Annotated in this window: 55 protein-coding genes, 1 tRNA gene and 1 pseudogene (2 of these 57 only partly in view); 16 read left to right on the top strand and 41 right to left on the bottom strand. The window is 67.4% G+C overall.

Annotated features, from left to right (window positions below):
• Nucleotides 1–132, top strand: partial view of a cob(I)yrinic acid a,c-diamide adenosyltransferase gene (locus tag AB0J78_RS27935; protein ID WP_363794067.1) — the final stretch only. It extends 441 nt beyond the left edge of the window; the window shows 132 of its 573 coding nt (coding positions 442–573); its start codon lies off the left edge, out of view; the stop codon is at nt 130–132.
• On the opposite strand, the gene AB0J78_RS27930 is transcribed toward AB0J78_RS27935, so the two are convergent.
• The 14 genes from AB0J78_RS27930 to AB0J78_RS27865 all read right to left on the bottom strand — a co-directional run bounded on the left by AB0J78_RS27930 (nt 129) and on the right by AB0J78_RS27865 (nt 11714).
• Complete coding sequence (locus AB0J78_RS27930) at nt 129–599, bottom strand: GNAT family N-acetyltransferase (RefSeq protein WP_363794065.1); 471 nt, start codon at nt 597–599, stop codon at nt 129–131. The genes AB0J78_RS27935 and AB0J78_RS27930 overlap by 4 nt on opposite strands.
• Before the next feature lie 29 nt (nt 600–628).
• On the bottom strand, nt 629–1099 hold the full coding sequence (locus AB0J78_RS27925; RefSeq protein ID WP_363794063.1) for a GNAT family N-acetyltransferase: 471 nt from the start codon (nt 1097–1099) through the stop codon (nt 629–631).
• A gap of 171 nt (nt 1100–1270) precedes the next feature.
• Nucleotides 1271–1705, bottom strand: a complete 435-nt coding sequence (locus AB0J78_RS27920; RefSeq protein ID WP_132672355.1) for a DUF2550 domain-containing protein — start codon at nt 1703–1705, stop codon at nt 1271–1273.
• A 10-nt stretch (nt 1706–1715) separates the two neighbouring features.
• A complete protein-coding gene (locus tag AB0J78_RS27915) occupies nt 1716–2081 on the bottom strand; it encodes a F0F1 ATP synthase subunit epsilon (RefSeq protein ID WP_363794061.1) in 366 nt (121 codons plus the stop codon).
• Nucleotides 2082–2252: 171 nt separating this feature from the next.
• The gene (gene atpD, locus AB0J78_RS27910; RefSeq protein ID WP_132618887.1) at nt 2253–3683 is read right to left on the bottom strand and encodes a F0F1 ATP synthase subunit beta; all 1431 of its coding nucleotides are present in this window, start codon (nt 3681–3683) and stop codon (nt 2253–2255) included.
• A gap of 1 nt (nt 3684) precedes the next feature.
• A complete protein-coding gene (locus AB0J78_RS27905; protein WP_363794059.1) occupies nt 3685–4605 on the bottom strand; it encodes a F0F1 ATP synthase subunit gamma in 921 nt (306 codons plus the stop codon).
• Between the two features lie 11 nt (nt 4606–4616).
• Nucleotides 4617–6260 (bottom strand): F0F1 ATP synthase subunit alpha, encoded by a 1644-nt coding sequence (gene atpA, locus AB0J78_RS27900; RefSeq protein ID WP_132680260.1) that lies wholly within the window; start codon nt 6258–6260, stop codon nt 4617–4619.
• A gap of 93 nt (nt 6261–6353) precedes the next feature.
• Nucleotides 6354–7184, bottom strand: coding sequence for a F0F1 ATP synthase subunit delta (locus tag AB0J78_RS27895; protein ID WP_363794057.1), 831 nt, complete (start codon nt 7182–7184; stop codon nt 6354–6356).
• Nucleotides 7185–7206: 22 nt separating this feature from the next.
• Nucleotides 7207–7764: a F0F1 ATP synthase subunit B gene (locus AB0J78_RS27890; protein WP_132672502.1), complete on the bottom strand. Its 558-nt coding sequence runs from the start codon at nt 7762–7764 to the stop codon at nt 7207–7209.
• 35 nt (nt 7765–7799) lie between these two features.
• A complete protein-coding gene (locus tag AB0J78_RS27885; protein ID WP_029534827.1) occupies nt 7800–8057 on the bottom strand; it encodes an ATP F0F1 synthase subunit C in 258 nt (85 codons plus the stop codon).
• A 105-nt stretch (nt 8058–8162) separates the two neighbouring features.
• Nucleotides 8163–8942: a F0F1 ATP synthase subunit A gene (gene atpB, locus AB0J78_RS27880; protein ID WP_132672362.1), complete on the bottom strand. Its 780-nt coding sequence runs from the start codon at nt 8940–8942 to the stop codon at nt 8163–8165.
• Nucleotides 8943–9216: 274 nt separating this feature from the next.
• Complete coding sequence (locus tag AB0J78_RS27875; protein ID WP_363794055.1) at nt 9217–9681, bottom strand: hypothetical protein; 465 nt, start codon at nt 9679–9681, stop codon at nt 9217–9219.
• Nucleotides 9681–10847, bottom strand: coding sequence for an MraY family glycosyltransferase (locus AB0J78_RS27870; protein WP_363794053.1), 1167 nt, complete (start codon nt 10845–10847; stop codon nt 9681–9683). Before AB0J78_RS27870 ends, AB0J78_RS27875 begins: the two co-directional genes overlap by 1 nt.
• Before the next feature lie 216 nt (nt 10848–11063).
• The gene (locus AB0J78_RS27865; protein WP_363794051.1) at nt 11064–11714 is read right to left on the bottom strand and encodes an L-threonylcarbamoyladenylate synthase; all 651 of its coding nucleotides are present in this window, start codon (nt 11712–11714) and stop codon (nt 11064–11066) included.
• 198 nt (nt 11715–11912) lie between these two features.
• Between AB0J78_RS27865 and AB0J78_RS27860 the strand changes: the two genes are divergently transcribed.
• Nucleotides 11913–13448, top strand: coding sequence for an alpha/beta fold hydrolase (locus tag AB0J78_RS27860; protein ID WP_363794049.1), 1536 nt, complete (start codon nt 11913–11915; stop codon nt 13446–13448).
• Between the two features lie 100 nt (nt 13449–13548).
• On the opposite strand, the gene prmC is transcribed toward AB0J78_RS27860, so the two are convergent.
• The 3 genes from prmC to rpmE all read right to left on the bottom strand — a co-directional run bounded on the left by prmC (nt 13549) and on the right by rpmE (nt 15833).
• Entirely contained in the window at nt 13549–14421 is an 873-nt protein-coding gene (prmC, locus tag AB0J78_RS27855) for a peptide chain release factor N(5)-glutamine methyltransferase (RefSeq protein ID WP_363794047.1), read from the bottom strand.
• Between the two features lie 10 nt (nt 14422–14431).
• Nucleotides 14432–15499 (bottom strand): peptide chain release factor 1, encoded by a 1068-nt coding sequence (prfA, locus tag AB0J78_RS27850; protein ID WP_363794045.1) that lies wholly within the window; start codon nt 15497–15499, stop codon nt 14432–14434.
• Between the two features lie 121 nt (nt 15500–15620).
• Nucleotides 15621–15833, bottom strand: coding sequence for a 50S ribosomal protein L31 (gene rpmE / locus AB0J78_RS27845; protein ID WP_093413636.1), 213 nt, complete (start codon nt 15831–15833; stop codon nt 15621–15623).
• A 220-nt stretch (nt 15834–16053) separates the two neighbouring features.
• Between rpmE and AB0J78_RS27840 the strand changes: the two genes are divergently transcribed.
• Nucleotides 16054–16488, top strand: a complete 435-nt coding sequence (locus AB0J78_RS27840; protein WP_363794043.1) for a hypothetical protein — start codon at nt 16054–16056, stop codon at nt 16486–16488.
• Between the two features lie 186 nt (nt 16489–16674).
• Here the strand turns inward: AB0J78_RS27840 and rho are convergent, their stop codons facing one another.
• The 6 genes from rho to argS all read right to left on the bottom strand — a co-directional run bounded on the left by rho (nt 16675) and on the right by argS (nt 25905).
• Nucleotides 16675–18552: a transcription termination factor Rho gene (gene rho, locus AB0J78_RS27835; RefSeq protein ID WP_363794041.1), complete on the bottom strand. Its 1878-nt coding sequence runs from the start codon at nt 18550–18552 to the stop codon at nt 16675–16677.
• Nucleotides 18553–19424: 872 nt separating this feature from the next.
• Nucleotides 19425–20342: a homoserine kinase gene (gene thrB / locus AB0J78_RS27830; RefSeq protein WP_363794039.1), complete on the bottom strand. Its 918-nt coding sequence runs from the start codon at nt 20340–20342 to the stop codon at nt 19425–19427.
• Complete coding sequence (thrC, locus tag AB0J78_RS27825) at nt 20339–21427, bottom strand: threonine synthase (protein WP_363794038.1); 1089 nt, start codon at nt 21425–21427, stop codon at nt 20339–20341. Before thrC ends, thrB begins: the two co-directional genes overlap by 4 nt.
• Nucleotides 21424–22728 (bottom strand): homoserine dehydrogenase, encoded by a 1305-nt coding sequence (locus AB0J78_RS27820; protein WP_363794036.1) that lies wholly within the window; start codon nt 22726–22728, stop codon nt 21424–21426. Before AB0J78_RS27820 ends, thrC begins: the two co-directional genes overlap by 4 nt.
• Nucleotides 22729–24147, bottom strand: a complete 1419-nt coding sequence (gene lysA / locus AB0J78_RS27815; RefSeq protein WP_363794034.1) for a diaminopimelate decarboxylase — start codon at nt 24145–24147, stop codon at nt 22729–22731.
• A 96-nt stretch (nt 24148–24243) separates the two neighbouring features.
• The gene (gene argS, locus AB0J78_RS27810) at nt 24244–25905 is read right to left on the bottom strand and encodes an arginine--tRNA ligase (protein ID WP_363794032.1); all 1662 of its coding nucleotides are present in this window, start codon (nt 25903–25905) and stop codon (nt 24244–24246) included.
• A gap of 255 nt (nt 25906–26160) precedes the next feature.
• Between argS and AB0J78_RS27805 the strand changes: the two genes are divergently transcribed.
• A complete protein-coding gene (locus AB0J78_RS27805) occupies nt 26161–26943 on the top strand; it encodes a DUF3105 domain-containing protein (RefSeq protein ID WP_363794030.1) in 783 nt (260 codons plus the stop codon).
• A gap of 47 nt (nt 26944–26990) precedes the next feature.
• Complete coding sequence (locus tag AB0J78_RS27800; protein ID WP_363794028.1) at nt 26991–27614, top strand: DUF305 domain-containing protein; 624 nt, start codon at nt 26991–26993, stop codon at nt 27612–27614.
• A gap of 33 nt (nt 27615–27647) precedes the next feature.
• Here the strand turns inward: AB0J78_RS27800 and AB0J78_RS27795 are convergent, their stop codons facing one another.
• Entirely contained in the window at nt 27648–28565 is a 918-nt protein-coding gene (locus AB0J78_RS27795; RefSeq protein WP_363794026.1) for a cation diffusion facilitator family transporter, read from the bottom strand.
• A gap of 238 nt (nt 28566–28803) precedes the next feature.
• On the opposite strand from AB0J78_RS27795, the gene AB0J78_RS27790 reads away from it, so the two are divergent.
• Nucleotides 28804–28876: transfer RNA gene (locus tag AB0J78_RS27790), tRNA-Arg, on the top strand.
• Between the two features lie 387 nt (nt 28877–29263).
• Here the strand turns inward: AB0J78_RS27790 and AB0J78_RS27785 are convergent.
• A pseudogene (locus tag AB0J78_RS27785) lies at nt 29264–29395 on the bottom strand (tyrosine-type recombinase/integrase); the annotation flags it as partial.
• 126 nt (nt 29396–29521) lie between these two features.
• Between AB0J78_RS27785 and AB0J78_RS27780 the strand changes: the two are divergent.
• Nucleotides 29522–30205 carry a hypothetical protein gene (locus AB0J78_RS27780; RefSeq protein WP_363794024.1) on the top strand — a complete coding sequence of 228 codons (684 nt, stop codon included), beginning with the start codon at nt 29522–29524 and terminating at the stop codon, nt 30203–30205.
• 758 nt (nt 30206–30963) lie between these two features.
• Here AB0J78_RS27780 and paaE read toward each other — a convergent pair.
• From paaE to paaZ, 6 genes are read right to left on the bottom strand one after another with little or no spacing between them, the layout of a single operon-like run.
• On the bottom strand, nt 30964–32043 hold the full coding sequence (gene paaE / locus AB0J78_RS27775; RefSeq protein WP_363794022.1) for a 1,2-phenylacetyl-CoA epoxidase subunit PaaE: 1080 nt from the start codon (nt 32041–32043) through the stop codon (nt 30964–30966).
• Between the two features lies 1 nt (nt 32044).
• A complete protein-coding gene (paaD, locus tag AB0J78_RS27770) occupies nt 32045–32536 on the bottom strand; it encodes a 1,2-phenylacetyl-CoA epoxidase subunit PaaD (RefSeq protein WP_363794020.1) in 492 nt (163 codons plus the stop codon).
• Nucleotides 32530–33414 carry a 1,2-phenylacetyl-CoA epoxidase subunit PaaC gene (paaC, locus tag AB0J78_RS27765; protein ID WP_363794018.1) on the bottom strand — a complete coding sequence of 295 codons (885 nt, stop codon included), beginning with the start codon at nt 33412–33414 and terminating at the stop codon, nt 32530–32532. The genes paaD and paaC overlap by 7 nt, the downstream gene beginning before the upstream one ends.
• A gap of 7 nt (nt 33415–33421) precedes the next feature.
• Nucleotides 33422–33709, bottom strand: coding sequence for a 1,2-phenylacetyl-CoA epoxidase subunit PaaB (gene paaB, locus AB0J78_RS27760; protein ID WP_132618937.1), 288 nt, complete (start codon nt 33707–33709; stop codon nt 33422–33424).
• The gene (gene paaA, locus AB0J78_RS27755) at nt 33706–34653 is read right to left on the bottom strand and encodes a 1,2-phenylacetyl-CoA epoxidase subunit PaaA (protein WP_363794016.1); all 948 of its coding nucleotides are present in this window, start codon (nt 34651–34653) and stop codon (nt 33706–33708) included. Before paaA ends, paaB begins: the two co-directional genes overlap by 4 nt.
• The gene (paaZ, locus tag AB0J78_RS27750) at nt 34650–36695 is read right to left on the bottom strand and encodes a phenylacetic acid degradation bifunctional protein PaaZ (protein WP_363794014.1); all 2046 of its coding nucleotides are present in this window, start codon (nt 36693–36695) and stop codon (nt 34650–34652) included. The genes paaA and paaZ overlap by 4 nt, the downstream gene beginning before the upstream one ends.
• Nucleotides 36696–37129: 434 nt before the next feature.
• On the opposite strand from paaZ, the gene paaI reads away from it, so the two are divergent.
• The 3 genes from paaI to AB0J78_RS27735 are packed head-to-tail and all read left to right on the top strand — an operon-like array spanning nt 37130 to nt 39519.
• Nucleotides 37130–37519, top strand: a complete 390-nt coding sequence (gene paaI / locus AB0J78_RS27745; RefSeq protein ID WP_363794012.1) for a hydroxyphenylacetyl-CoA thioesterase PaaI — start codon at nt 37130–37132, stop codon at nt 37517–37519.
• A gap of 13 nt (nt 37520–37532) precedes the next feature.
• The gene (gene paaK, locus AB0J78_RS27740) at nt 37533–38879 is read left to right on the top strand and encodes a phenylacetate--CoA ligase PaaK (RefSeq protein WP_363794010.1); all 1347 of its coding nucleotides are present in this window, start codon (nt 37533–37535) and stop codon (nt 38877–38879) included.
• 22 nt (nt 38880–38901) lie between these two features.
• A complete protein-coding gene (locus AB0J78_RS27735; RefSeq protein WP_363794008.1) occupies nt 38902–39519 on the top strand; it encodes a TetR/AcrR family transcriptional regulator in 618 nt (205 codons plus the stop codon).
• A 21-nt stretch (nt 39520–39540) separates the two neighbouring features.
• On the opposite strand, the gene AB0J78_RS27730 is transcribed toward AB0J78_RS27735, so the two are convergent.
• The 3 genes from AB0J78_RS27730 to AB0J78_RS27720 all read right to left on the bottom strand — a co-directional run bounded on the left by AB0J78_RS27730 (nt 39541) and on the right by AB0J78_RS27720 (nt 42444).
• Nucleotides 39541–40275 carry a FadR/GntR family transcriptional regulator gene (locus AB0J78_RS27730; protein WP_363794006.1) on the bottom strand — a complete coding sequence of 245 codons (735 nt, stop codon included), beginning with the start codon at nt 40273–40275 and terminating at the stop codon, nt 39541–39543.
• A gap of 187 nt (nt 40276–40462) precedes the next feature.
• Nucleotides 40463–42025 carry a cation acetate symporter gene (locus AB0J78_RS27725; RefSeq protein WP_363794004.1) on the bottom strand — a complete coding sequence of 521 codons (1563 nt, stop codon included), beginning with the start codon at nt 42023–42025 and terminating at the stop codon, nt 40463–40465.
• Entirely contained in the window at nt 42025–42444 is a 420-nt protein-coding gene (locus tag AB0J78_RS27720) for a DUF485 domain-containing protein (RefSeq protein ID WP_363794002.1), read from the bottom strand. Before AB0J78_RS27720 ends, AB0J78_RS27725 begins: the two co-directional genes overlap by 1 nt.
• A gap of 834 nt (nt 42445–43278) precedes the next feature.
• Between AB0J78_RS27720 and AB0J78_RS27715 the strand changes: the two genes are divergently transcribed.
• The 5 genes from AB0J78_RS27715 (at nt 43279) to AB0J78_RS27695 (ending at nt 48980) form a co-directional block, all read left to right on the top strand.
• Entirely contained in the window at nt 43279–46221 is a 2943-nt protein-coding gene (locus AB0J78_RS27715) for a nitrate- and nitrite sensing domain-containing protein (protein WP_363794000.1), read from the top strand.
• Nucleotides 46222–46253: 32 nt separating this feature from the next.
• Nucleotides 46254–46694 carry a roadblock/LC7 domain-containing protein gene (locus AB0J78_RS27710; RefSeq protein ID WP_132618957.1) on the top strand — a complete coding sequence of 147 codons (441 nt, stop codon included), beginning with the start codon at nt 46254–46256 and terminating at the stop codon, nt 46692–46694.
• Nucleotides 46695–47019: 325 nt separating this feature from the next.
• A complete protein-coding gene (locus AB0J78_RS27705; RefSeq protein ID WP_363793998.1) occupies nt 47020–47355 on the top strand; it encodes a DUF742 domain-containing protein in 336 nt (111 codons plus the stop codon).
• 81 nt (nt 47356–47436) lie between these two features.
• Nucleotides 47437–48069 (top strand): ATP/GTP-binding protein, encoded by a 633-nt coding sequence (locus AB0J78_RS27700; RefSeq protein WP_363793996.1) that lies wholly within the window; start codon nt 47437–47439, stop codon nt 48067–48069.
• Between the two features lie 167 nt (nt 48070–48236).
• Nucleotides 48237–48980, top strand: a complete 744-nt coding sequence (locus AB0J78_RS27695; RefSeq protein ID WP_363793994.1) for a hypothetical protein — start codon at nt 48237–48239, stop codon at nt 48978–48980.
• Here the strand turns inward: AB0J78_RS27695 and AB0J78_RS27690 are convergent.
• From AB0J78_RS27690 to AB0J78_RS27670, 5 genes are all read right to left on the bottom strand, one after another.
• Entirely contained in the window at nt 48955–49902 is a 948-nt protein-coding gene (locus AB0J78_RS27690; protein WP_363793992.1) for a patatin-like phospholipase family protein, read from the bottom strand. The genes AB0J78_RS27695 and AB0J78_RS27690 overlap by 26 nt on opposite strands.
• 62 nt (nt 49903–49964) lie before the next feature.
• Nucleotides 49965–50399 carry an alternative ribosome rescue aminoacyl-tRNA hydrolase ArfB gene (gene arfB, locus AB0J78_RS27685; protein ID WP_363793990.1) on the bottom strand — a complete coding sequence of 145 codons (435 nt, stop codon included), beginning with the start codon at nt 50397–50399 and terminating at the stop codon, nt 49965–49967.
• 107 nt (nt 50400–50506) lie between these two features.
• The gene (locus tag AB0J78_RS27680; RefSeq protein ID WP_363793988.1) at nt 50507–51874 is read right to left on the bottom strand and encodes a serine hydrolase domain-containing protein; all 1368 of its coding nucleotides are present in this window, start codon (nt 51872–51874) and stop codon (nt 50507–50509) included.
• An 87-nt stretch (nt 51875–51961) separates the two neighbouring features.
• Nucleotides 51962–52921 (bottom strand): CPBP family intramembrane glutamic endopeptidase, encoded by a 960-nt coding sequence (locus AB0J78_RS27675; protein WP_363793986.1) that lies wholly within the window; start codon nt 52919–52921, stop codon nt 51962–51964.
• 113 nt (nt 52922–53034) lie between these two features.
• Complete coding sequence (locus tag AB0J78_RS27670) at nt 53035–55134, bottom strand: transglycosylase domain-containing protein (protein WP_363794169.1); 2100 nt, start codon at nt 55132–55134, stop codon at nt 53035–53037.
• A 314-nt stretch (nt 55135–55448) separates the two neighbouring features.
• On the opposite strand from AB0J78_RS27670, the gene AB0J78_RS27665 reads away from it, so the two are divergent.
• Nucleotides 55449–55826, top strand: a complete 378-nt coding sequence (locus tag AB0J78_RS27665) for a hypothetical protein (RefSeq protein WP_363793984.1) — start codon at nt 55449–55451, stop codon at nt 55824–55826.
• Here the strand turns inward: AB0J78_RS27665 and AB0J78_RS27660 are convergent.
• Both AB0J78_RS27660 and AB0J78_RS27655 read right to left on the bottom strand, forming a co-directional pair.
• Complete coding sequence (locus tag AB0J78_RS27660; protein WP_363793982.1) at nt 55819–56244, bottom strand: hypothetical protein; 426 nt, start codon at nt 56242–56244, stop codon at nt 55819–55821. The two genes, AB0J78_RS27665 and AB0J78_RS27660, sit on opposite strands and share 8 nt — an antisense overlap.
• Before the next feature lie 184 nt (nt 56245–56428).
• Nucleotides 56429–57313: the 3' portion of an MFS transporter gene (locus AB0J78_RS27655; protein ID WP_363793980.1), read on the bottom strand. 249 nt of this gene lie beyond the right edge of the window; the window shows 885 of its 1134 coding nt (coding positions 250–1134); its start codon lies beyond the right edge, outside the window; its stop codon occupies nt 56429–56431.

The following is a 57313-nucleotide window of genomic DNA, read 5'->3' as shown; positions in this document are numbered from 1 at the left end:
GACGCCGACTCCGAGCGCACGTCGCCGTTGCCCGCGAAGTACCTCAACCGGCTCTCCGACCTGCTGTTCATCATGTCCAGGGTCGCCAACCCTGACGGAGACGTGCTGTGGAAGCCGGGCGGCAACGCCTAGAGCTCCTTGCCGTAGCAGCGGCTGTGCGGGTCGCACCGGTAGACACCGAAGTTCTCGATCGGCTCGTACCCGCATGAGAGGTAGAGCCCGATGGCTTCGGGCTGCTTGGTGCCGGTCTCCAGCACCAACCGCTTGCAGCCGGCCAGCGCGGCAGTGGACTCCAGCTCGGCGAGCATCCGCCGGGACCGTCCATTGCCGCGCTGAGCGGGCACGACGTACATGCGCTTGAGTTCCGCGTCGCCGTCCCGAAACCCCACCTCAGCGGTGTCGTGCACCCGCCAACCACCGGACGCCACCGCTTCCTCGCCCAGGTAACCCAGCAGGAACAGGCCGCAGGGCTGGGAGAACTCCGCCGGGTCGACCGGCGTGATGTCCTGCTCCCCGTAGCGCTCGACGTACTCCTGCTGCAGAGCCTCGATCAGCCGCTGGGAATCGGGGTGGTCGTAGCCGACGGTCTCGATGCGCACGCTCGCAGCGTAATCGGCTGCGCCCCTGGTCATCGAAGGGTTTTCTCGAACCAGTGCGCGGCGTAGGGGTTGTCGTTGTAGGCCGGGATCGAGACGTAGCCGGCCTTGGCGTACATGGCCTGGGCCTCGCCCAGCTCGGCCGCGGTGTCCAGCCGCACCCGCGTGCACCCCATGCGGCGCGCATGATCTTCCAGGCTGGTCAGCAGTGCGCGACCGGCTCCCTTGCCCCGCAAGGCCGGCGAGATCCACATCCGCTTGATCTCACCGGTGCCGTCGGGCTCCGTCCGCAGCCCACCGCATCCCATGACCTCGCCGGCGAACCGCACCAGCAGGAACACGCCCTTCGGCGGCGCGAAATCGTCCTCAGCAGGCGGTACGCCCGTACCCGGATCGAATCCCTCCGGAAAGCGCTCCGCCAGCTCAGCGACGTACTGAGCGAGCGCACGCTGGGCATCAGAGCTCTCGAAGGGTTCCGGCCTGATCGTGAGGTTCTCGGTCACGAGAACCAGTCTCGGCAACCCGAACCGTCCAACGCCACCCGCGCCGTCGCGAGCATGGGAACCTTCCTGCCACCACGTGCGGCAGAAGTGGCAGGAAGGTTCCCATGCTCCGCCCCGAGGGCACGAAAAAGCGGGGCCCGTGGTCGGACCCCGCTGTTGATCGTCGGGCGTTCAGGACGCCCACGGCACCGAATGTCCCGGTGGTGCCGATTCGAGCCAGGACAGGAAGCCGGTCAGCGCGTCGCTGTTCATCGCCAGCTCCAGGTCCGGTCCGGTGAGGTCCAGGACCGTGGAGCCGCTCGGCATCGCGTACGCCTCCGCGACCGAGGGTTCACGTCGCTGGGCGATGTCCACGGTTCGCCGGTTGATCACCCAGTTCGGGCCGGAGCGAAGGCTCAGGATGCGGTACCAGGCGAATTCCTCGCCCCGGTAGTGCGCCACACCCAGCTGCCAGCCGCGTCCTTTGCCATCGGTGGCGCGCAGCGCCACGTCGATGCCTCCGACCCGCAGTTCGCGCACTCGTCGCCAGGCCAGCAGCCCCACCGCGAGAGCGGCGAGCAGCAGCAGCGCGAACGCTACGACGAGCAACACGACCGGCGAACCCATGCTGGCCCGATCAGTCCGTGTGGCCCGCTGCTCGCAATCGGGCTGTCGCCTGCGTTCTGGCCAGCTCGTCGTCGCTCTTGACGTCCTGGCGAGCCTGCGCCACGTCGATCTCCTGCGCCAGCTCCGCGGACTCCGCGAGCACGCTCACGCCGGCACCGGTCACCGAGAGGAAGCCACCGTGGACCGCAGCGGTCACGGTCTCCTTGTCGGTGGTGGTGATGCGCACGACGCCACCCTCGACCAGCTGACCGAGCAGCGGTTCGTGGCCCGGCAGGATGCCGATCTCTCCCTCGGTGGTCTGCGCGACGACCGCGGTCGCCTCCCCGGACCACAGCAGGCGCTCGACGGCGACCAGTTGGACGGACATGTTGGCCACGCGCGTCTCCTTTGTCGGGTGTGTGCCCGCAGTCTAGCCAACGCCACCAGGGCGATCTTGACTGGCCGGGCTGAAAATGCCTAGTGGCAAAGGGGGTCGGGACCCGTCGGGCCCCGACCCCGCTCGCCGGTTTTCACCACACCCCGCCAGGCTTGCAAGCGGGGTGGCAGATCACTGCTCGGTGAGCTTCTTGTACGCCTGCTCGAGGTCGTCGAGACCACCGATGGACAGGAACGCCTGCTCCGGGTAGTGGTCGAAGTCGCCCTTGCACAGCTTGTCGAAGGCCTCGATGGTCTCCTTCACCGAAACGAAGGAGCCCTCCTGGCCGGTGAACTGCTTCGCGACGAAGAAGTTCTGCGACAGGTAGCGCTGGATGCGACGCGCCCGCTGCACCGTCACCTTGTCCTCTTCGGACAGCTCGTCCATACCGAGGATGGCGATGATGTCCTGCAGCTCCTTGTACTTCTGCAGGATCCGCTTGACCTCCTGGGCCACGCGGTAGTGCTCATCACCCACGACCGACGGGTCGAGGATGGTGGAGCTGGAGGTCAGCGGGTCGACCGCCGGGTAGATGCCCATCTGGGAGATCGGACGGGAGAGCTCCGTCGTCGCGTCCAGGTGGGCGAAGGTCGTCGCCGGGGCCGGGTCGGTGTAGTCGTCCGCCGGCACGTAGATCGCCTGCATCGAGGTGATCGAACGACCACGCGTGGAGGTGATGCGCTCCTGCAGCTCACCCATCTCGTCGGCCAGCGTCGGCTGGTAACCCACGGCCGAAGGCATGCGGCCCAGCAGGGTCGAGACCTCCTGGCCGGCCTGGGTGAACCGGAAGATGTTGTCGATGAACAGCAGCACGTCCTGGTTCTGGACGTCGCGGAAGTATTCCGCCATCGTCAGAGCGGACAGCGCCACGCGCATACGGGTGCCCGGCGGCTCGTCCATCTGACCGAACACCAGCGCGGTGTCGGCCAGAACGCCCGACTCGTCCATCTCCACCCAGAGGTCGTTGCCCTCACGGGTGCGCTCGCCGACACCGGCGAACACGGAGGTACCACCGAAGTTCTTGGCGACTCGGCGGATCATCTCCTGGATCAGAACGGTCTTGCCGACACCGGCACCACCGAACAGACCGATCTTGCCACCCTGCACGTACGGGGTGAGCAGGTCGATCACCTTGATGCCGGTCTCCAGCACCTCGGTCTTGCCCTCGAGCTGGTCGAAGGCCGGGGCCTTGCGGTGGATCTCCCAGCGCTCGGCGTCCGAGCCGTAGCCCGGCTCGTCCAGGCAGTGGCCCAGCGCGTTCCACACGTGGCCCTTGACCTTGTCGCCGACCGGGACGGAGATCGCCGAGCCGCTGTCCACGACGTTCACGCCGCGGACGAGGCCCTGGGTGGGCTGCATGGAGACGGTGCGCACGACGCTGTCACCCAGGTGCTGGGCGACCTCGAGCGTCAGCGTCTTGGCCATGCTCTCGGCCGTGATCTCGGCGGTCAGAGCGTTGTTCAGGTCCGGCACCTGGTCACGCGGGAACTCGACGTCCACGACCGGGCCGAGCACCCGGACGACGCGGCCCGTGCCAGTGCTGGTGGCAGTAGCAGCAGTCATGTCACTCACTTCCTGCGGACGAGAGCGCCTCGACACCGCCGACGATCTCGCTGATTTCCTGGGTGATCTGGGCCTGGCGGGCCTGGTTGGCCTCGCGGCTTAGGTTGCGGATCAACTCGTCCGCATTGTCCGTCGCCGACTTCATCGCCGTCCGGCGAGCCGCGTGCTCCGACGCCGCCGCGTCCAGCAGACCCGCGAACAGCCGGGTCTTGATGTACTTCGGCAGCAGGGCGGAGAACAGCGTCTCGGCGTCCGGCTCGAACTCGTAGACGGGCTTGAGCTTGCGCTCGTCGGTGTACTCGACCTCCAGCGGAGCGATCCGCCTGACCGTCGGTTTCTGGGTCAGCATCGACACGAAGTCGGTGCTCACCAGGTGGAGCTCGTCCACACCCAGCTTACCGTCCGGACCACCGTCGTCGAGGTAGTCGTCAGCACCCGCCAGGAACGCCTTGACCAGGGTCTCGCCGACCTCGGAGGCGTCGGCGTAGTCGGGCCGGTCGCTGAAACCGGACCAGCTCGCCTCGATCTCGCGCTGCCGGAACCGGTAGTACGACTCGCCCTTGCGGCCGACGACGTAGAGCACCGGCTGCTTGCCCTGCTCGCGGAGCAGCGACTGCAGCTCCTCGGCCGCCTTGATGACGTTGGCGTTGTAGCCGCCGCAGAAACCCCGGTCACTGGTCACGACCAGCACACCAGCCCGCTTGGGGTTGGTGCGCTCGGTCAGCAGCGGGTGGTCCAACGTGCTCACGTCAGCCAGCGCGGACAGGACGTTGGTGATCTCGTCGGCGTACGGCCGCGAGGCCGCGACCCTGGCCTGCGCCTTGGTGATGCGCGAGGTAGCGATCAGCTCCTGCGCCTTGGTGATCTTCCGGGTCGATTTCACCGACCGGATGCGATCCCGGAGTTCCCGAAGGTTGGCCATGGCTTAACTGGTCACTCCTTCGGGGCGGGCTTGGCGACCTTCACGGTCTCCTGCCCGACCTCGTCGGCGGCCAGAGCCTCGGCGTCCGGGCCGCTCGGCGCGGCGGAACCGGCCGAACCGGTGAAGCTCTTCTTGAACTCCTCGATCGCGTCCACGATGACCTTCTCGCCGTCGGCCGACAGCTTGCCGGTCTCGACGATGTCCTTGAGCGTGGTCTCGTGCGAGCGACGCATGTGAGCGAGGAACTCGCTCTCGAAGCGGCGCACGTCGGCGATCGCCACCGAGTCGAGGTGACCCTTGGTGGAGATGTAGAGCGACACGACCTCTTCCTCGACCGGAAGCGGCTCGCCCTGACCCTGCTTGAGGATCTCCATCAGGCGGGCACCGCGGTCCAGCTGAGCCTTGGAAGCGGCGTCCAGGTCGGAGGCGAAGGCCGAGAAGGCCTCCAGCTCGCGGTACTGGGCCAGGTCCAGACGCAGCGAACCGGTGACGCTCTTCATCGCCTTGATCTGCGCGGAACCACCGACACGGGACACCGAGATGCCGACGTCGATGGCCGGGCGCTGACCGGCGTTGAACATGTCCGACTGCAGGAAGCACTGACCGTCGGTGATCGAGATGACGTTGGTCGGGATGTAGGCCGACACGTCGTTGGCCTTGGTCTCGATGATCGGCAGACCCGTCATCGAACCGGCGCCCAGCTCGTCCGACAGCTTCGCGCAGCGCTCCAGCAGACGCGAGTGCAGGTAGAAGACGTCACCCGGGTAGGCCTCGCGGCCCGGCGGACGACGCAGCAGCAGCGAGAGCGCGCGGTAGGCCTCGGCCTGCTTGGTGAGGTCGTCGAAGATGATCAGGACGTGCTTGCCCTGGTACATCCAGTGCTGACCGATGGCCGAACCGGTGTAGGGGGCCAGCCACTTCAGACCCGGGGAGTCCGAGGCCGGGGCCGCGACGATGGTCGTGTAGTCCATCGCGCCGGCGTCCTCGAGGGACCGCTTCACACCGGCGATCGTGGAGCCCTTCTGGCCGATCGCGACGTAGATGCAGCGGACCTGCTTGGTCGGGTCGCCCGACTCCCAGTTCTGCTTCTGGTTGATGATCGTGTCGACCGCGACCGTGGTCTTGCCGGTCTTGCGGTCGCCGATGATCAGCTGACGCTGACCGCGGCCGACCGGGGTCATCGAGTCGATGGCCTTGATGCCGGTCTGCATCGGCTCGCCGACGCCCTGGCGCTGCACGACCGTGGCGGCCTGCAGTTCCAGCGGGCGCTGCTCCTCGGCGACGATCTCGCCGAGGCCGTCGATGGGCTCACCCAGCGGGTTCACCACGCGACCGAGGAAGTTGTCGCCAACGGGGGTCGACAGGACCTTGCCGGTCCGCTTGACCTCCTGGCCTTCCTCGATCTTCTCGGACTCACCCAGGATGACCGCGCCGATCTCCTGAGCCTCAAGGTTCATCGCGACACCGTAGATGCCGCCGGGGAACTCCAGCAGTTCCTCGGTCATCACCGAAGGCAGGCCCTCGACATGGGCGATGCCGTCACCGGTATCGGTGACGACCCCGACCTCCTCGCGGCTGACCTCCGGGGAGTAGCTGGAGACGTAATTCTCGATCGCACTGCGGATCTCGTCCGACGAGATCGTCAGCTCCGCCATGTCTCGTTCCTGCCCTCGGTTAGTTCTTGGAAGGGAGTTGGTGTTGCGCACCGCGCGCCCGGCTCGGTTTCAAGCCGGGGCGCGGTGTCGGCATCAGTCGGCCAGGTCGCGCCGCAGCGTCTGCAGGCGTCCCGTCACGCTGCCGTCGATGACCTCGTCACCGACCTTGATCAGCAGCCCGCCCTCGACACCGGGATCGATCTCCAGGTGCAGAGCGATGGGACGGGCGTAGATCCGCTGCAGGGTGCGCGACAACCGGTCCTGCTGTTCCGCACTGAGCGGGAACGCGGAACGGATGTGCGCCACCGAGCGTTCCCGGCGCTTCGCCGACAGCTCGGCCAGCTCTTCCAGCCCCTCGCTGACCCGCCGGCCACGCGGCCGGGCCACGAGCTGCCGGACCAGTTCGAGGGTCACCGGTTCGACCTTGCCCTCGATGAGCCGGTCCAGCACGGCGGTCTTGCTGGCCGGGTCCCCGGAGGGATCGGACAGCAAGCGCTCCAGGTCCACTTCGGAGCCGATGATGCGGCCCAGCCGGAACAGCTCGTCCTCGACCGCGTCGAGGCGACCTGCCCGCTCGGCCTGCACCAGCAGCGCGGTGCGGGCGAGCTGTTCGAGCCCGCCGACCAGGTCGCTCGGGCTGGACCAGCGTGCGCGGACGGCTTCGACGATCACCGGCAGCGCCCGGGCGCCGACCTTGGGCTCCAACAACCCGCGGGCCAGGTTCTCCCTGGACTGCGCGTCGGTGGAGGCGTCGGCGAGCGCCCGACGGAGCGTGGACTCGCGGCCCAGCAGAGCGGCCACGCCGAACAGCTCGTCGGCGAGCCCGGTGATCTCCGCAGCCTGAGCCCCGTCAGTGGCCTGCAGCAACTGCAGCTGACTCGCTGCCATTGCCTCACGGCTCGCGGCGTTCACGAGGGTGCTCAACTCTCAGCGCCTTTCACTAGGTTCAGGGCTTGGCCGACTCGGCCGGGGCCGAGGTCGCGTCCAGCTCGTCGAGGAACCGGTCAACGGTGCCGCGACGACGCGCCTCGTCCTCCAGGGACTCGCCGACCACCCGGCTGGCCAGGTCGACCGCCTGACGTCCCAGGTCGGAACGCAGTTCGGCGACGATCTGAGCCCGCTGGTGCGCCAGCTGGGACTGGCCCTGGCTGACGATGCGGTCCGACTCGGTCTGAGCCTGGGTCCGCATCTCCTCCAGGATCTGCTGTCCCTCGGCACGGGCGTCGTCGCGAATGCGTGCGGCCTCAGCGCGAGCTTCGGCCAGCTGCGACTTGTACTGCTCCAGGGTCCGCTGTGCCTCGGCCTGCGCGGCCTCGGCCTTCGCGATCCCGCCCTCGATCCGCTCGCTGCGCTCCGCGTAGATCTTCTCGAAGCGCGGGACCGCGAACTTCCAGAGCACGAACAGCAGCAGCCCGAACGCGACGAGACCGACCACGATCTCCGCGGGCTCCGGGACGATCGGGTTGTGCTCGCCTTCAGCGGCGAGCAGCATCTGGGTCTTCACCACAACGTCTCCCAACGCGTTGAGCTGTCAGATGATCAGGCAGCCGACGCGATGAAGTAGACGACCAGACCGATCAGCGCCAGCACCTCGACCAGAACGAAGGAGATCCAGGCGATGCCCTGCAGCTGGCCCTGGGCCTCCGGCTGGCGGGCGGTGCCGTTGATGACGGCGGCCCAGATCAGACCAACGCCGATGCCCGGGCCGACGGCGCCGAGGCCGTAGCCGATCGCGGCGAGACCGGGGTTGATGCTGCCCGCAGCCTCAGCGGCCTGCGCGAGAACGATGTTGCTCACTTTCACTACCTTTCACTCGGTCCGCTTTATCTGGGCGGATCGACAGGTCCTTTTTTCGGATCGGAAAGTCTTTGTCGTCGCCCGGTTTTTATTTTGTGTCAGGCCTCAGTGGCCTTCGGCCAGCGCTGCGCCGATGAAGTTGGCGGTCAGCAGGGCGAAGATGTAGGCCTGAAGCACCTGAATCAGGGCTTCGACAAAGGTCAGGGCGATAGCGAAGGCGAATGCCACCACGGAGATGGGCTTGAACGCCACGCTCGCCTCGAGGAGCAGGTACTCACCGCCGAGCGTGAACACCAGCAGGATGAGGTGTCCGGCGAACATCGCGGCGAACACTCGGACCGCGAGAGCGGCCGGCTGCGCGACGAACTTCTGCAGGAACTCGATCGGTGCCAGCAGGAGGTAGATCGGCTTCGGAACCCCGGGCGGGAACATGATGTGCTTGAAGTAACCCAGGAAGCCGTGCCGGGCGAAGCCCACCCCGTGGAACACCACGTAGACCACGGCGGCCAGCGCGATCGGGAAACCGATCTTGGACATCGTGGGGAACTGGATGATCGGGATGATCCCGAAGAGGTTGTTCACCAGTACGAACGTGAACAGCGCGAAGATCAGCGGCACGAAGGGACGGAAGTCCTTGGCACCGATCTGCTCCCGGGCAATCTTGTTCCGGCTGAACTCGTAGGCGAACTCGGCCACGAACTGACCCTTGCCCGGAACCAGCTTCAGGTTTCGGGTGGCGATCAGGAAGTAGGCGCCCACGATGATCGCCGAAGCCACGACGAGAACCATCGGCTTGGTGACTCCGCCGGCGATCGGCGGGAGGAAAAAGCTATCGGCGCCCGGCGGCTGGAATGTTCCGCCTTCGGCCAGCATCAGCGCGCCCAACTGGGCTCCTTCCGGTTCTCCCGGCCGAACTTCACTCTTCCGGGGGAATCGTCACGTTTTGCACTTAACGTACCTGATACGCGATCCGGCACGCGGAGGGGCCCTCCCCACCCAGTGGTGTCTGAAGGCCTACCTTCTGGTGCCCTTCAACCCGCTGTGCAGGGAAGGCTTTCGGCCGAGACCTTACCAGCGGGTAAGTAGCCTACCGACATGCTGGTCGACTACACCTGCGGTTCCACCCGTCCGCAGGTGCGGATTACGCCGTGAGAACGGTTCAGTTACTCGGAATGATGGTCGGGATCTTGGTGCGTTTGAAGGCCACCACTTCAGCCCCCGCCCACACCATGACCGTTGCCAGCATCGTGAAGGCCAACGACTCCCGGTGGATGGCGTCGATGCCTCCCAGCAACGTCATCACCACCAACAGGACCAGCATCTTGCCGACATAACCACCGAGTGCGATGACCATCACAAATTGCGGGTTCATGCCCCCGGAGAACCGCATCAGCCAAATGGTCAGCAGCGAGGACCCGAAGGCCACGACCCCACCGATCAGCGCTCCCACCAGCCCGGGAACCCCGACCAGGACCGTCGCCACGATCGCCCCGAGGACCACGGTGGCCACGCCCGGCCACACCGCGGTGCGCAGCATCGCCGTGGCCAACCTGCGCACGACCTCGGCGTGCGGGTTCTCCGGCTCGGCCCGCTCGCCGGTGGCGGACTCGGATGCTTCGCTCATCAGGACTCTCGATCGACTCGGGTTCGCATGCGCGGAATCAACGAAATGATAGCGGCCAACAGCACCGTCAAGGCCACGACCCAGCCCACGACCCACGTGTTGAACAGCGTCAACGACACCGCGCCGAAGGCGATCACCGCCGCCCACAGGTACATCAGCAGCACCGCGCGGCGCTGCGAGTGCCCGATTTCCAGCAGCCGGTGGTGCAGGTGCATCTTGTCGGCGTGGAACGGGCTCTTACCCGCCTTCGTCCGCCGCACCACCGCCATGATCAGGTCCAGCAGCGGGACGAACAGCACCGCCGCGACCACCAGCAGCGGCGAGAGCAGCGCGATCGTGTCGCCCGGACCGGAGCCGGTGTAGATGATCCGGCCCGAGGCCGAGGTGCTCGCCGTCGCCAGCATCAAGCCGATCAGCATCGACCCCGAGTCACCCATGAAGATCTTCGCGGGCTGGAAGTTGTGCGGCAGGAAGCCCAGGCACGCACCGGCGATGGCCGCCGCGATCAGCGCCGGCGGGTAGGCGTTGACGTCGCCGTTCTGCCGGTCCAGCACGCTCAGGCAGAACACGAACGTCGCCGCTGCCGAGATCAACCCGATGCCCGAGGCCAGCCCGTCCAGACCGTCGACGAAGTTCATCGCGTTGATCATGGCCACGACCAGCAGCACCGTCAGCAGCTGACCCTGGTTGCTGCCCAGCACCAGCAGCTGACCGACGTGCCCGTCCGTGCCGCCCCACGGCACCCAGAACACGAACCACTGCACACCGGAGAGCACCAGGATCCCGGCCGCGGTGACCTGCCCGGCCAGCTTCGTCAGCGAATCCAGCTCGAACCGGTCGTCGAGCGCGCCCACCAGCACGATCAGCCCGCCGGCGATGAGCACGGCCAGCGAATCCTTGGAGTAGGCGAAACCGCGCGACAGCGCGGGCAGGTTGGCGGCCAGGAACGTCGCGGCCAGCACACCGCCGTACATCGCCACGCCGCCCATCCGCGGCATCGGCTTGACGTGCACGTCGCGGACCCGGGGGTAGGCGACCGCGCCCACCCGGATGGCCAGCAACCGGACCAGGCCGGTCAGCAGGAACGTGGTGACCGCCGCCGTGAGCATGACCAGCAGGTACTCACGAGCGGGCAGTCCGACCGGGGCGAAGGGTGCGTAGTCCATACCGGTGGCTCACCCGCGCTGCGGCGCGAAGTCGAAGTCCAGCCCCCAGGACGGAGTAATCAAACCCGGCGCTCCTCATCGCTTGAGAATCGCGGCCCCTGAACGGCGTCGCCGCGGCGCACCGCGCCCAGCGGCGAGACCGCCGCCCGCCCCGACGGGGGCGACTGGTCCGCGTTGTGTCCGCTGTAACGCTATCGATCCCGGTGCTGGGACTTCTCACCGGTCCGCTTCGATCTCCACGCCCAGCACGTCGGACAACTCCGCCCTGCTCACGGCGCCGTCCCGCAGCACCCGAGGAGTCCCCTGGGTCAGATCGACGATGGTCGAGGCCACCGCCTCCCCCGAAGGACCGCCCTCCAGGTACACCTGCACGCGGTCGCCCAGCTGCGCCTCGGCTTCCTCGGCGTTGGTGGCGGGCGGCTGACCAGTGTGGTTGGCGCTGGAGACGGCCATCGGGCCGACCTCGCGCAACAGGTCCAGCGCGACCGGGTGCAGCGGCATCCGCAGGTTCACGGTGCCCCGGGTCTCGCCCAGGTTCCAGTTGAGTGACGGTGCCTGCGGCAGCACCAGGGACAGGCCACCCGGCCAGAACGCCTCGATGAGCGCGCGAGCCTGCTCCGGAACCGACATCACCAGCCCATCCACAGTGGACCAGGACCCCACGAGGACCGGAACGGGCATGTCCGGGCCCCGCCCCTTCGCCGCCAGGAGCGAACGCACGGCCTCGGCGTCGAAGGCGTCGGCGCCGATGCCGTAGACCGTGTCGGTCGGCAGCACGACGAGCCCGCCGGCGCGGACCGCGTTCGCTGCGGCGGCCAATCCCGCCTTGCGCTTGTCCGGACTGCTGCAGTCAAAAACGGTGCTCACTCCTCGCATCCTGGCACGCCACGCCGAGACCCCTTCAGGTGGTGCAGCGGATCACCGTCCAGGAGCATCCTTACGAGTAACACCGGGGCATCGGCCCGAGATCAATTCGGGTGTGGCCGTGGACACGAAACGAGCCCGACCTCCCACGCGTCTGCCGAACACGGGCACCGACGAAGCACGGAAATGAGGAGAACACTGATGACCGCCCCACCCCAGGGTGTCGAGGTCGACCAGATCGAATTCCCGGCCGGCAAGGTCCGCTACTACAAGGCGGGGACCGACGGGCCACCGATCGTCCTGCTGCACGGCGGCGGACCCGACAACGCCCTGTTGAGCTGGCGGAACACCATCGGCGTTCTGGCCGCCGACCACCGCGTCTACGCCCCCGACCTGCCCGGCCAGGGCGGCAGCACCGAGTGGCGCGGACGCGGCAACCAGCGCACCTTCGAAGAGGTCCTGCGCTGGCTGCTCGACGCCTGGAGGATCCCGCAAGCCACCCTGGTCGGCCTGTCCATGGGCGGCAGCATCGCGACCGGTTTCACGCTGCGCCACCCGCAGCGGGTGCGCGCGCTCGCGCTCGTCGACAGCACCGGGATGCAGCACCGCATGCCGCACCACCTGGCCACCTACCTGCTGATGCGCACCGGGTTCAGCGGCCGGATGGCCGCCACGCTGCTGCGCAGCAACCGCTCCCTGGCGCGCTTCGCGCTGAACAAGGTGTTCTTCGCCGACGCCTCATCGGTGCCGGACTTGGACTCCATCGTCGACGAGGTCAGCGCCGAAGCCGCCGTCCGCCGCTCGGTCTTCGCCGACTGGCACGCCGACGCGATCAACCGCCGCTCGATGACCATCAACCACCTGCCCCAGCTCAACCGGATCGCCTGCCCGGTCACCGTGATCCACGGCGAGAAGGACGCCCTGATCCCGGTCGCCTCCGCCCAGGCAGTGGCGGGCGCCATCCCGGGCGCGCAGCTGCGGGTCATGCCGCAGGCGGGCCACTGGCCCAACCGCGAACGCCCCACAGAGTTCAACGCGCTGCTCCGCGAGTTCGTCAACGCCGTCAACACCCCGACGATCGCCCCGCAGAAGGGGACCAACGCCCCAGCCAAGCGCCATGAGAGCGCGGAGGCCCCGACTCACCGGTTGAAGGTCCCCAAGCCCGGCGAGTCCGCGAAACCGGCGGACACCGCCAGCACTGAGGAAGCGCACGCCCCCGCCGCGAAGGACGAAGGCGTGGACTCCCCGACCAAGATGCTGAAGGTCGGGCCGACCAGCAGCACCCCTGAATCCGCCGAGTCCACCGAGGACGTCGCGGGAACCACCGAGTCCGCGGAACCGGAGGGAACCGAATCGGCGGAGTCGAAGACGACCGAGGAGACCGAATCGGCGGAGTCGAAGACGACCGAGGAATCCGAATCGGCGGAGCCACAACCGGCCGAGGAGACCGAGTCAACGGAAAGCGAATCGGCGGAGAAGCAAGCCGAGGACACCGGCTCCCCGGAGAAGCCTGCCGACGACAGCGCCGAGACCGCCGACGCTGAGCAGAAGGCGACCACCGACGCACCGACCCGCTTCATGAAGGTCGGCTCGGAACCGTCGACACCGGCAGCAGAAGAAGTGCCGGAAGCCGAAACCGAGAAACCCACCGAGAAGCCCTCGGACAGCACCTCCGAGGACGACGAGAAGCCGAAGAAGGACGACTCCCCAGGCGCCGGCGACAAGCCCGCGACCTGAGCAAGGGAACCTTCCGCTCACCAGAGGCCCCTGTCCATCACCGGGAATCCGTTCCCCGGCGGCAGGGGCCCTTCTCATCGCGAGGAAGGGAACCTTCCTGTCACTCCGGGTGGGTGCGGCGGGCGGTGGCGAATCGGGGTCGGCCGGCGAGGTCCGGGTGCTCCTGGACCTCGGTCAGGACCCTGCGGGCGCGCAGCAGCGCGGGCACCGAGCCGCCGTGGGTGTCGTCGTGCTCGATCGCCACACCGCCACCCGGTTTGAGCAGCCGGGCCGCGCAGGCCACCACGTGGCGGACGACGTCGAGTCCGTCCCGGCCGCCGAAGACGGCCGCGTGCGGGTCGTGGTGGCGGACCTCCGGCGGAACCGGGGTTCCGTCGGGGACGTACGGCGGGTTGCAGACGACCAGATCGACCAGGCCCTCCAACTCCATGAACAGCATCGGGTCGGTGACGTCGCCGGAGTAGAGGCCGATCGGGGTGTCCCCCGCCTCCGACCGCAGACCTGCGTTGCGGCGGGCCCACGACAGGGCAGCGGGGTCCTTCTCAACCGCGTGCACGCACGCGTCCGGACGGGCGTGCGCCAAGGCGAGGGCGAGCGCTCCCGAACCCGAGCACAGGTCGACGATCGTGGGCCGCTCGACGCCGTCCACGACACCGACACCCCACTCGACCAGCAGCTCGGTCTCCGGGCGGGGCACGAACACGCCCGGCCCGACCTCCAGGTCCACGCCGCCCAGGTGGGCGCGGCCGGTCAGGTGCTGCAGCGGGACGCGCGCGGCGCGGCGGCCCACCAGTTCCTGCAGAGCCTCCACGACCGGCGGGTCGACCAGGGGAACCATCATGAGCTTGGTGCGCTCGACGCCGAGCAGATGCGCGGCGAGCAGCTCGGCGTCGGCGCGCGGACTACCCACGCCCGCCGCCGCAAGAGTGCGCTCGGCCTCCAGGATTGCCAAGCGCAGTGGCTGTCGGGTCACGTCGATCAGCTTAGAGCGCAAGGCGCTCGTTGCGATCGGCAGCGAGCAGCGCGTCGAGCACCGCGTCCAGGTCGCCGTCGAGAACGTGGTCGAGGTTGTACGCCTTGTAGTTGACCCGGTGGTCCGAGATCCGGTTCTCCGGGAAGTTGTAGGTGCGGATGCGCTCCGAGCGGTCCACCGTGCGGACCTGGCTGCGACGGGTCTCCGACGCCTCGCGCTCCGCCTCTTCCTCGGCTGCCGCCTGCAAGCGGGCCTTGAGCACCTGGATGGCGCGCAGCTTGTTCTGCAGCTGCGACTTCTCGTTCTGGCAGGACACCACGATGCCCGTCGGCAGGTGGGTGATGCGCACCGCGGAGTCCGTGGTGTTCACGCTCTGCCCACCCGGCCCGGAGGACCGGTACACGTCGATGCGCAGGTCCTTCTCGTCGACCTCGACCTCGACCTCTTCCGGTTCGGGGTAGACCAGGACACCGGCCGCGGAGGTGTGCACGCGTCCCTGGGACTCGGTGACCGGCACGCGCTGCACGCGGTGCACGCCACCTTCGAACTTCATCTTCGACCACACGCCGTCGGGGCTGTTGTCGCCGGCCTTGGCCTTGAGCGCGACAGTGGCGTCCTTGTAGCCGCCGAGATCGGATTCGGTGGCGTCGAGAACCTCGGCGCGCCAGCCGCGGCGCTCGGCGAAGCGCAGGTACATGCGCAGCAGGTCACCGGCGAACAGCGCGGACTCCTCGCCACCTTCACCGGACTTGACCTCCAGCACCACGTCGGAACCGTCGTGCGGGTCGCGCGGCAGCAGAAGCTCGGTGAGCTTGTCCTCCAGCTCGGGGATGCGCTCGGCGAGCCCCTCGGCCTCCTCGGCGAACCCCTCGTCCTCGGTGGCGAGCTCCTGCGCGGTCTCCAAGTCGGAGCGAACCTCGTCCAGCTCGCGCGAGGTGCGCACGATGGGGGTGAGCTCGGCGTAGCGGCGGCCGAGCTTGCGGGCGTTCGCCTGGTCGACGTGCACGCTCGGGTCGGCCAGCCGCTTCTCCAGATCGTCGTACTCGGCGAGCAGGCCTTCGAGCTTCGATGTCTCCACGGGGCGACCCTTTTCCTGACGGCTGTGAAGTGGGACGAAGCCGCCCCGGTCGAGACGGCCCTCACGCAAAGACGGCGCCCGCCCTCACGCGTGATGCGGAGAGCGGGCGCCGTCTGCGCAGCTACTTCTTGCGCTTGCCGTAACGGGCCTCGAAGCGGGCCACGCGGCCACCGGTGTCCAGGATCTTCTGCTTGCCCGTGTAGAACGGGTGGCAGTTCGAGCAGACCTCAACGGTGATCTGACCGCTCTTGCGGGTGCTGTGGGTGGTGAAGCTGTTGCCACAACCGCAGTTGACCTGCGTCACCACGTACTCGGGGTGAATGCCACTCTTCAACGGCTTTTCCTCTCAACTTGGCCGCCGGGTCCACGCGCCCATCGCAGCGTGGTGAACCGGGACCGGAACCAGCCTTCAATTGTGCCAGACCACGGCACGCGACCTGCAACGCAGGTGTTCGGGCCAGTATTCCCGGAGCCGCTCGTCGCACCAGTGCGACCGCCCGGCGCAGCAGAGCAACCGCCTGCCGAGACCAGGCGCACCCGAGATGCACAACCCCGTGAACACCGTTCATCATTTGCGCGTGTTGTTCTGCGCTGTGCTGGGGAAACTCACGATCAAGTCGTGGGTCTCCCTCCCTCTGCTCTTCTTGGGCAGCGCCACCGGCGTCGCCGCGCTGATCGACCTGCTGGCGTTACAGAACGAACCGACGCTGCAGAGCGAGCTGTCGCTGTCGGCCCCGCTGCTGTTCGGCTTCGCCGCCGGGCTCGCGCTGTTCAGCGCCGACCAGGTGCAGTGGCGCTTCCGCTGGCAGCGGCTGAGCCTGCGCATCGCCTATCCCCTGGCGATGGTCGCGTGCGCGGTCGCCCTGGACGCCTTCACGCTGCCGATCGGCGCCGCCCTGATCATCGGACCGATCGCAGCAGTCCTGCTCGCGGCGATGCTGAAGCGCAGCGCCGCTGCGCGCGACAAGGCCGACTACCTCACCTCGTGAGCGCCTCGGCACAGGTGAGCAAGGGAACCTTCCTGTCACCGCCTCGCTGAGCAGAGCCGAGCACGGGAACCTTCCTGTCACCGCCCTGCCGAGCAGAACCGCGCACGGGAACCTTCCTGCCACCCCCAACGCAAAAAGCAGGGCCCGCACCACTCGGGTGCGGGCCCTGTTCACCGGTGGGGACGATCAGTCGTCGTCCTTGCCCGGGGTGGTCTTGGCGACCTGCATCAGGAACTCGATGTTGGTGCGCGACTTGCGCAACCGGTCCTGCAGGAGTTCCAGAGCCTGCTGCGCGTCGAGGGCGGAGAGCACCCGGCGCAGCTTGTGCGTGACGGCCAGCTCGTCCGAGGACAGCAGGATCTCGTCCTTGCGGGTGCTGGAGGAGTCCACGTCGACCGCCGGGAACAGCCGCTTGTCGGCGAGCTTGCGGTCCAGCTTGAGCTCCGCGTTACCGGTGCCCTTGAACTCCTCGAAGATGACCGTGTCCATGGTCGAACCGGTCTCCACCAGCGCGGTGGCGAAGATGGTCAGCGAGCCGCCGTTCTCGATGTTGCGAGCCGCGCCCAGGAACCGCTTCGGCGGGTACAGGGCGGTGGAGTCGACACCACCGGACAGGATTCGGCCGGATGCCGGGGCCGCCAGGTTGTAGGCGCGGCCCAGACGGGTGATCGAGTCCAGCAGCACGACGACGTCGTGGCCCATCTCCACCAGGCGCTTGGCGCGCTCGATGGACAGCTCGGCGACCGTGGTGTGGTCCGACGGCGGGCGGTCGAAGGTGGAGGCGATGACCTCACCCTTGACCGAGCGCTGCATGTCGGTGACCTCTTCCGGACGCTCGTCCGCCAGGACGACCATCAGGTGGCACTCGGGGTTGTTCGTGGTGATCGCGTTGGCGATCGCCTGCAACACCATCGTCTTACCGGCCTTGGGCGGCGAGACGATCAGCGCGCGCTGCCCCTTGCCGACGGGCATCACCAGGTCGATGATCCGGCCGGTCAGGTTCTGCGGCTCGGTCTCCAGGCGCAGCCGCTCGTTCGGGTACAGCGGCGTCAGCTTGTGGAACTCGGAGCGGCTCTTGGCCGCTTCCGGCTCCAGGCCGTTGATGGAGTCCACCCGCACCAGCGGGTTGAACTTCTGCCGCTGCTGCTCGCCCTCGCGAGGCTGCTTGATGACGCCCTTGATCGCGTCACCGCGGCGCAGGCCGTACTTGCGCACCAGCGACAGCGAGACGTAGACGTCGTTCGGGCCGGCCAGGTAGCCGGAGGTGCGCACGAAGGCGTAGTTCTCCAGCACGTCGAGGATGCCGGCGACGGGCAGCAGGACGTCGTCCTCGCGGACCTCCGGCTCGCCACCTTCACCACGACCGCGGTTGCGGCGGCGGTCGCGGAAGCGACGGCCACCTCGGCCCCGGCGACCGCCCTCGTCGTCATCGTCCTGCCGGTTGTCCCGGTCCTGGCGATCCTGACGGTTGTTGTCCCGGTCCTGGCGGTCCTGGCGGGTGTCCCGGTCCTGCCGGTTGTTCTCGGACTTGCGCTCGGCGTTGCCGCCGCCGCGCTGGTCGTCGGCACCGCCCGACTCGGTGCCCGCGTTGCGCCCGTTGGAACGGCGGCGGCGGTTGTTGCCGCGACGATTGTCGTCGTCACCGCCACTTTCGCCGGACTGCCGCCGGGTGCGGGTGCGCGTGGGGGCGGAGCCGTTGTTGTTCGACTCGGCCGCGGTGTCGCGCGAGGCGTTGTCGCCCTCGTTGCTGGTGCTGTCGAGGGTCGGCTGGCTTCCCTTGGCGGGGGATTCTTCGCTGCGCACCTGCGCCTTCTTCGCGGTCGAGCGGGTCCGCGGTGCAGTGCTGCCGCCGCCCTGCTTCTCCTTGATCGCGGCGATCAGGTCGCCCTTGCGGAGGCCCCCGGTCTCGATCCCCAGTTCCCCCGCGAGTTGGCGCAGCTCGGCAAGAACCATGCCTGAGAGTCCGCCGCGTCGCCGCGGAGTGCCGTTGGCCTCGGCGTCCTGCTGGCCAGCAGATGAGGTGCCGTTGGCGGCCTCGCTGCTCAACAGTTCGGTGTTGCTCACGAATGTCCTTCCTGACCGGACCGCGCCTCCTACGCGACCCAGCGGATTGCCCGCCCGCTCGTTTGAGTGCGGACGGCCGGTATGTGCTACCAGCCCTTTCGCCGGTCGGATTCGCCCCTCGGACGCAGCATTACCGACTTCGACGTTGGCTCGGGGAACCAGCAGCACCGGGCAGTGGGAGGCACCCGGCTCGCGTGGTTCATGTGCGACGCATCCACTCCGATCCACACGTGCCGATGCACGTCCTGCCGCCTCATTCCAGGAATCCCCGACTCTCGGATTGCCCCGGTGGTGAACCGGGAAACTTCAGGATCCGGGTCGGCGTCATGGTCACCTTGGGAGGCCACACCGTGGAACTTAAAGCCCCCACCCCGACATCGGCAACGGATTGGCGCCGATGATCCCGAAGCAAACTCACTTTGAGTTGACAACTCCTGCCTCGGTCACCGCGGTCGCCAGACCCGCCTAAGTTGATCTTCGCCCTTGTCGGGCGGAGTCCAATTCACAGCGGGAGATGCGCCCCGGAAAACGATGTTCCGGGCACGGCACCGGCCCTAGGCGCGGTGACTGATTGACCTTGAGGGTAGACGCCCCGTAGTTCGGGTGCAACAACCCCCTGGGCGTGGCGCCCTTGCAGATCGTGCCGTCGACATTCAGCGAAACGAAGGCCCCCGGAAGCGGGCGCGATCCTCGAAGTCGAAGATCAGGTCCGCCTAGTTTCCTCCGGCGCCTCGCACAGCCGGATCGTCGGCGACACTTCCTTTCTACCACTTCTCGCGAAACCGCCGCGCCCCGGGCCGGTGAACTGCCCTTTTCCACTCAGCGCACAGCCCGGGGACGGCGACCCAACACGAGATGACCAGCGCGCGGAATCAGTCCTCGACGTGCGTTCGGACACCTTCGCGATCGACCGGGAGATCCAGCGCCTTGAACCCGCTCGGAGCAACCTCGTGCGCGTTCGCGTTCTTGCTCGGGAGCGCCAGCACGGTCGGGCCCGCGCCGGACACGGCCGCCGCGATCCCCTCGGCGCGCAGCGCGCGCACCAGCGCGACGGTCTCCGGCCACGCCGGTTCGCGGTAATCCTGGTGCAGCCGGTCATCGGTCGCGGCCAGCAGCAGCGACGGGTCACGGGTGATCGCGTGCACGGCGAGCGCAGCACGACCTGCCGCGAACGCGGCGTCGGCGTGCGGAACCCGCTCCGGCAGCAGCCCCCGCGTCACGTGCGTCGACGATTCCCCTTGCGGCACAAAGGCGACCGGTGACACGTCCGGATGCGCCGGCACGCTCGCCGCGCGGAAGCGGTCGGATTCCCGCCAGGCGACGACGAAATCTCCGAGCAGGCTCGCCGCCACGTTGTCGGCGTGCCCCTCGCGCACCGCCGCCAGGTGCAGCGCGCGCTCGACGTTTTCCGTTGCCCGCAGGTCGATTCCCGCCAAACCGTGCGCGACGGCGATACCGGCGACGATCGCCGCCGCGGAGGAGCCCAATCCCCGCGAGTGCGGAATGTTGTTCTCGCAGTGCAGATCGAGGGCGGGCAGGTCCTGAATCCCCAGCTCCACCAGGGTGTCGTGCACGACGCGGACGACGAGGTGCCGCTCATCGCCGGGCAGCAGCCCCGCGCCCTGCCCGGCCACCGACACCGTCGCCGTACCGGGCGGGCCGTCGATCACGCGCGCGAAGACCGTGTCGTACAAGGACAACGCCATGCCCAGCGCGTCGAAACCGGAGCCGAGGTTCGCCGTCGACGCGGGAACCTCGACCCGGACCGACCGCGCCGGGAGCGAGCTCAACGCAACTCCAGCGCGTCGGCGACCGCGCTCGGGTCGACCGGCAGCGGCTCGACCTCGACCATGCCCGCCAGCGCGGTGTCGGGATCCTTCAACCCGTGACCGGTGACGGTGCAGACCACGACGGAACCCTTCGGCAGGCTTCCGTCGGCGGAACTGGCCAACAGCCCCGCCACGCTCGAGGCCGACGCGGGCTCGACGAACACGCCCTCCCGGCCCGCGAGAACCCGGTAGGCGTTGAGGATCTCCTCATCCGTCACCGCCGAGAACAGGCCGTTCGAAGCGTCCTTGGCCTTGACCGCGCCCTGCCAGGAAGCCGGGCTGCCGACGCGGATCGCGGTCGCGATCGTCTCGGGCTCGGCGACCGGCTGACCGTGCACCAGCGGCGCGGCACCCGCGGCCTGGAAACCGAACATCCGCGGCAGCGAGTCGGTGATCCCGTCGCGGTGGTACTCGGTGTAGCCCTTCCAGTACGCCGTGATGTTGCCGGCGTTGCCGACCGGCAGGCAGTGGATGTCGGGGGCGCGGCCCAGCACGTCGCAGATCTCGAACGACGCGGTCTTCTGGCCCTCCAAGCGGACCGGGTTGACCGAGTTGACCAGGGTGACCGGGTGCTCGGCGGCGGTCTTGCGGGCCAGTTCCAGGCAGTCGTCGAAGTTGCCCTGCACCTGCAGGATCTTGGCGCCGTGCACCACGGCCTGGGCGAGCTTGCCCAGCGCGATCTTGCCCCGGGGCACCAGCACCGCGGAGGTCAGCCCCGCGCGGGCGGCGTAGGCCGCGGCCGAGGCCGAGGTGTTGCCGGTGGAGGCGCAGATGACGGCCTTGCTGCCCTCGGCGAGCGCGTGGGTGATGGCCACCGTCATGCCGCGGTCCTTGAACGAACCGGTCGGGTTGGCGCCCTCGACCTTCAGGTAGACGGTGCATCCCGTCTGCTCGGACAGGTACGGCGCAGGAACCAGCGGGGTGTTGCCCTCCTGCAGGGTCACGACGTGCGCCCCGTCGGGAACCTCCACCCGGTCCCGGTAGGCCTCGATCAGGCCCGGCCACCCGGCCCCGGACCGCGGCGGAGCACTCTGGATGTTCGTCACGTCGGTTCACCTTCCACGCGCATCACGCTGACCACTTCGCGCACAATCGGGAGCTGCGCGATTTTGTCCACTGTGGACGAAAGTGCCGCGTCGGGGGCGGTGTGCGTGACCACCACGAGACTGGCCTCCGCACCTCTGCCCTGCTGACGCACCACCGAAATGCTCACATCGTGCTCGTTGAACGTCGCCGCGACCTGCGAGAGCACACCAGGTTTGTCGGCCACGTCGAGACTGATGTGGTAGCGGGTCGGGGTATTGCCCATCGGCTGGACCGGCAGCTGGGCGTGCGCGGACTCCCGCGGCCCCTTGCCCTTGACGACCAGGTTCCGGGCGACCGCCACGAGGTCTCCCAACACCGCGCTCGCCGTCGGGGCGCCCCCGGCGCCCTGCCCGTAGAACATGAGCTGACCGGCGGCCTCGGCCTCCACGAACACCGCGTTGAACGCCCCGCCCACACCGGCCAGCGGATGGCTGCGCGGGATCATCGCCGGGTGCACGCGCGCCGACACCGACTCGGTGCCGTCCTCGTCGATCACCCGCTCGCAGATCGCCAGCAGCTTCACCGTGCGATCGAGGGTCGCCGCCGCCGCGATGTCGCCCGGAGTGACCGCGGAGATCCCCTCGCGGTGCACATCACTGGCCGTCACGCGGGTGTGGAAGGCCAGCGACGCGAGGATGGCGGCCTTCGCCGCAGCGTCGAAACCGTCCACATCCGCCGTCGGATCCGCCTCCGCGTAGCCCAGGCGCCCGGCCTCGTCGAGGGTCTCCGAGTAGCCGGCTCCGGTGGAATCCATCGCCGACAGGATGTAGTTCGTCGTGCCGTTGACGATGCCCATGACCCGGTTGATCCGGTCACCGGCCAACGACTCGCGCAGCGGCCGCAGCAGCGGAATGGCCCCCGCCACGGCGGCCTCGAAGTAAATGTCGGTGCCCGCCTCGTCGGCAGCCGCGTACAGCTCCGACCCGTGCTCGGCCAGCAGCGCCTTGTTCGCCGTGACCACCGACTTGCCCGAACGCAGCGCGGTGAGCAGCAGCGATCGGGCCGGTTCGATGCCGCCGATGAGCTCGACGACGACATCGACGTCACCTTCCACCAACGCCTGGGCATCGGTGGTCAGCAGGTTCTCTGGCACCTCGGGATGCTTGTGCGGGCGCCGCACCGCGACGCCGGTGACCAGCATCGGGGCCCCCGTGCGCGCCGCGAATTCCTCCGGTTGGTCCCGCAGCAGCCGCAGCACCTCGGTGCCCACGGTGCCGCAGCCCAACAGCGCGACCCTGATCGGTTCACGGTCCCGGATCACTCACACCTCCAGCCGGAGCAGGTCGTCCTCGGTTTCCCTGCGCAGCAACAATCGCGCCTGACCAGCGCGAACCGCAACCACCGGCGGCTTGGGCAGGCGGTTGTAGTTGCTGGCCATCACGTAGCAGTACGCCCCGGTGGCGGCCACCGCGAGCAGGTCTCCCGGAGCAATGTCCTCTGGAAGCCAGCAATCGCGCACCACTACGTCACCGGATTCACAGTGCTTGCCCACGATGCGGGACAGAACCGGCTCCGCTTCAGCCGAACGCGACACCAATCGGCTGTCGTAGACCGCGTCGTAGAGCGAGGTGCGGATGTTGTCGCTCATCCCGCCGTCAACGCTGACGTAACGCCGCTCGACGTCGGCTCCCAGCGCGACGTCCTTGATCGTGCCCACCTCGTAGACGGTGATCATGCTCGGGCCGACGATGGCGCGACCCGGCTCCACCGCGATCTTGGGAACCGGAAGACCAGCGTTGTCGGCTTCCTTGCCCACGATCTCGAACAGCCGGGTGGCCAGCTGCGACGGAGGCATCGGGTCGTCGTCCGGGGTGTAGGCGATGCCCAGCCCACCACCGAGGTCGACGGTGTCGGCGGAAGCCAGCGCGTCCTCGCCGTGCTCCTCGCGCAACTCGGCCAGCAGGCGCACCACCCGGTGCGCGGCCAGCTCGAAACCGTCCACCTCGAAGATCTGCGAACCGATGTGGCTGTGCAGACCGGCCAGCTCCAGCGAGTCGGCCTTGAGCACCCGGGCCACGGCCTCGGCGGCCTGCCCCGCGGCCAGCGAGAACCCGAACTTCTGGTCCTCGTGCGCGGTGGCGATGAACTCGTGGGTGTGCGCCTCGACGCCGACGGTCACCCGCACCAGCACCCGCTGCCGAGCGCCGCGCTGGGTGGCGATGTGGTCGAGCCGGGCGATCTCGTGGAACGAGTCCAGCACCACCGAGCCGACCCCGGCATCCACGGCGGCGGTCAGCTCGGCCACGGACTTGTTGTTGCCGTGGAACGTGATGCGCTCAGCCGGGAACCCCGCGCGCAGCGCCACGGCGAGTTCGCCGCCGCTGCACACGTCCAGGCTCAGCCCCTCCTCGGCGACCCAGCGGGCCACCTCGGTGCACAGGAACGCCTTGGAGGCGTAGTGCACGGCGGACGGGTCGCCGAACGCCTGGGCGTAGTCGCGAGCGCGGGACCGGAAGTCGTCCTCGTCGAGCACGAACAGCGGCGTGCCGTACTGCTCGGCGAGTTCCCGCACGTCCAGGCCGGCGACGCGGACGACGCCGTCAGCGCCGCGCTCGCTGTTGCGCGGCCACACCTGGGGGTGCAGCTGATCGATCTCCCCGGAGCTCGCCGGAGACGGTCCTGCGGTGTTGCCGGGTGGCACGACATCGGCGTGCCGAGGCCCGGCGGGATGGGCGCGCATGTTGACAAAGCTCCTTCGCGCAGCCTGCCGCTGGACAGGCGGTGAAATCAGGCGGCACGGCACCCTCCTCGTCGAGGGCGAGCCATCCGCCTGCGATTACATCTGTTCCGGCGCGCTCACGCCGAGCAGGCCCAGACCGTTGGCCAGCACCTGGCGGGTGGCCTCGCACAGCTGCAGCCGGGCGATGGTCAGCGGGTTGGACTGGTCGTCACCGGGCTGCAGCACGCGGCACGCGTCGTAGAACTTGTGGTACGCGCTGGCCACGTCCTCCAGGTAACGAGCCACCCGGTGCGGTTCGCGCAGCTGGGCGGCCGAGCGCACCACGCGGGGGAACTCGCCCAGGGTGCGGATCAGGTCGCCCTCACGTTCGTGGGTGAGCAGCGACAGATCGGCATTCTCCACGGATCCCCGCTCGATGCCCAGGGAGGTGGCGTTGCGCTGCAGCGACGACAACCGGGCGTGCGCGTACTGCACGTAGAAGACCGGGTTCTCGTTGGTGCGCTTGCTGATCAGGTCCAGGTCGATGTCCACCGCGGAGTCCACCGAGGAGCGGATCAGCGAGTAGCGCGCGGCATCGACGCCCACGGCCTCGACGAGGTCCTCGAGGGTGACCACGGTGCCGTTGCGCTTGCTCATGCGGACGGGTTTGCCGTCGCGCATCAGGTTCACCATCTGGCCGATCAGCACCTCGACCACCGACGGGTCGTCGCCGAGCGCCGCGGCTGCGGCTTTGAGCCGGGCGATGTAGCCGTGGTGGTCGGCACCGAGCATGTAGATGCACAGGTCGAAACCGCGGGACCGCTTGTCGCGCAGGTAGGCGATGTCGCCGGCGATGTAGGCCGGCGCGCCGTCGCTCTTGATGACGACCCGGTCCTTGTCGTCGCCGTACTCGGTGGAGCGCAGCCACCAGGCGCCGTCGGTGTAGTAGAGGTGATCGGAGGCCTTGAGCTGCTCGACGCAGGTCTCGACCTGGCCGGAGCTGTGCAGCGAGTCCTCGTGGAAGTAGACGTCGAAGACGGTGCCGAAGTCGTTCAGGCTCTGCTTGATCTCTTCGAACATCAACCCGACGCCGACGCGGCGGAAGGTCTCGTGCCGCTCGTCCTCGGGCTGTTCCAGCACGCCCGGCTCCGCCTTGAGGACCTGGTCGGCGATCTCGGCGATGTAGCCGCCGCCGTAGCCGTCCTCCGGGGCGGGCTCGCCCTTGGCCCCGGCGATGAGGGACCGGACGAAGCGGTCGATCTGCGCACCGGCGTCGTTGAAGTAGTACTCGCGGGTCACCTCGGCGCCCTGAGCGGAAAGTACCCGTCCCAGCGCATCGCCGGCGGCCGCCCAGCGGGTGCCGCCAAGGTGGATGGGGCCGGTCGGGTTGGCCGAGACGAACTCCAGGTTCACCTTCAGGCCGTTGTAGAGGTCGCCCTTGCCGTACTCGGCGCCGCTGCCCAGCGCCTCGCGCACGATCTGGGCCTGGGCGTCGGGCGCGAGCCGCAGGTTCAGGAAGCCGGGACCGGCGACGTCGGCCACGTCGATGGCGTCCTGGCTGGTCAGCGCCTCGGCGAGCCAGGTGGCGAGGTCGCGCGGGGCGACCCCTGCCTTCTTGGCGACCTGCATCGCGATGTTGGTCGCGTAGTCGCCGTGCTCCGGGTTTCGCGGGCGCTCGACGGTGACCGCCTCAGGCAGCACCGACGTGTCCAGCCCACGGGCGGAGAGCACGTCGACGGCGGTGTTGCGGACCAGTTCAGCGAGCGCGGCAGGAGTCACCCTGTGAAGTTTAGGGATCCTTCCACCCAGTTCAGACGCCGGGTGCCGCCCACTCCGTGGACTCGACGAGGGCCGTTCGGCCCAGCCGGGATTGGGCGACGCGCGCGAGGCGACCACGGGGCGTGATCGAAGCGTTGTCTGTGTGTGAGAACGTGTGGTGGCGAGCATTTGCCTATCGGCACACCGCCACACGGGCAATCTCTACACTGGCGGGCGCTGTCCCCCGGTTCTGGCGAGACGAGGTTTGCGAGCAGCATGGCTAAGAACAAAGCGGTGCGCGGCGCCGCCGTGGTGAACCAACGATCCATCCCGTGGCTGCTGGTCTCCGGGGTGACGGTGGTCGCGGTGTTCGCAGCGGTGATCTTCGGATACGCCTACACCCGGTGGTCCGATCAGGCCGCGACGCGCGATGCGCAGGCAGCCGCGGAGAAGGCCACCGAGGCGTTCAAGCCGTCGCCGCAGAACCCGGACCCGTCGAAGACGATCCCCGGGGTCGTCACCGCTGACTACAAGGCGCAGCTGCACGTCACCCCGAGCCAGCGCGTCGCCTACGACAAGAACCCGCCGTTCGGCGGCCCGCACGACGGCGTCTGGGCCGACTGCACCGGTGTGGTCTACCCGCAGGCGGTTCGCACCGAGAACATGATCCACTCGCTGGAGCACGGCGCGGTCTGGATCGCCTACAACCCGGAGAAGGTCGACCAGGCAGGCCTGGACCGCCTCAAGGTCCGCGCCCAGGGCAAGCCGTACACGATGCTGTCGCCGTACCCGGGCCTGGACAAGCCGATCTCGCTGCAGTCCTGGGGGCACCAGCTCAAGGTCGACAGCGCCGACGACCCGCGGATCGACCAGTTCATCACCGCGCTGCGCCTGAACAACAACGGCGTGTACCCCGAGGTCGGCGGTTCCTGCCAGGCCTACCCGGGTGCGTTCGACACCAACAGCCCGCCGAAGTTCGACGCGACTCCGCCCGGCCCGGATGCGGTCACCATGGACGGCAAGGGCGCGAACGCCGGCAGCGGCGAAATGGGCCAGTGAGCCCGTTGCCCCAGGCACGACGCGTTTCGCAGGTCATCGTCGCCATCGTGGCGGCTTTCTCCCTGCTGCTGTTGGGGGCGGCGCTCGGACTGCTGATCCGGGTGCCGTCCTTCGACAGCGCAGAGCCCGAGGCCACGGCGGTCGACGTCGGGTTCTCGCAGGACATGAGCGTCCACCACCAGCAGGCGGTGACCATGGCGACGCTGGCGCGGGAACGCGCCGATGACGTCGCCACCCGGCAGCTCGCTTTCGACATCGAGACCAACCAGCGCGACCAGATCGGCCGCATGCAGGGCTGGTTGGGCATCTGGAACCAGCCGGCCCAGACGACGGGGCCGGTCATGCAGTGGATGACCGAGACCGGCGGCCACCAGCACGGCACCGCTCCGATGCCGATGCCGATGTCCGGCGGCGCCTTGATGCCGGGCATGGCCACCAGCGAGGAGCTCTCCCGGCTCGGCTCGCTTCGAGGCCCGGAGTTCGACGTCTACTTCCTGCAGCTGATGCTGCGCCACCACCAGGGTGGAGCCCCGATGGCCGAGTACGGCGCGACGCACGCCGCGGTCCCCGCGGTCCGCGCCCTGGCGAAGAACATGCTCGGCTCCCAGGGCAGCGAGATGGAGCTGATGAAGACCATGCTCAGCCAGCGCGGTGCCAAGCCGCTGGCGTGAGCATGGGAACCTTCCGCCCATTCTGAGCCGCGTTCACCAGGTCAGCTCCCGACAGCGGCGAGCGCATTCGGCGGGCTCGACCTGCAGGGTCGCGTGCTCGATCCGGTAGCGCTCCGACAGCAACCGCTGCGCGGCGGTGAGGACACCGCCGTGGTCTGCGTCGGGTCCTGCTGTCAGGTGGGCGGAGGCGACCTCCATGCCCGACGTCAGCGTCCACACGTGCAGGTCGTGAACCTCCGTGACCGACGGCAGCGCGGCCAGATCGCTGCGCATCGCCTGCACGTCGAGACCCTCCGGAGCCTGCTGCACCAGGATCCGCAGCGCTTGACGGGCGAGCGTGAAGGTTCGGGGCAGGACGAAGAGCCCGACACCGACGGCGATGATCGGGTCGGCGAGGTACCAGTCGAACGCCCAGGTCACGAAGCCGCCGACGAGCACACCTGCCGAGCCGACGGTGTCAGCGAGGACTTCCAGGTAGGCGCCGCGCACGTTGAGGCTCTCGCCCGCGCCCTTGCGCAGCAGCGCGAACACGACGAGGTTGGCCAGCAGGCCGGCGGCCGCGGTGACCATCATTGGCAGGCCGGCGACCTCCTGCGGCTGCCGGAACCGCTCCACGGACTCGAACAGGATGTAGCCGGCGACGCCGAACAGCAGGACGGCGTTGGCCAGCGCTGCGAGAACTTCGATGCGGTAGAGGCCGAAGGTGCGCTTGTTGCCTACGGGACGTCGGGCGGCGGTGATCGCCGCCAGCGCCATCCCCACCCCCAGGACGTCGGTGAGCATGTGCCCTGCGTCGGACAGCAGGGCGAGCGACGACGTCAGCCACCCGACGACGGCTTCCAGCACGAAGAAGGCGAGAAGCACGCCGAAGGCGATGGACAGCCTGGTCACGTAGCGGCCGGACGCGTGGACCGCATCGGCGGCGGATCCGTGCCCATGACCGTGCCCCATCTCTTCGCCTCCTCACATCCAGGTCAGATACATAGCAAAGTATGCATGATTTGAAGCGCGGGACGAAAGTGCCCTGCAACTCAGATCACCACCCCGCCCACCTCGTGCGGTGACAGGAAGGTTCCCAAGCGCCCATCCACCGGCAACTCCCAGATGAACACCGTCGAGGCGAGCAACCCGACCCCATCCCAAACACGCGTGCGGCGTGCGATAAGCTATCGATCGTCCGCAGCGACGAGCCCTCGTAGCTCAGTGGATAGAGCACTGCCCTCCGGAGGCAGGTGTCACAGGTTCGAATCCTGTCGAGGGCGCCTCAGAAAGACCGAGAAAACCGCCCCTGACCAGTAAGAACTAGGTCAGGGGCGGTTTTGTGCGTCAGCCTGCTGGTGTGCAATGAGTGTGCAAACCTCGACTAGGCCTGGTAGCCGAAGAAGTCCTCCACCTGCTTGCGGGCGATCACGTCCTGACCGTGCAGACAGGCCGCGTAGACCTCCCACAGCACCGCGACGGAGTGGCCGGCCTACTCACCGTCGTAAACGGCATGGGCACCTACGTCACGGCAGACTGACCCCCCTGAAACGCCTGGTATCGGCACTAAATTGGCAACCTTTCGAACGCTCGCTCGTCGAGGATGCCTTCAGCTCCCTGACACGATGGGCAAGATCTACCGATCCGACCGGCCTGCACCCCTTCTCGGCCAGCACGGCCACAGTAGAGCGGGCACTCCACCCCATCACGTGCTGCGCTGCTCGCTGCGTGATGCCGAGCTCTAGGAGGACCGTCGCAGCCGTATGCCGGGCGTCATGAAGGCGTGCATCCCGGACTTGCGCAGTCCGCGCCGCCGGCATCGACATGACCAAAAACCGTCCCCGGCGTCCTACATGCCTGGCACCAAACCCTCACCGGCGGCTGGTGGGCGCTCGCGATCACTCGAAGGGGCGCATAACGTCCGAATCGTGGCGGACGAGTTAAGCGCCAATGCCCATCGGCATGGCCGCCCACTATTCACCGGCACGTGTGGTTTCGTGCGTAGCAGGGCTAGGCCTGCGTCTTGGACCGACCTCGAGCCCGGCGCTCACCCTGAAGACCTGACGGCGTGGTGCCCACCGCGCAAGCCGAGTCACGTTGGAGCCGCCATGAGTGCGAAGCTGAACACCGAGCAGCACGTGATCGAGCGAGACCGGGGCAGGCGGATCGCCGAAGCGGTCTACGGAACGATCGTGCTGCTCGCTGCACTCGACTACCTCGCCGATGAGCACCCCGAGGCGGGGGAAGCCGCGCTGACGATCGCTGGTGGCGCGGCGGTGCTGTTCCTCGCCCGGCTGTACTCCGAGTTCGTGGCACAGCGGATCGCCGTGGACCCCGAGAGGGGGGAGGTTCTTGGGCGGATCGCGGCGGCAAACTGGCCAGTCGCGGCGGTCGCCGGAATCCCGGTCGTGCTCCTGGTCATTGCCACCTTCGGCGCGTTGAATCTGGATCTCGCTTTCGACATCGCGTCCTGGTACTGCGTCCTGGTCCTCGGCACCGCGGTCTACGTAGCTGCCCGACTGTCCAATGAGAGCAGGGTTTACCGAATCCTGTTCACAATCAGCGCGTTCGGGGTAGGTCTGTTCATCTCAGCATTGGACGAGATGTTCTGATTATCGGGGAGCGGTAGGAAACTGCCGGGAGCTGCCGCCAGTATCGATGTTGGTGAGCTGATCAGTGGCGCGCTCGTGACTGATGACCAATGTCGGGCCCCGGCAAGTAGTGATCAGAGCGCTTGGTGCCGTTGATGCACAAAAAGGCACGTGCCGAGCTAGAACCGCCAGCAAACTCCTGAGCCGGCGCTAATCCGCCGCCTCAGTTCTCGTCTCATTCGTGCTTATTCGGCGCTGTTCAGCGCAGTCCGGACAGCGCCGCGACCATTCCAATCTTTCCTAGCAAACGCATTAGTTTCCCCTCGCCAGGTTCGATGATCAACGCAGACGGCGCCGCCCCTACGTCGGTATCGTCGCCGCGCTGCCCCTTACCCGGCAGCCCGAGTCAAGCCCTGCTCACCTGAAAGTCCGTCAAAGAGCACCCGCTGGCGCCAGCGGTTGCGGATAAGCAAAAGTCCTGCTTTAGCTTGCGTTTTAAGGTCTTAATCATGACTCGACGTGATCTCGGTGCTGAACGTGGCCTTGGGTTCGCGATCAATACCGCGATTCGCAACACCTACACCACTCCCGCCCTTGGCCAACGCCTGGTTGAATAGACGCCCGCGCAACGCTCAGCTCGTCGTGAGACTGCGTGGGCGGCCCTCGGCAGTTCTGAACGCACTCGGCACAAAAGATCCGCCTCCGAACGATGTTCCCTCCGTTCAGAGGCGGATCTTCTCGCACAGAGCCGATCTCAGCGCGCTTCACGCCGAACCGGATCAGGAGTCGAAGTCGACGGTGAGCACGTCGCTGACTGGGACGGACTGGCAGGTCAGGACGAACCCTTCGGCCACCTCCGCTTCTTCCAGCGCGAAATTGCGACGCATGTCGACCTCTCCCTCGGTGACCTTCGCCCGGCAGGTGCCGCAGACACCGCCCTTGCAGGCGAACGGCAGGTCGGGCCTCGCCTTCTGCGCACCGTCGAGAACCGGTATCTCCCGCGACAACGCGGTGGTCGTGCTCCGACCGTCGAGGATGATCGTGGCCTCGGTGGTCGCCCCCGAAGGCACCGCGTCGATGTGCTTCACAGGTTCCGGAGGCACGTCGTCGACGTAGAACAACTCGCGGTGGATGCGCTGGTCGGCCACACCGAGTTCCCCCAGCAGCTGCTGCGCCCCGGTGACCATGCCGAACGGACCGCACAACCACCACTCGTCGACGTCACCGACCTCGGGCACCAGCGCCATCAGAGCGCGCAGCTTCTCCTCGTCGAGACGTCCGGTGAACAGATCCGCCTCCCGCGGTTCACGGGAGAGAACGTGCACCAGCTCCAAGCGCTCGGGATACCGGTCCTTCAGGTCCGCGAGCTCGTCGGCGAACATCACGGTGTCCGTACGGCGGTTGCCGTAGACGACGGTCGCCGTGGCTGAAGGGTCCCGAAGTACTGTCGCCGCGATCGACAGCAGCGGGGTGATGCCGGATCCGGCACCGATCAGCACGTGCTGCCCCGGTACCGACTTCGGGCTGAACGCCCCGGTCGGTGCCCCGACTTCGATCTCGTCGCCGGGACGAACCTCGTTGACCAGCCACGTGGAGAACAATCCGTCGGGGACTTCACGCACCCCGATGCGCGGAGAGCTCCCCTCGGCCGAGCAGATCGAATACGACCGCCGCTCTTCTCGTCCGTCGATCACGCGACGCAACGTCAGCGACTGACCGGCCCGGAAGTCGTAGGTGCCGCGGAGCTCTGGTGGCACGGAGAAGGTGACCGCGACGGCGTCGTCGCACAGCCTGCTGACCTCTGCGACGGTCAGCGTGTGGAATTCGCCCCGCACCCGGGACTTGGTTGACGCGGTCACCTCAGATCTCCTTGACGTGTTCGAACGGTTCGTCGCACGACCGGCAGCGGCGCATGGCCTTGCACGCGGTGGCTCCGAACTCCGACAGCAGTTCGGTGTCCGCCTCGCCGCAGCGCGGGCAGGGAACCTTTCGCTCAGGTGGGTGGAGCGACAACGGCACCGGGCCGGGGCCGCGCGCGGGAACACCACCAGGTGGTGCGATGCCGGCTTCTGCGAGCTTGCGGCGCCCCTGCTCGCTGATCCAGTCCGAGCTCCACGGTGGCTGCAGCACCGTGCTCACCTCGACTCGGGCGAACCCCGCTCCCTGCAACGCGTGAACCAGGTCGTCGCGCATCGTGTCCATGGCCGGGCAGCCGGTGTAGGTGGGTGTGATGGACACCTTCACCGCACCGTCCTGTTCGGACACCTCACGAAGCACGCCGAGGTCGGCGAGCGTGAGCATCGGCAGTTCGGGATCGCGGACGGTCTCCGCGACGGCTCTGGCGGTCACCACGTCGCCTCCGGATGCGCGCGGGCAACGCTCTGCAGCTCGGCGACGAGGTATCCCATCGCTTCGGTGTGCCGACCGTGCCTGCCGGTTCCGCCGGCGACTCCTGCCTTGCCCGGCAGGTCGGGGCGTTCCAGCGTCGCGGCCTGGAACACCTGTGCGAGGACGCCGTCGAACTCCTCGCGCACCGCAGCGGGGTCGACCGCGACACCGGCTTCCACCAGGCGGGTTTCGACCTCGTGCGCGGTGAACAACTCGTCCACGTACGGCCACACGGCGGTCAAGGCCTCCCGCATGCGCTCACGGGAGAAGTCCGTGCCATCGCCCAAGCGAACCGCCCATTGAGCAGCGTAGTCGCGGTGGTAGGTAAGTTCCTTCACGCCCTTGTCGGCGATGGCGGCTAGCACAGGGTCGCGGGAGGTGGTCAGCCGCTGGAACAGCGCGAGCCGCCACGTGGACAGCACCAGCAGCACCGCGATGAGTTGCCCGAAGTCGCCGCGTTCGAGCTCCGCGAGCCGCACGTTGCGGAACTGGTCCTCGTCGCGGAAGAAGGCGTAGTCGTCCTCACCACGTCCGCTGCCGTCCGCCTTGCCTGCTCGGGCCAGCAGCAACCTGGCCTGTCCCAGGAGGTCCAGGCCGATGTTGGCGATGGCGACCTCGTCCTCGAGTTCAGGGGCGAAGGTGCACCACTGCTGCAGCCGGTGCGACAGGACCAGCGCATCGTCACCCAGCATCAGGCAGTAGGCGGCCAGATCCGAACCGTCCACACCGGACGGAACTGAGGTGTCGACTCCCGCCAGCGGGTCTTCGAACCCGCTGCCGAATGCCCAGCGCGAATCGTCGTGCGCGTCGATGAGTGCCTCGTAGGCGTTGTCAAAGGACATCGTCGGCTCACATGTGGGGAACGTTGTCGGGAATGTCGTAGAAGGTTGGGTGCCGGTAGACCTTGTCCCCTGAGGGAGCGAAGAAGGGGTCCTTCTCGTCAGGGCTGGAGGCCGTGATCGCGGACGACTTCACCACCCAGATGCTCACTCCCTCGTTGCGCCGCGTGTAGAGGTCGCGCGCGTGGTGCACGGCCATCTCGTCGTCGGCGGCGCGGAGGGACCCGACGTGCACGTGGTTCAAGCCCCGCTTGCCTCGCACGAAAACCTCGTAGAGGGGCCATTCACTCCGGCTCATGCCTTCGCCTCCGTCATCTTGCGCGCGTGCGCGGCTGCCGCCTCGCGCACCCACTCGCCGTCCTCGTGGGCCTTGCGGCGCCGGGCGACCCGTTCGGTGTTGCACGGCCCGTTGCCCTTGATGACCTGCTTGAGCTCGTTCCAGTCGACCTCGCCGAAGTCGTAGTGCTCGCGTTCGGCGTTCCACTCCAGGTCGGGGTCCGGCAGCGTCACGCCCAGCATCTCGGCCTGCGGGACGGTCATGTCGACGAAGCGTTGCCGCAGTTCATCGTTGGTGTGGCGCTTGATCTTCCAGAGCATCGACTGCTCTGTGTGCGACGATTCGGCATCCGGCGGGCCGAACATCATCAGCGACGGCCACCAGAAGCGGTTCACCGCGTCCTGGACCATGTCCCGCTGCGCCTGAGTTCCCTTCATCATCGTCATCAGCAGTTCGTAACCCTGCCGCTGGTGAAAGGACTCCTCCTTGCAGATCCGGATCATCGCCCTGGCGTAGGGGCCGTAGCTGGAGCGGCACAGCGGCACCTGGTTGCAGATCGCCGCGCCGTCGACGAGCCAGCCGATCACGCCGACGTCGGCGAACGACAACGTCGGGTAGTTGAAGATCGACGAGTACTTCTGCCTGCCGGTGATGAGCTTCTCGGTCAGGTCCTGCCGGTCGCCACCGAGCGTCTCGGCCGCTGAGTACAGGTACAGGCCGTGCCCGGCCTCGTCCTGGACCTTCGCCAGCAGAATCGCCTTGCGGCGCAGCGAAGGCGCCCTCGTGATCCAGTTCCCCTCCGGCTGCATGCCGATGATCTCGGAGTGCGCGTGCTGGGCGATCTGGCGGACCATCGTCTTGCGGTAGTCATCGGGAAGCCAGTCCCGCGGCTCGAGCCGCTGGTCCTTGTCGATGGTGCGCTCGAAGTGCTCCTCGAGTTCCTGGTCGGACAACGTCGCTGTCATCGCTTCTCCTTGGACACCAGGGTGAGCACGTCGTACTTGGCGACGGATTCCTGGTCGTCGTTGGTCACGTCGGCGTCCCAGCGGACTTCGCCGTAGTCGGCGTTCTCGCGGGGCGTGATCTGCTTGCAGGTCAAGGTCACGGTCAGTGCGTCGCCGGGCTTGACGGGCGTGAGGAACCGCAGGTTCTCCAGTCCGTAGTTCGCCAGCACCGGTCCGGGCTCAGGCGACACGAACAGTCCCGCGGCGAAGGAGACGACGAGGTATCCGTGCGCGACGATGCCACCGAACAGCGGGTTCTCCCGCGCTGCGTCTTCGTCGGTGTGCGCGTAGAAGGTGTCGCCGGTGAACTCCGCGAAGTGCGCGACGTCCGCATCGGTGACCTGCCGCGGGCCGGCCACCACCGAGTCGCCGATCTTCAGTTCGGCCAGGGACTTCCGGAAGGGGTGGACGCCGTCGGTGGCACGAGGGGCTCCTTCCACCCATCGTCCGGTGACCTGGGACAGCACTGCTGGGCTGCCCTGCACCGCAGTGCGCTGCATGTGGTGTAGGACGCCGCGAATGCCGCCCATCTCCTCACCACCGCCGGCGCGGCCGGGACCGCCGTGCACGAGTGCCGGCATCGGCGAACCGTGTCCGGTGGACTCCTTCGCGTCATCAGCGTCGAGCACCAGCAGTCGGCCGTGCCAGGGCGCGACACCGAGCACGACGTCGCGGGCGAACACGGCGTCCCCGCTGACCACGGAGCCGGCGAGGCTCCCCTGCCCGCGCGCGGCGTAGTCGACGACCTGCTCCACCGAGGTGTAGGGCATGAGCGTCGACACGGGTCCGAACGCCTCGACCTCGTGCGGTTCTGCCCGATCGGGGTCCGCCTTGAGCAGCACCGGTGAGATGAAGGCTCCCTTTTCGGCGTCGGCGTCGATCAGCTCGACCTGCTCCGGGTCGCCGAAGACGATGTTGCCCGCTCCCTGCAACGCCTTCAGGGATCGGCGGACTTCTTCGCGCTGTTCGAGGCTCGCCAACGCGCCCATGCGAACGTCAGGGTTGCTCGGATTTCCGATCTTGATCTTCGTCAGGCGCTCACCGGCCGCCTCGGCGACGTCGTCGAGCAGTTCCGCCGGAACGAACGCCCTCCGAATCGCAGTGCACTTCTGACCGGCCTTGACGGTCATCTCGGTGACCAGCTGCTTGACGTAGAGGTCGAATTCCGCGGTCCCCGGCTTGGCGTCCGGGCCCAGGATCGAGCAGTTGAGCGAGTCGGCCTCGGCGTTGAAGCGGACCGAGTTGCGCACGATGGCAGGGTGAGCCCGCAGCTTCTGCGCGGTGGACGCCGAGCCGGTAAACGACACCAGGTCCTGTCCGGTCACGTGATCGAGAAGGTCCCCTGCGCTTCCGCTGATCAGCTGCAGCGACCCTTCGGGAATGAGCCCGGACTCCACGATCAGTTCGACGAGCTTCTCGGTGAGGTAGGCGGTCTGGCTGGCCGGCTTGATCAAGCTGGGCACGCCGGCGAGGAAGGCAGGGGCGAACTTCTCCAGCGGCCCCCACGCGGGGAAGTTGAAGGCGTTGATCTGCACTGCGACGCCACGCAGCGGCGTGGCGATGTGCTGGCCGAGGAAGGTGCCGCCCTTGCTGAGCGGTTCGACGTTCCCCTCCACGTAGACGGTGTCGTTGGGAAGTTCCCGCCGACCCTTGCTGGAGTAGGCGAAGAGGACCCCTATCCCGCCGTCGATGTCGAACTTGGAGTCCCCGAGGGTGGCGCCGGTCCTGGCCGACAGTTCGTAGAGCTCTTCGCGGTGCTCGCGGAGGTGTGAGGCCAGCGCTTTGAGCAGGGCTGCACGCTGGTGGAACGTCAGTTCCCTCAGCGCCGGCCCACCGACCGCGCGCCCGTGTTCGAGCGCTGCGGCCATGTCGATGCCGGCGGAGCTGATCCGCGCGACTTCGGCGCCCGTGACGGCGTCGTGCAGCGGCGCTCCTTCGGCTTCGCCCACCCTCCAGCCGCCACTGGTGTAGCTGCGCAGAACCTTGCTCGCACCTTGAGCCATCGTGCCTCGCCCTCCAGAATTACTAACCGAACGGTCGGGAATTAATGCTAGCGCGCAACGCCGGGGAGCGAAAGTGGCAACAGCGCGATCCGCCCCGCCCGAACGGAGGACGCGAGCAAGGTCGCCTTTCGCGCATCGGCACCGGAGGGCGATGAAGGCTCCCTTGCTCAGGCATCGCCCAGCAGGCCCTCCCGAACTCGTCGCGAGGCCCACGATCAAGCGCACGCGCCTACGCTGAGCTCATGCCGCAGGCGGATGCAACGACCGGAGCAGGGCGGTACCGGATGGGATCCATCCGGTACCGCCGGTCTTGACATCCGTTTGCGCACTGACTTTTACTTGGGCAGATTTAATTACCGTCCATTCGGTCAGTAAGAAGGCGGTGCAACCCGGTGTCACGCTCGGCGAACCGACTCAGCGACTCCGCGAGGACCATGCTCGAATCCGACGTCGCCTCGACGTCGCTCGGCATCGTCGTGACCGCAGCGCACGACGGCAACGCAGTAGCCCGGATGCGGGTGACCGAACAGATGGTCAACGGGCACGACATCACGCACGGCGGTTACGTCTTCCTGCTCGCCGACACGACATTCGCAGCCGCGTGCAACAGCCACGGGCCTGTCACCGTCGCCGCCGGAGCGGAAATCTCGTTCGTCACGAGCGCGTTCCTCGGCGACGAGCTGGTGGCGACCGCGCAAGAACGAACTCAATACGGCCGAAACGGCATCTACGACGTCACGGTGCACCGGGACACCCCTGCCGGGCCGGAGGTCGTCGCGGAGTTCCGCGGTCGCAGCCGGACCGTCGGCCAGATCAAGCGTTGAGGAGTTCCTCCCCATGACGACCACGCACAACGAAGTGCCGAGCGCCCGCCGACTTGGCGACGCGCCGCCGATCGACGACCTCTCATCGGCCGAAAGGCTGAGCACCGACGAGCTTCGCGCCCTGCAGCTCGAGCGCCTGCAGTGGACGCTGCGCCACGCCTACGCGAACGTTCCCTTCTACCGCAGGAAGTTCGACGACGCGGGCGTGCACCCCGATGACTGCCGAGAACTGAGCGACCTCGAGAAGTTTCCCTTCACCACCAAGCAGGACCTGCGCGACAACTACCCCTTCGGCATGTTCGCCGTTGCGCAGGACCAGGTCCGCCGGGTGCATGCCTCCAGCGGAACGACCGGCAAGCCGACGGTCGTGGGCTACACCGAATCCGACCTCGACGTGTGGGCCACCGTGGTCGCGAGATCGATCTTCGCCGCAGGCGGGCGCCCAGGGCACAAGGTGCACATCTCCTACGGGTACGGGCTGTTCACCGGAGGCCTCGGCGCCCACTACGGCGCCGAGAAGCTGGGGACGACGGTCGTCCCGGCTTCAGGCGGCATGACCGCACGGCAAGCGCAGATCATCAACGACTTCCGTCCCGAGATCATCATGGTGACGCCGTCCTACATGCTGACGCTCCTCGACGAGTTCGAGCGTCAGGGGATCGATCCGCGCAGCACTTCCCTCAAGGTCGGGATCTTCGGCGCCGAGCCCTGGACCGAGCAGATGCGCCGCGAGATCGAAGAGCGCGCCGACATCCACGCGGTCGACATCTACGGCCTCTCGGAGGTGATGGGGCCCGGTGTCGCACAAGAGGCGGTCGAGACCAAGGACGGCCTGCACGTCTGGGAGGACCACTTCTACCCCGAGGTCGTCGACCCGATCGACGGCGTGCCGCTGCCCGACGGGACGACCGGGGAGCTCCTGTTCACGTCGCTGACCAAGGAGGCATTGCCGATCATCCGCTACCGGACGCGCGACCTGACCGCGCTGCGGCCGGGCACGGCACGGCCCGCCTTCCGCCGGATGGACAAGGTGACCGGGCGCAGCGACGACATGATCATCCTGCGCGGGGTCAACGTCTTCCCGACGCAGATCGAGGAGATCGTGCTCGGCACCGCCGACCTGTCCCCGCACTTCCAGCTCAAGCTCACCCGCCAAGGCCGGATGGACCGGCTGACCGTGCTGGTCGAGGCACTGCCCGAGACCACCACGGCGCGGCGCGAGAAGGCGCCGATGGAGATCGCCGAGAAGGTCAAGGACGGTGTCGGCGTGAGCGTCGGCGTGGAGATCGTCGAGCCAGGCTCCCTCGAGCGCTCGGTGGGCAAGCTCCGCCGGGTCATCGACCAACGCCCTCGCGACTGAGACGACTTGCGATAATGCGCTCATGACCGAACCGCCCAGCACCCGCGCGACCAAACGCGGTCGCCCCGGCTACGACCTGGAGTCCTTGCTCACGGTTGCGGTCAAGCTGTTCAACGAACGCGGCTACGACGGCACCAGCATGGAAGATCTGTCGCGCAAGCTGCAGATCACCAAGTCCGCGATCTACCACCACGTGCGCAGCAAGGACGAACTGCTGCGGCTCGCGGTCAACCGAGGGCTGGACGGATTGTTCGCCGAGGCGGACAAGCTGGAGACCATCGACGGCCGCGCCATCGACAAACTCGAATACCTGGTGCGGGCCAGCGTCGGCGTGCTCGTCGATCAACTGCCCTTCGTGACCCTGCTGCTGCGGATTCGCGGCAACACCAAGGTCGAGAAGGCCGCGCTGGCCCGCCGCCGGGAGTTCGACCAGATCGTCGCCGACCTGGTCAGCAAGGCCGCTGCCGACGGCGACCTGCGCCCCGACGTCGACCCGGCGACCGCCGCACGCCTGCTGTTCGGCATGGTCAACTCACTCGTGGAGTGGTACCGGCCCCGGCAGGGAGCCGACGCGGAGACGCTGGCCGACACCGTCGCAGCGGTCGCATTCGACGGCCTCCGCGTCCGCAAGCAGGACTGATCGGCGCACGAGGCCCGGGGTTCAGCCGGTGCGCTCGTCGAGCTCGTAGAAGTCGTTGATGTGACCGCGCAGCAGCTCAACAGCGCGTTCGCCGTCACCGGACTCGATCGCTTGAAGGATCGCGCGGTGTTCACGCCGCACGTACCGCGAGGTGTCCCGCCAATCGTCCCTGCGGTCGTACACCTCGATCATCTGACGTTGGATCGCCGTGCGCAGCGACTCCATCATGTGAGCGGCCAGCGAATTGCCAGTGGACTCGGCGATCCGGACGTGGAACTCGGTGTCGAGGGCGTTGAAGTCGCGCGTGGTGAGGTGCGGGGAGTCCATCTCGTCGAGAATCGCGTGCAAAGCGCGGTGATCGGCGGGAGTGGCGTGTCGAGCCGCCTCCAGCAGCGCCCACTCCTCCAGCGCCAGCCGGGTCCGCAGCACGTCGGCGCCGTTGAAGTGACCGAGCGTCAGCTGCATCTTGAGCAGCGTTGAGAAACCGGTGCCGGGGTGGCCGAGGAAAACGCACCCGCCGTCAGGGCCGCGGCCAGGCCGCACGTCGACGATCCCCAGCGCTTCGAGCACGCGCAGTGCTTCCCGCAGCGACGGCCGGCTGACTCCGAGGAGCTGCGCGAACTCTCGCTCGCTGGGAAGGCGGTCGCCGGGGGCAAGACGCCCGTCGAGAATGCGTTGCTCGATCTGCGCCATGACCTGTTCGTAAGTCCGGACCTTGCGCACCGGCTCCCACGAGCTCTGGGTCGCGGAACTCATGCCACTCCTCCCTCTCCGACTCGGTCACTTGGCCGACCCACCATACGTCGCGCTCTGCTCAAAATGGGTGTCTTGCAGGACCGTGAGAGGGGCTCGATCCGGGCCGGTTCGAAGCTGCCGCGCCCGGAGCATGGGAACCTTCCTGCCGGGAAAGTGGCAGGAAGGTTCCCATGCGCGGTACAGCCGATCAAGAAGCTCCGATGCCGGTCAGCGACCGGACCTCCATCTCGTCAGTGCGGTCATCGTCTTCGCGCTCTCCCAGCAGGGTGCCGATGTAGGCGAACAAGAACGACGCCGGGATCGACACCAAACCGGGGTTCTTCAGCGGGAACCAGGCGAAGTCGACACCGGGCACGATCGAGGTCGGGGTTCCCGAAACCACCGGGGAGAAGATCACCAGGAACAGGCAGATACCCAGGCCGCCGTAGATCCCCCACAAGGTCCCCCGGGTGTTGAACCGCCGCCAGTACAGCGAGTAGAGCAAGGTCGACAGGTTCGCCGACGCGGCGAAGGCGAAGGCCAGCGACACCAGGAACGCGAGGTTCTGCCCGTTGACCAGGATGCCGCCGATGATCGAGGTAGCACCGATGATCAGGGCCGTCAGCCGCGCCACCCCGATCTCGGCCTCCGGTTCGGCCTGCCCGCGTTTGAAGACGTTGGCGTACACGTCGTGGGCGAAGGATGCCGATGCGGTCAAGGTCAGACCCGCCACCACGGCGAGGATCGTGGCGAAAGCGACTGCGGCGATCACACCCAGCAGCACCGTTCCGCCGATCTTGTAGGCCAGCAGCGGCGCCGCGGAGTTCTCGCCGCCAGGGGCCGCCAGGATCGAATCCGTGCCGCTGATCGCCCCGGCCCCGTACCCGATCACCAACGTGCACAGGTAGAACACCGACATCGTGACGGTCGCCCACACCACGGACCGCCTCGCCTGCACGGCGTTGGGCACCGTGTAGAAGCGCATCAGCACGTGCGGCAGACCGGCTACGCCGAAGATCAGCGCCAAGGACAGCGAGACGAAGTCGAGCTTGGTGGTCTCGCTCTTCCCGTACTGGGCTCCTGGGGAGAAGATCCGCTCACCGAGCGGGTTCTTCTCCGCTGCGTGCTGCAGCAACGAGGTGATGCTGAACCCGAACTTGCCCATGAGGAACAACGTCATGAGCGCGACGCACAGCATCAGGGCGACCGCCTTGATGATCTGCACCCAGGTGGTTCCCTTCATCCCACCCACGAGCACGTAGACGATCATCAGCGCGCCGACGGCGGCGATCACCAGGGCTTGACCGGCCGCGCTGTGCACGTCGAGCAGCAGCGCCACCAGGCTTCCAGCGCCTGCGATCTGCGCGATCATGTAGATGAAGGAGATCATCAGAGTCGACACCGCCGCGGCAGCCCGCACCGGGCGCTGCTTCATGCGGTAGCTGAGCACATCGCCCATGGTGAATCGGCCTGTGTTGCGCAGGAGTTCTGCGACCAGGAGAAGGTTCACCAACCATCCGACCAGGAATCCGATCGAGTAGAGGAAACCGTCGTAGCCGTGCACGGCGATGGCGCCCGCGATGCCGAGGAACGAGGCGGCCGACAGGAAATCGCCCGACAGGGCGATGCCGTTCTGCGCACCGGTGAATTGCGATCCCGCTGCGAAGTAGTCGGTGGTGGAGCCGGTGCTGCTCACCCGGTAGACGATGAACAGCGTGAGCAGCACGAACGCCGCGAAGATGCTGATGTTGAGCATCGGGTTGGTGTCCATTACGGCCGCTCCTCTCCGGTGGCTTGGCGGTAGAGCTCCTCGGCACGAGGGTCGATCTCCTTGGCCGCGTAGCGCAGGTAGAGGGCCGTGATGACGAGGGTGCTGACGAACTGGCCGATGCCTAGGGCGAGTCCGATGTTGACGGCGCCGAACAGCCGAATCCCCATGAAATCCGGGAAGTACGCGGCGAGGACGACGTATCCGACGTACCAGACCACGAACACGAGCGTCATCGGGAACGTGAACCTGCGCAGCTTGCCGCGCAATTCGCGGAATTCCGCACTGCGCGCGATGTTGGGAAAGTCGGGCCCTGCGTCTCCGGGTACCGCGAGATCGGTTCGCCTGGCGGATTTGTCGATTTGACCGAAGGTCGCTTCGGTTTGTCGAGACGGCGGCGGGGGTTGGGTGGCGTTGCGCATGCATCCTTCCAAGCAATCGGACATCACATCGACGTGTTCTGCGCCGATGCCGCAAAGTCCCCCAACTTCGTCCGAGCTCCCGCAGCCGTTCGCGATCTTCCTTGATCCCGAATTCCGCAGGAGTCGGTGACCGCACGACTTGCGATGCCAACCAGGGCGGGAGTCTAACGATCATTCCGCTTCATCTGGACCATGGCAGCGACACACCACACCAACTGATGAATCCGATGATCACTAACCGTGATTAGACCTGACGAGAAGCCATACCTCCTCGAGGAGGGAGCCGAACCAGGCCACCTCGCAAAATGAGGCCGAGCGGGACCATTTTTGCTGATCAACCGGCTTGTTAGGCGAGGGTAACACGGGGCAGGCAAGGGCACATTCCCACGACATTCGACCCCTTTGTCACCCAGCCGTAGAGATTCTCTCCATCGGGTGACTAAAGCGCATCCCGCCTTCGCGGCAATGAACACGATCAGTGTCCAAAGTGCCCAACGAGCTCCCCCACACCCGTGAAGATGATCTCCATCGACCCGAATGCACTGGTCAGAGCGCTGAATTCAATGCAGAAAGTAGATCATTCCGGTGAGGTAGTGTTCTGCACGCCGACGACCGGTATGCGAATTCGATGCCACCGCGATCACCCCCGACATCGCAGGCACTTCGAAATACCGCCGTCGAGACCGCACGGCCACCCGCGAAAACCCCCGAAACGCAGGCAGCGCCGCCAACCACGATGACCTGCCGCGCACACCCCGAGGCGGGCCGGCCTGCCCACCACACGAACGCGCAGTTGGCGATGAAAGCTTCGACCGCGCGGGAAAGGACTGCGTCGTGAGCAGCGGAGTAGAAGACCCGCCCGCGAACGCGACCCGGGCATCCATGTGGTCGCGCGCCACGTCCCGAATCATCACGTGGCAAAACTGGAAACTCCCGGTCAAGATCGCCGCTGTCGTTCTGGTACCGGTCATCTTCGCGATCGTGCTGGGCGTCCTTCAGATTCGCGGCCAGATCACCGAAGCCAGCAACTACGAGCAGATGGACCGCGTCGTCTCAGCCGGCCGCGCCGTGCGCACCGCCGTCGACAGGTTGCAGGAGGAACGCACTCAGTCCGCCGAATTCCTGGTTCGCAGCCAGGTGACCGAGGCCGACGTCAGGAACCGCTTCGCCGCCTCCGACAAGGCGCTGGCGGAGACCCAACGCCTGTTGAACGCCGCACCGGACAGCGACGCCGTTCAGTACGCCAAGCAGGAAACCGAACGGCAGTCGACCGAACTCGAGCCGATCCGCAAGCTCGTGCTCGGCGGACGCGTCGACCCCGGCATCACCGCCAACTCCTACACCGAGCTCATCGACGTGATGCTCGCGCTGGACCGGACACTGATCAGCCAGATCTCGTCCTCGGAACTGGTGGCCACCGCCACCACCGTGCACGAGCTCGCCAAGATCAGCGAAGAGGTCCAGCTGCAACAGGCCCTGGTGCTCACCGGCCTGTCCCGCGACGAGTTCACCAGTGACAACCTCACCCGCCTGGCCGCGAGCGAGGCCCGCCGCACCGCAGCGGTCAAGGAGTTCCGCGCCGCAGCCGACCCGCAGCAGCGCGTCCGCTACGACCAGCTCTACTCCAATCCTCAGGTGCCGGCACGGGAAACCTCGGTCCAGCTGGCGATGGCCGAGCAGAACAACACCCGATCCACCCTGTCCTCGCACCTGGTGTCGACCGCGACGTGGAAGGAACAGTCCAGCACCGCAGCCCAGGCGCTCAACACGCTGCAGGCCCAGCTCGACCAGCAGCTGCACCAAACCGCGTTCAGCCTGCAGGACACCGCGGGCAACCTCGCCGGTCTCGAATCGGTCATCCTGCTCACCGCACTGCTGATCGCCGGCGCGATCGTGGTCATGGTGGCGAGGCATCTGCTCGGCTCGCTCGAAATGCTGCGGCACAGCGCGCTCGACACCGCCAACCACCAGCTCCCCAACGCCGTCGCCGACATCCGCGCCGGACACGCGACACAGGCCGTCCAGCCGGTGCCGGTCAACACCACCGACGAAGTCGGCGAAGTTGCCCGAGCCTTCGACGACGTGCACACCCAGGCGGTCACCCTCGCCACCGAGCAGGCAGAACTCCGCCGCAGCTACAGCGACTCGTTCATCAACGTGTCGCGACGCAGCCAGAGCCTGCTCGAACGTCAGCTTCGACTCTTCGAGCAGCTCGAACGCGACGAAGAGGACCCCGACCAACTGGCAACGCTGTTCCAGCTGGACCACCTCGCGACCCGGATGCGCCGCAACAACGAGAACCTGATGGTGCTCTCCGGCGCCGATCTGGCACGTCGCTTCACCCGCCCCACCACGCCGGCCGACCTGCTGCGCGCCGCCGTGTCGGAGATCGAGCACTACCCGCGGGTCAACGTGCTGCAACTACCGGACACCAAGATCGTCGGGTACGTGGCCAGCGATCTGGTGCGGCTGCTGGCCGAACTCCTCGACAACGCCGCGAACTTCTCCGCTCCGCAGACCCAGGTCGTGGTGTCGGGACAGCGAGACCGCGACGGCTCGCTGCGCATCGACATCGACGACGACGGCATCGGCATGAACCAGGACGAACTCGCGGAAGCCAACCAGCGCCTGAACTCCGACGAGGAGATCAAGCAGTCCACGTCGCGACGCATGGGCCTGTTCGTGGTGGGCCGCCTGGCACTCAGACACGGCATCCGGGTGGAGCTGATGCCCGGTCAGAAGGACACGGGCCTGCGCGTGTCCATGACCCTCCGGCCGGACCTGCTGATCGACGACGTCTCGCTCCCCGCCCCGCGCACCAACGGCGTCTACCGGCCCGGGCACGACGACGACACGCTGATCAGGCAGTTCGACTGGGAGGCAGCCGAACAGGACGCGATCAGCAACCCGCCGACCCACAACGGGTTCCACCTCTTCCGCAGTGCCGATGACGAAGACTCGTCCCACGAGCTCTTCAGCACCGAGGAAGCCTCCGCGGAGCCGCCGCCTGAGATGGAGGTTCCCGAGACCCCGGAGGCGATCCTCGACGAGCTGTCGTCGGTGTGGTTCCTGGAGCGGGAGGACGGCGACCCGGACGCGGAACCCAAGTTCCGCTGGCCCGACGAGATCGACGACACCCCGGTCACCGTGATCCTGCCGGTCGTGAAGCTGGATGAAAGGGCCCCTTCCTCCGATGAGGCCCCCAGCACGGGCGGCGAGGTGGACTCCCGTGACTGGACCTTCGCCAGCGATGAGGGTCAGCAGCGCGCCGAGGAGGTCGCGGCCTCCGAGCCGACCGACTTCACCTCGTCCGGACTGCCCCAGCGGGTCCCGCTGGCGAACCTGGTCGCAGGCAGCGCTGACCGGACGGACAGCGACGAACTCCGTCCTGCGCGTGACCCCAACCGGGCGCGAGGCAGGTTGGCGAGCTTCCAAGCAGGCGTCCAGCGTGGCCGTCACCGTCTGAACCAAGCCTCGCACGTCGCGGCAACGAGCGCGGAACAGTCCGCCACCACCCAGCAGGCCCCACCCGAGGATGGCAGCGCAGAGACGGCGGAGCCGCAGGCCGGGAACGAGGCCCCGCAGTACACGCCGTCGGGTCTGCCACGCCGGACCCCCAGAGCCCAGCTGGTATCGGGATCGGTCACCGATTCGACCGCCACATCACCGCGCGACGCCGACGTGACGCGCGGACGGTTGGCCAGCTTCCAACGCGGTGTCCGCGAGGGCAAGCACAGCCTTCGCGGCCCACAGCCGTCAACGGATGAGACCCGGTGATCCCCGAATCAGTTAGGAGGAAAGGAGGCGCCATGAACGCCCAAAATTCCCAGCCGAGCCAGTTCGGTTGGCTCGTCACGGACTTCACCGAGCGGGTTCCCGGTGTTGCCCACGCAGTCGTCGTCTCGGCTGACGGACTTCTGCTGACCGCCTCGGCGAAACTCCCCACCGACCGCGCAGACCAGCTCGCCGCCGTCGCGTCCGGCCTGCTCAGCCTCACGCAGGGTGCGGCTCGGTGCTTCGAGGCGGGCGCTGTCACCGAGACCGTCGTCGAGATGGAGCGCGGTCTGATGCTGCAGATGGCGATCAGCGACGGCTCCTGCTTGACGGTTTTGGCGGCGCCGCAGTGCGACATGGGTCTGATCGCCTACGAGATGACCTTGTTGGTCGAGCGCGTCGGCCAGATCCTGACGCCGGAGCTGCGTTCTCAGCTGCAGGGAACAAGCCGAGTGATGACCGGACAGTCGGTGTGAGGCGAAGATGAGCGAAGGTCCGGACCCGACCGGGCAACACCGGCGGCGCCCCTCCGGCTCGCCGGAAAGCGACAGCGTGGCGGAGGTTTTCAACGGGTTCACCCTGGACAGCGGTAGACGCGGGTGGCGCCGGAAGCGTGCTCAGAAGGATCCCGGGCCCCAGAGCACGACCGAGTCGGAGGAGGTCAAGGACGCCTCCCAGGCGCGGTCGGCCTCCCCCGGCCCATCCACAGCACCACAGCCGACCGGTGGTCGCGGCAACCCCGTTCCCTCGAGTGCGGCCGGTTCTCAGACCGCACGGGACGCTTCGCCGTCCGGTGAAGCGATGTCCACCTCCATCCGCCCGTACGCGTGGACCGGTGGACGAACCAGGTCCAACCACCACCTGGAGCTCGAAACGCTGGTTTCGGCGAGCGATTTCTGCACGCCGGAGAGGTTGCAGCGCACCGAGCACCACGCCGTCGCTGAGATCTGCCAGCATCCGCGGTCGATCGCCGAGGTCGGCGCGATGCTGGGAGTTCCACTCGGCGTGGCGAAGGTCCTGCTCGGCGACATGGCGGATCTAGGTCTGGTCACGGTGCACGAGACGGTCAGCGACAACAGCAGCTCGTCGCACTTCTTGTTGATGGAACGGGTCCTGAGCGGACTTCGCCGACTCTGACTTCCCCCAGCGCGCGGGTCTCCTGGGCAGCGCGCCGAACGCAGACACCCAGCATTGACTTGATGACTGAAGTGGGCAGACATGAATCCTGATAGGCAAGCCCGACCTGAATACCCCCGCAGGTCCCCGAACACCACCTCCGCGAAGATCGTCGTCGCAGGTGGTTTCGGCGCCGGCAAAACCACATTCGTCGGTTCGGTGTCGGAAATCGTGCCGTTGACCACCGAAGCGGTCATGACCGAGGCCAGCCACGGCATCGACGACCTGCATGCGACCCCGAACAAGCAGACCACGACGGTGGCCATGGACTTCGGCCGTCTGTCGCTGGACTCGGACCTGATCCTCTACCTGTTCGGCACACCTGGTCAGCACCGGTTCTGGTTCATGTGGGACGACCTGGTGCGCGGAGCGATCGGTGCGGTCGTCCTGGTCGACACGCGCCGGCTGGCCGACTGCTTCTCGGCCATCGACTTCTTCGAGGACCGGAAGCTGCCCTACATCGTTGGGCTCAACTGCTTCGACGGCAACCTGCAGCACCGGGTTCAGGAGGTTCGCGAGGCGATGGCGATCCCGGCGGACGTTCCGATCGTCACCTGCGACGCCCGAAACCGTGAGTCCACCAAGCAATCTCTGATCCGGTTGGTCGAATACGCGATGCAGTGGTGGATGCAGAAGCATCCGGAAGAGCAGGGGAGCCTTTCTGCCACCCGCTGAGCGGTCTTCTCTCGGTGGGTATGGGTACGATCCCGCCCGGCTGCACTGACCGGAACGTTCCCATACCCACCCAGAATCAGCTAATCACCCGGTCAGGTGGTCACGACACACGCATCGGCCGTGCCTGCTACACGAATTCGGCGCCTAGTATGCGGATAGTTCTACGCATGCAGAAGACGACCGCCGCCAAAGCCGCCGCTCTGAGCTTCCGCCGCCGCGTGTACCGGGTCAGTGAACTGACCAAGCTCGGGATCAGCCAGTCCACGGCCTATCGCTGGGCTCGTGCCGACGGCCCGTGGACACGTCTGGCCCCAGGAATCGTGCTCGTCGCCCCCGGCCCTGCGACGGTGCGGGATCGCATCGACGCTGCTCTGCTTCGCGCCGGGCCTCACGCGATGCTCACCGGATTGCACGCGGCTCGCCTGCACGGCTTGAAGTCGCCTCCGGAATCGGCCGACATCCACGTCCTCATCCCGCATCGCCAGAAGATCCAGAGCTACGCGGGCACCAGGTTCGAGCGCACCACCCGACTGCCGAAACCCGTTTTCATCGAAGGGATTCCGGTGGCGCCGCCGGTGCGCGCGGTGATGGACGGTGCTCGCACCTTCATGTCGGCGGCACTGACCCGGCAGGTCTTGTTCGAGGCGATCAAGGCGGAGAACCTGTGCCGTTTCGAAGAACTCGTGGCCGAGATGGACAGCGGAAGCCGACGGGGAACAGCCGTGCCCCGCGCGACGCTGCGCGCCTACAAATCCGGTCTTGAACCGCCACGAGATCTCCTGCGCGTGACGCTGACACCCACTTCCGGCCCGCCGCCACCGCGTGCTGTGCGACCGCGCCGCCGTTCCCTGTGGAGCGCGGGGCGGTTGCTCAGCCGCACCGTCCTCAGAACGCTGGTGCCGAGTCCGTGATTCCGAACTGCTCGTCTCCGACGGGTCTTCCGGCGATGGTGACGGGGTGCCCGGCCGGAACGGGTGTGGCTGCGGGAAGCCAGTCGCGGGCGACGCGCCAGGCGCTGTCGATCAAAGCCCCGGAGTGAGCGAAGGAGTAGGGCGAAAGACCGACGATGGAAGGAGCCGGCACCACGTACAACTCGCAACGCGGGGCGTTGACCTGCATGTCCAGTCGTGCTGCGGAGACCATCGCGGCGCCCAGAGCAGCTCCGTTGACACCACTGATCGAGCGCGGCGGTGACTTCGGCGGCGGCCAGGTCGCGATCGAACCGATCCCGCGGCGCCGATCCTGGGTGAACTCGAAAGGCTCAGTACCGCCGCAGGGGAGCACGAACACCCGTTGTGCTCCCTGCTCAACCGCGCGGCTGATGGGCATGAACGCGGCAGGTCCACCGTCGACGAGCCAGCGTCCACCGACTTCGACTGGAGGGAACATCCCAGGAATCGAGCACGACGCCACCAGCGGTGGCAGGGCAGGGCCGTCTTCGAAGTAGACGGCATCACCGGTGTCGAGATCGGTCGCGGTCACCGTCAGCGGGATCGCGCCCTGCTCCAGCCTGCGGAACGGCAGGGTTTCGTGCAGCCAGCGGGCCAGGCCGTGGTTGCCCATGACGTGGTTGGACAGACCGAGCTTGCCGGCGAGGATCCTGGTGGGCTGGATCGGGAACACGTCGGCTCGCCGCATCGACTTCCACAGGTCGCGCAGCTTCTCGGCACCGCGCGTGGTCGGATCACCGGCCAGCCACGCCGCGTTGAGCGAGCCCGCGGAGGTTCCCACGACGAGATCCGGCACGATGCCCGCCTCGAACAGTGCCGTTGCCAGACCTGCCTGGATGGCTCCGAAGGTGGAGCCGCCGGGCATGACCCATGCTGTGCGCATCAGCTCGTTCCCTCCTGCGTTCACCTGTGCGCAAGAGTAACCAGGAACGCGGTCTTCGCAGCTCAGGCGTCGCCGGGATCACCTCGTCTGCGCTGACGTTTGACTTCAGCGCGCCGTTTCTTGCCGGCGAGTCGTCGCCTTTGCGATCCCTTGGTCGGTTTGGTGGGGCGGCGCTTCGCAGCGGGTGGCGCGACGGCGGAGGCCAGCACCGCGGCGAGGCGTTCCCGCGCGGCTTGGCGGTTGGCCAGCTGAGCTCGGTTCTCGGAGGCGGTGATCGTGAGCACGCCATCGACCAATCGATTCCCGAGCTTCTCCAGCGCCCGTGCGCGCAGTCGCTCGGGCACCGAGGACGAGCGCGCCAGGTCGAACGAAAGCTCCACCCGCGAGTCGGTGGTGTTGACTCCCTGCCCGCCTGGCCCCGACGACCTGGAGAACCGTTCGGACAGTTCTGCGGGCGGAATGCTCCAGCCACTCGTGATCGGCAGGTCGTCGGCCATACCGCAAGCATGCCGCACGGGTTCTGCTCGGCATAGTCGCGCCCGCCTGGGCAGCTTGGGTCCCTTCGTCCTGGATCTTTGGCAGGAAGGGACCCAAGCTGCGCGGATCAGCTTCCTGCGGGCCGCCATCCCGCAACGCCACCGGGCACCGGGGCGTCTGAGGCGTATGGGGTGCGAGTGAAGATGAATGTGTTCAGGTTGAGGTGGTTGGGCGTGCCGTCGGCGTCTCGGCCGATGCGCAGGATCTCGCCCGCGTAGTAGCCGTCCAGACCGGTCCAGGTGCCGTCGCCGTTCGGCCGGAAGCGCGAGGCCCTTCCTCGACGGCCGTGACCGAGCCTGAGGTCGAGGAGTCCGTTGCTGAGCACGCGCAGCACGTGCGGCGACGGGCCCCAGTACCACTCCCCCGTCAGTTCCAGCAGCCCCATGTCCACGTCCGGTCGCGGGATCCAGGGCTTCGGGATTCGTGGTTCGTGCTCGGCCAAGGCGTCAAGCAGGTCCGTGCCCAGCGCCCCGGTGACTCCCGCCGTCGTGTTGGCCATGAAGATCACCGCCTCGTTCTCGGCGGGGTCGGTCCACACGCTGGCCAAGAAGCCCGGCATCGAACCGCTGTGCCCGGCCAGGCGACGACCGTTGTGTCGCATCAGCTGAAAACCGAGCCCATAACCGGAACGCCATTCAGGCCCGTCGTCCACCGATCCGGGCACGCGCATTTCGGCCACCGTGTCCGGGTGGAGCACTTCGCCGGTGTCGCCCAGGACGAAACGGGCCCACCGGACCATGTCGTCGTAGGTCGACCACAGCTGCCCTGCGGGCGCCATCGCACCTGCGTCTTCCGCGGGCTCCGGTAGCACCACGTCCGCCCACGGGTGGACGGCAAATCCCTCCGCGTGGGGCGCGACGGGGCTCAAGGTCGTGCGGCGCATGCCGAGCGGCCGCAGGATCTCGCGCTCCATCACCTGGTGCCACGGGGCGCCACGAAGCCTGGCGACCAGTTCACCAAGGATCCCGAAACCCACGTTGGAGTAGTGGAACTGGTGGCGCGGTGTCGGGCGAAGCGCACTGTCGTCGACGGAGGCGAGCAGCTCCTCCGGGCTTCCACCCGGGGTGCGCTCCCACCACTGTCCTGCGGGCTCGGCGGTCAACCCGCTGCACTGGCTGAGGATCTCGCCAATGCTGCGGTTGCCGAGCGACGTCCCCGGCAGGTACTCGTCCAGCTTGTCGACGAGGTCGAGTCGGCCTTCGTCGCGCAGACGCATCACGAGCACGCCCACGAACGTCTTCGTGATCGACCCGATCCGGTATTGGGTGTCCGTCGTGGAGGGAGCATCGTTCACCTGGCCACGGGAACCGAACCAGACCGTCTCTCCATCACGCACGAGACCGGCGATCAGCGAAGGAACACGGTTTTCACTCTGCTCCACGGCCAGGCGCCGCAGCAGCACGCGCTGGGTGGAGGGCAGCAGACTCGTCACCATGCCCCAATGCTTTCACGCCAAAGGACCAGCACACGCACATTTCGCGATCGGATGGAGCAGGGTGGCGGAAAGGTTCCCTTGCCCCGCTCATGCCTTGCGACTGCGACGCTCGACCCCCTTGCTGATTCCTTCCTTGGCGACCTGGAAGCGCACGGGCAGCCTTCCGAGCATGACCAGGACGAGGATGAGCAGAATCAGCACGATCCAGCCGCTCCATCCCAGCAGGCCGACGCTGGCGTTGTCGACCGGGTGACCGGCCTGGCTGAAGATCACCGCCATCGCGCCCGCGGAGTTGAGGAAGCCGTGTGCGATCGCGGCCGGCCACACGCTGCCGGAGGCGAGCCTCAGCCAGCTCAGCAGCGTCCCCACGAGCACGCAGAAGCAGCCCATCATCAGGAACGACACCACGATCGGAACCGTCGGGTAGTTGTATCCGAGGAGCAGGATCGGCGCGTGCCAAAGCCCCCACAGGACACCTGTGGTGAGGAAGGAACCGGGCTGTCCCAGCGGCAGCAGGGCTTTGGTCAGGTAACCGCGCCAGCCGAGTTCTTCGCCGAGCGCAGGCAACGTGTGCACCCATCCGAGCAGGAAGACCTGGCCGAGCTGGGTCAGTGCGAGCGCCGTCGGTGATGTCTGGTTCTGCTCGCCGACGACGGTGGCTCCGAACTGCTCGACGAGTCCCGAGAAACCGGTCCAGTCCGCCTTGTAGACGCCGAGCAGGTAGCCGACCAGCAAGGCGAGCAGCACTGCCAGCAGAGGACCGACGCACCCCAGGACGGCGTATCTCCACCACTTCTTGATCCCGCCGGGGTTGGTGAGTCCCAACTCGCGCAACGGGGCGCTGCTGGGACTGATCCACTTGGTGACCACCACTGCCGCGACGGCGGGAATGAGCATCACGAGGGTGAGAGCGACCGGCGCCCATTCCCACGACAGTCCCTCACCGGTCAGCCACAGCGGTGTGCTCAGCAACCAAGCAGGTGCATAGGCGAGGACCACGAACCAGCCGGTGCCGCGAACATCCACTCGATCACGTTCGGAAACCACGCAGGCATCTTGCCAATGTTTTCTGAGTTATCGCTGAGTACGGCCTGATGACACGAAAATGGGGACCCTCCTGCCACTCGACATGACAGCAAGGTCCCCATGCTCACATCCGATTACGGCGCCGGTGCCGCAGGCGGCGTCGCGGCGGGCGGTGGCGTGCCCGGCAGGGCGGCAACCGGCAGTCCGCTGTGGATCTTGGTCATCGCGTCGAACCACGTTCGCGCGGGCACCTTGCCGCCGTAGATGTTGCCGCCACCGCCGCACAGGTAGGGCGGCGCGTCTCCGCCACCGTCACAGATCCCTTCCGGGCGCTTGCCGTCGGAGTAGGTCAGCACGGCACCGGCCATCTGCGGGGTGGCCGCCAAGAAGGCCGCGGACTTGTGCTCCTGGGTCGTACCGGTCTTTCCGATCATCGGACGCGCCCACTGGACGGCCTGCGCCGCCGCACGGGAGGTTCCCTCGGTGTCGTCCTTGCTCAGCCCTTGCGCGAGCGCGGTGGCCACCGCGGGTGCCACCGCCTGCTCGCAGGCGGGCTCACCGAGCTGCACGGAGTTGCCGTAGCGGTCCTTGACCTCTTCGATCGGGGTCGGCGGGCAGTAGACGCCATCGCTCATGATCGTGGCCGCGACGTTGGACAGTTCCAGCACGCTGGTCGGCGTGAAGCCGAGGGTGAAGGAACCGTTGTTGCGCCGCTTGATCGAGTCGCCCAACGCGGGCCCGTTCGAGCCGTCGTCCTTGAGGGTCGACCCCAGCGAGTTGACACCGTTGACGCTCTTGCGCATGCCGAGCTTGGCGGCCATGTCGACGGCGTTGTTCAGGCCGGCCCGTTCCAGCAGCGCCACGAAGCCGGTGTTCGGCGAGGTCGCCAACGCCATCTGCAACGTTCGCGGTCCCGGCCTCACGCCGTCGGCGTTGTGCACGGTGTAGGGCGCCTGCCCGTTCTTGTAGATCCGCGAGGTGTAGCTGGCGGGGACGTCGATCGTGTCGTAGATGCTCATGCCGCGCTCGATCGCAGCACCGGCGGTGAAGATCTTGTAGATCGAGCCCGCGCCGAAGGGCTGCACGCGGCTGACGATGTCGTAGGCCGTCTGGCCCTTGCTCGGGTCGTTGCCGAAGTCGCGGTTGGCGACCAGGGCGCGGACCTTGTGCTTGTCCTTGCCGGGTTCGACGACCGACATCGCGTTGGCGATGCCATCGGTCTGGGTCGGGACCTGCTTCTGGGCGGCCTGCTTGGCAGCGTCCGAAGCAGTGCGGTCCAGCGTCGTGCGCACCGTGTAGCCGCCGACCTTCAGCTTGTCGGTGTCGATGCCGTAGCGCTCGAGGTAGTCGCGGACGTAGGTGCAGAAGAATCCGTCGGTGGTGCCGTCACCGATGCCGACGCAGCCGTTCGGCGGCCGCCCCAGCGGGGACAGGACACCCAAGGGCTCCTTCTTCGCGATCTCAGCGTCTTCCTCGGTGATGCGGATGTCGTTGTTGCTGTCGGCCATCAGGTCGATGACGAGGTTCCGCCGGGCCAGCGCGTCCTGCGGGTTGCTGTTGGGGTTCAGCGAACCGGGCTGGTTGACCACGGCGGCCAGCAGCGCTGCCTGGGCGATCGTCAGCTTGTCAGGAGTGGTGCCGAAGTAGGTCTGGGAAGCAGCGCCGACCCCGAAGGTCTGGTTGCCGAATGGCACCACGTTGAGATATCCGGTGAGGATCTCTTCCTTGGACATGGTGCGTTCGAGCTCGACGGCGATCTTGGCTTCGCGGAGCTTCCGGGCGACCGTGGTCTCCTTGGCCTGCTCCGCCTCCAACTCGGTGGTGGCCGAGACGTGCACCAGGTAGTTCTTCACGTACTGCTGGGTGATCGTGGACGCGCCCTGCGCTGTCTCGCCGCTGCCGATGTTCGTCGCGAGTGCGCGGATCGTGCCGTGCCAGTCGACGCCGCCGTGATGCCAGTAGCGCTTGTCCTCGACCGCGGTGATGGCGGCCTTCATGGTGTCGGCGATCTGCCCGGGGTGGGTTTCGACCCGGTAGTCCTTGAAGAAGTAGGCGATGGGTTTGCCGTTGCGGTCGGTGACGGTCGACACCTGCGGCATTTCGCGTTTGGCGAGCGAACTCGACATTTTCGACATGGCTTGGGTGGTCTGGTTGACCATCGCCCCAGCCCCGGTCGCAACCGGCAGCAGTAAAGCCGCCACGAGTACGCCGGCTAGGACGCACAGTCCGAACATCTTCAACAGCACGCCGCTGCGCACGCCAGCCCCTATCCCCAAAGTGTCCGCAAGATCCGGCCGCCGACCGCGCCAAGTGGCGCGAACCCACGCTCTCGCTCACCGATCCCAGCCACCGGGAAGAACCACCGGCTTCCACTGCCCGGAAGCGATCGGCATCCGTTTCGCTTTGCCGTCGACCAGTTCGTTGATATCACACCAGCCCGCGCGCTCCGCGTGCTGCCGAACAACTGAATTCGACTCGAAACCGACACGAAAACAGGCCGAGTAACTACACTTCGTGACAGAAGGGTTCCCTTGCTCGCGGAGGAAACATGACCGATCCGTTCCTGGATTCGCTCGCCACCGCCCTGGGCGGGCAGGCGGCCACCGCTCTGGGTGCCGCTGGGACGATGGCGTTGGCGAAGGTCCGCGACCTGCTTCGCCGCAGGTCGCAGCAGGACCCTGAAACCCAGGCGGCTTTGGAGGCCGCCGAGAGCGACGATGCGGGCCCAGCTCAGGTCACAGCACTGGCGGAGCGGCTGGACGCGGTGTGCTCGGAGGACGAGGAGTTCGCCGAACTGCTGCGGCGCGAAGGCGCCGCCGTGCATAACGAGATCACGGCGTCGGACAACGTCGTCAACATCAACAACGGTCAGGTCAAGAATTTGGTGCAGACCCGCGAGATCAACGGCGGGATCACCTTCAACTAGTGCGCTGATCCGACTGGTCGAGCCCGGCCAGATACCGGTTGTACTCGGCCAGCTCCGGGTCTTCATCCGAATCAACAGGCGGCGCCGGTGGCGGCACCAGGGGCCGTGACCGGCGCCGTTCTGGTTCTTCGGACACCGCTTCGCCGGTGCTCGCCCCTTCTTCGGCCCCGGCGCCGCTCGCAGGTTCGGTCTCGCCGCGCTGCTGCGCGAAGTCCATGCGGATCAGCTTGATCCAGAGGAAGATCGTGAAGGCGCCGAACAGCGGCCACTGCAGCGCATAGCCGAGGTTCTGGAAGCTCCCTCCGGCCTCGTGCGCGCGATCCCACTGCCACACGGCGAGGAAGCCGGTGGCGATCGTGGCCACGACGAACAGCGCATGCAGAAGCAGCCAACGCGGGGTCAACAGGCTGCGCAACACGCATCCGATTCTAGGTGCTCTCGGTGGACGGCGACGGCCTGGCACCGTTGCCGCTCGTCTCAGCCACTGTGCGTGATCTCGTTCGTCTGCCCGATCCCAAGGGACTCCTGTGGCCAAAGGCACAGGTCGGCAAGGTCCCTCTTCGGTCGTGGCCGCACGGCGGATGACAGGAAGGTTCCCTCGCTCACGCCCACCGGCGGCCGGCCAGGGCGCGGCAGGCGAGCAGCAGTGCGCCCGTGATCGCGAAGGTCACCGGGTATCCGGACGCGGCGATGAGGACGCCGAACCCGATCGCGCCGAGTCCGTGACCGCCGTCGTAGGCGATGTTCCACGCGGTGCTCGCGGTCGCCGAGTCGGCGCGTTCCAGCATGAGGATGAGGGTCGTGTTCTGAACGGCTCCGAAGCCGGTGCCGAACACCGCCGCGCCCGCCAGCGCCACCGGGTCCGCGGTCCACGCGGCCAAGGCCAGCAGCAGCACTCCGAAGCCGCCGAACAGCACCGAGGGCGCGAGGACGCCCTGCTGCCCGAACCGGTCCCCCAGGTGCCCGGCGAGCCAGCGGCCGAGCATGGTGGCGGCGGCGAAGATCAGCAGGGCGGCCGGGGCGACCGACGAGGTGACGGCCAGCGGCAGGAACGCCGTCAAACCCCCTGCCGCGGCCGTGTTGACCGCCATGACCGTCCAGGAAGGCAGCAGCGCGACCGGCCGGGCACGCGCTCCTCGCTCCTGGTCGCGGGTGCGCACCCGCTCGATGCCCAAGATCGTCAGGGCGGCCAGGACCGGGATCGCACCGGCGGCCCAGAACAGGGGCCCGAACCCGATTCGGCCGCTCAACCACACGCCGGCGGGCAGCAGGGCGACGTTGGGCAGGCCGATGGCGAGTCCGTAGTAGGCGGCCGCCCTGCCTCGTTGTGCGACGGGCACCAGTTCTGCGGTCAGCGCCGAGCCGGTGACCGTCAGCACCCCGAACCCGATTCCGCGCAGCGCCGAGACTCCGAGCAGCACCCACATGTCGCTGGAGAGCGCGAACAGCGGAGTCGGAAGCCCGATCATCGCGGTCCCCAGGGCGAA

Origin of the sequence: Saccharopolyspora sp. NPDC049426, assembly GCF_040676935.1 — a bacterium.
Taxonomy (GTDB): Bacteria; Actinomycetota; Actinomycetes; order Mycobacteriales; family Pseudonocardiaceae; genus Saccharopolyspora.
Note: the sequence above shows the minus strand (reverse complement) of the source record. Positions and strands in the feature narration are given on the sequence as shown.

Excerpts from the sequence above, each read along its gene's own strand:
- AB0J78_RS27690 (WP_363793992.1), bottom strand. The coding sequence starts at position 49,902 with ATGCGCACAGCATGGGTCATGCCCGGCGGCTCCACCTTCGGAGCCATC.
- AB0J78_RS27665 (WP_363793984.1), top strand. The coding sequence starts at position 55,449 with ATGACCGATCCGTTCCTGGATTCGCTCGCCACCGCCCTGGGCGGGCAG.
- AB0J78_RS27805 (WP_363794030.1), top strand. The coding sequence starts at position 26,161 with ATGGCTAAGAACAAAGCGGTGCGCGGCGCCGCCGTGGTGAACCAACGA.
- paaK (WP_363794010.1), top strand. The coding sequence starts at position 37,533 with ATGACGACCACGCACAACGAAGTGCCGAGCGCCCGCCGACTTGGCGAC.
- paaB (WP_132618937.1), bottom strand. The coding sequence starts at position 33,709 with ATGAGCCGGAGTGAATGGCCCCTCTACGAGGTTTTCGTGCGAGGCAAG.
- atpD (WP_132618887.1), bottom strand. The coding sequence starts at position 3,683 with ATGACTGCTGCTACTGCCACCAGCACTGGCACGGGCCGCGTCGTCCGG.
- AB0J78_RS27700 (WP_363793996.1), top strand. The coding sequence starts at position 47,437 with ATGAATCCTGATAGGCAAGCCCGACCTGAATACCCCCGCAGGTCCCCG.
- AB0J78_RS27680 (WP_363793988.1), bottom strand. The coding sequence starts at position 51,874 with ATGGTGACGAGTCTGCTGCCCTCCACCCAGCGCGTGCTGCTGCGGCGC.
- AB0J78_RS27905 (WP_363794059.1), bottom strand. The coding sequence starts at position 4,605 with ATGGCCAACCTTCGGGAACTCCGGGATCGCATCCGGTCGGTGAAATCG.
- AB0J78_RS27725 (WP_363794004.1), bottom strand. The coding sequence starts at position 42,025 with ATGGACACCAACCCGATGCTCAACATCAGCATCTTCGCGGCGTTCGTG.
- atpA (WP_132680260.1), bottom strand. The coding sequence starts at position 6,260 with ATGGCGGAGCTGACGATCTCGTCGGACGAGATCCGCAGTGCGATCGAG.
- lysA (WP_363794034.1), bottom strand. The coding sequence starts at position 24,147 with ATGCGCGCCCATCCCGCCGGGCCTCGGCACGCCGATGTCGTGCCACCC.
- AB0J78_RS27735 (WP_363794008.1), top strand. The coding sequence starts at position 38,902 with ATGACCGAACCGCCCAGCACCCGCGCGACCAAACGCGGTCGCCCCGGC.
- AB0J78_RS27720 (WP_363794002.1), bottom strand. The coding sequence starts at position 42,444 with ATGCGCAACGCCACCCAACCCCCGCCGCCGTCTCGACAAACCGAAGCG.
- AB0J78_RS27670 (WP_363794169.1), bottom strand. The coding sequence starts at position 55,134 with ATGTTCGGACTGTGCGTCCTAGCCGGCGTACTCGTGGCGGCTTTACTG.
- AB0J78_RS27730 (WP_363794006.1), bottom strand. The coding sequence starts at position 40,275 with ATGAGTTCCGCGACCCAGAGCTCGTGGGAGCCGGTGCGCAAGGTCCGG.
- arfB (WP_363793990.1), bottom strand. The coding sequence starts at position 50,399 with ATGGCCGACGACCTGCCGATCACGAGTGGCTGGAGCATTCCGCCCGCA.
- paaC (WP_363794018.1), bottom strand. The coding sequence starts at position 33,414 with ATGTCCTTTGACAACGCCTACGAGGCACTCATCGACGCGCACGACGAT.
- AB0J78_RS27920 (WP_132672355.1), bottom strand. The coding sequence starts at position 1,705 with ATGGGTTCGCCGGTCGTGTTGCTCGTCGTAGCGTTCGCGCTGCTGCTG.
- AB0J78_RS27710 (WP_132618957.1), top strand. The coding sequence starts at position 46,254 with ATGAACGCCCAAAATTCCCAGCCGAGCCAGTTCGGTTGGCTCGTCACG.
- AB0J78_RS27860 (WP_363794049.1), top strand. The coding sequence starts at position 11,913 with ATGACCGCCCCACCCCAGGGTGTCGAGGTCGACCAGATCGAATTCCCG.
- paaZ (WP_363794014.1), bottom strand. The coding sequence starts at position 36,695 with ATGGCTCAAGGTGCGAGCAAGGTTCTGCGCAGCTACACCAGTGGCGGC.
- paaA (WP_363794016.1), bottom strand. The coding sequence starts at position 34,653 with ATGACAGCGACGTTGTCCGACCAGGAACTCGAGGAGCACTTCGAGCGC.
- AB0J78_RS27705 (WP_363793998.1), top strand. The coding sequence starts at position 47,020 with ATGTCCACCTCCATCCGCCCGTACGCGTGGACCGGTGGACGAACCAGG.
- AB0J78_RS27870 (WP_363794053.1), bottom strand. The coding sequence starts at position 10,847 with ATGGACTACGCACCCTTCGCCCCGGTCGGACTGCCCGCTCGTGAGTAC.
- paaI (WP_363794012.1), top strand. The coding sequence starts at position 37,130 with ATGCTCGAATCCGACGTCGCCTCGACGTCGCTCGGCATCGTCGTGACC.
- AB0J78_RS27795 (WP_363794026.1), bottom strand. The coding sequence starts at position 28,565 with ATGGGGCACGGTCATGGGCACGGATCCGCCGCCGATGCGGTCCACGCG.
- AB0J78_RS27695 (WP_363793994.1), top strand. The coding sequence starts at position 48,237 with ATGCAGAAGACGACCGCCGCCAAAGCCGCCGCTCTGAGCTTCCGCCGC.
- AB0J78_RS27875 (WP_363794055.1), bottom strand. The coding sequence starts at position 9,681 with ATGAGCGAAGCATCCGAGTCCGCCACCGGCGAGCGGGCCGAGCCGGAG.